The sequence below is a fragment of the Kitasatospora sp. NPDC043949 genome (genome assembly GCF_056435365.1).
Genome location: NZ_JBWKEQ010000039.1, coordinates 16,493 through 66,155 on the forward strand (window position 1 = coordinate 16,493; position 49,663 = coordinate 66,155).

Consider the following 49,663-nt stretch of genomic DNA (forward strand, 5'->3'; position numbering starts at 1 on the left):
TTTTTTGGCTGTCTTGGAAAAGGAAAACCACAACACACCCACCACCACCACACGCCCCCACCCAGAAGAGACCCCCCCCCCCCCCCCCCCCCCCCCCCCCCCCCGGGCAGGTCAGAACGCCGAGTTGGCGTACCAGTGCGCGAGCAGTTCCTCGTCCCCGCGCACGTCGAGGCGGGCGGAGGCCAGGTCGAGGCGGCCGTACAGGAGCAGCAGCAGATCGGCGGCGCTCGCGCGGACGGTCACGTCGGCCTCCGGGCCCGGGCCGTCCGCGTCGAGCCCGAAGCGGTCGAGCCCGAAGCCGTCGGGCCGCAGGCGGATCAGCCAGTCGCCGTCCGCGGAGGTGGCGCTGCCGTCGGTGCGGGTGAAGCGGATGGTGCGGTCCGCGCCGCGCAGCTCGGCGATCCCCGGGGCGAAGAACGCGGCGAAGGGCAGGTTGGTGAGGAATTCGGACACCCCGTCGGCGGCCAGCTCCGGGTCGAGCACCGGGGTGCGCCCGAGGGCGAGTTCCGCGTCGGCGCGGTGCACCAGGGTCTCGAACAGCATCCGCCGTACCCAGAAGCGGGCGTGCTGGTCGGCGCCCCAGGCCCACATCGGGGCGTCGAGGTCGGTTTCCGCGAACGTGGCGCCGGCCTCGGCCGCGGCCTCCGCTAGCCAGGCGGGGTAGCCGTCCGGCCCGGCGGGCAGCCGCAGGTCGACCTCGCGGCTGCGGGGCGGCTGCTGGATCCGCTGCCGGAGCAGGACGGTGAACCAGCGCTGCACGCTGCCGGTGTGGCGGGTGAGGTCGGTCAGTGTCCAGCCGGGGCAGGTGGGCACCGGGGTGGCCGGGTCGGCGTCCTGGAGGGCGGCGACGAGCCGGGCGGTCTCCGCGGCGACGGCGGCGCCGTGGTCGATGGTGGTCATGAGGATGCTCGCTCGGTGTCGGGGTGGCGGGGAGGGGAGAAACGATCGGACGAGGGGGAGCGGTCAGGCGAGGGGCTTGTCGACGACGGCCTTGGCGTGGCTGAAGGTGTCGAGGGAGTACTCGCCGTGGTAGCGGCCCATGCCGCTCTCGCCGACGCCGCCGAACGGCAGCTCGGGCATGGCGAGGTGGGAGACCGGCAGTCCGAAGGAGAGCGCGCCGGAGGAGGTCTCCTCGGTCAGCCGCTGCTTGGTGTGCGCGGACTCGGTGAAGGCGTAGAGGGCGAGCGGCTTGTCGCGCTCGTTGATGAAGGCGATCGCCGCGTCGAGGTCGGGCACGGAGACGACGGGGAGGATCGGGCCGAAGATCTCCGCCCGCATCACGGGGGCCTCGGGGGAGACGTCGGCGAGGACGGTCGGGGCGAGGTAGCGGTCGGCGCGGTCGTGGGTGCCGCCGGTGACGGTCCGACCGTCGCCGAGCAGCGCGGTGAGCCGGTCGAAGTGGCGCTCGTTGACGATCCGGCCGTACTCGCCGCCGGTCGCCGGGTCGTCGCCGTACAGCTCCCGGACGGCGTCGGCGAGGTGTGCCTCCAGCGCGGGCGCGCTCTCGCCGATGGCGAGGACGTAGTCGGGGGCGACGCAGGTCTGGCCGGCGTTGAGGAACTTGCCCCGGGCGATCCGCCGGGCGGTGACCGCGAGGTCGACGCCGGGTTCGACCACCACCGGGCTCTTGCCGCCGAGTTCCAGGGTGACCGGGGTGAGGTGCCGGGCGGCGGCTGCCATGACGATCCGGCCGACGGCGCCGTTGCCGGTGTAGAAGATGTGGTCGAAGCGCTGCTCCAGCAGCGCGGTGGTCTCCGGGACGGCGCCTTCGACGACCGCGACGGCCGCCGGGTCGAGGTAGCGCGGGAGCAGTCGGGCGAGCGCGGCGGAGGTCGCGGGGGCGAGCTCGCTGGGCTTGAGGACGGCCGCGTTCCCGGCGGCCAGTGCACCGACCAGCGGGGACAGGGCGAGCTGGAGCGGGTAGTTCCAGGGCGCGATGATCAGGACCACGCCGAGCGGGTCGCGCACCACGCGGGCCGCGGCGGGCTGGAAGAACTCGGGCACGGCGGCGGGCTTCGGCTGCAGCCACTGCTCCAGGTGGGTGACGGTGTGGTCGAGCTCGTTGAGCGTGAAGCCGATCTCGGTGCGGTAGGCCTCGGCGGTGCTCTTGCCGAGGTCCTCGTGCAGGGCCTGGAGGAACGCCTCGGACTGCTCGGTGAGCAGCGAGCGCAGTGCTGCCAGCTGGGCCTGGCGCCAGGCGAGCGGCTTGGTCCGGCCGGTGTCGAAGGCGGCGCGCAGGCGGGTGACCGTGGCGGCGGCGGTCTCCGGGGTGGCTTCGGAAGCGGCTTCCGGGGTGGCGGCGGGGGTGTGGTTCATGAGGGTCTCGCGGTCCTTCCAGCTGCCTTGAGGTCGTCGATGGTTTATGACCTCAAGCATTCTTGGACGGTAAACCTCAATGGTTGAGGGTGTCAAGCAATGTGCCTATGCTCGAACCGTGCACCAGAACCCCCACCCGGACCCACCGGCCACGCCGGGCGAGCTGATGGATCAGCTCGCCCGGGTGGCCGCGGCCTACTACCGCCACTTCGCCTCCGCCGCGGCCGGGCACGGGCTGACCCTGATGCAGGGCAAGACCCTCAGCCTGCTCACCCGGCCGCGCTCCATGCGCGCCCTCGCCGGTCTGCTGTCCTGTGACGCCTCCAACGTCACCGGCATCGTCGACCGGCTGGAGGGCCGCGACCTGGTCCGCCGCGAGCCCGACCCCGCCGACCGCCGGGTCAAGAGCATCGCCCTGACCGACCGGGGCGAGCAGACCGTCCGGCTGATCCGGGCCGACCTGATGTCCGGCCTGACCGCGCTGGAACAGCTCTCCGGCCAGGACCGGGCCGCCCTGGGCGCGCTGCTGGACCGGGCGTTCCCCGAGACGGCGACCCCGCCGGCCTGAGGCCGGGCCGCCGATCCGAGGCGGGGCCGGAGCCCGGTCAGAGCTTCTCGGCCTCGTGGACCTGGTGGAGGTGGACGAGGACGTCGTGGGCCCGTCCGAGGGCGACGGAGGGCAGCGGGTCCTTCGTGAACGTGGACCCGGCCTCGTAGACGGGGCGGGCGGTGTCCAGCCAGTCGCGGACCACGCGCGGGGCGGTGCGCAGGTCGACGTAGTAGTCCTGGCGGCGGACCTGGTCCAGGGTGTACTCGTTCATGCCGGGCGTGGCCGCGGGCACGGTGTTCTTCTCCCAGTCGGTGCCGAGGGCGGCGCCCATGGTGAGGAAGGAGCCCCGGTCGAAGGTGAACCCGATGTTCAGGTACTCCGGGCCGAAGGTGTCGCGCAGGATCGAGCCCTGCGTCTTGGGGTACATCTCGGGATCGCTGGCCAGGTAGCCGACGTGCCCGTTGTGGGCCGAGAGCAGCATCCGGTCGCCGGTGTGGCGCTGCCACCACGCGGTGTTGTCGGCCATGGCCTGGTCGCGGATGACCTCCGCGGCGTTCACCGAGGCCGGGTCGGTGAGTTCGAAGGTGGCGAAGGCGAAGGTCTGGGCGATGATGCGGGCGTGCTGCACGGCCCAGTCGTACTCCTCGCCGCCGTTGCCCCTGGCGGCGGTGACCAGGTCCAGGGCCTGCTGCGCCTTGGCGGCGTTCTCCTTCCGCTCGGCCACCGGCCGCTTCAGGTAGCCGACGGTGTCGTCGAGCGGGCGCAGGCCCGCGTACAGCCCGTCCACGCGCGCCAGGGCCGCGGGGTCGGCCTTGCGCAGGTAGGCGTCGACCCGGGCGAAGACCTCCTCGCCGAGCTTGGGGGCGCCGACGTCGTCGCCCATGAAGTGGACCGGGTGCTCCGGGTGCTGGCGGTTGTACTCGCGCATCCAGCTGATCAGGTCCACGAACTCCTGGCGCTCCCAAGGTGATTGGCCCAGCTCGTCCTTGACGATCTGCCGGGCGTCGCCCTTGCCGTCCTGGAGGAACTTGTCGATCTTCAGGCCCGCCGACCAGCTCATCTCCAGGGCGAAGGTGGTGAAGCCCTTCTCCTGGACCAGGTAGCGGAAGACCCGCTGCTTCATGGTGAAGAACTCGTGCGAGCCGTGCGTGGCCTCGCCGAGGCCCACCACCTTGGCGTCCCCGACCATCGCGCCGAGCGCCCGCAGGTCGCTGGTGCTGCCGCCGGGCTCGGTCGACCGCAGCGGGTGCGCGGACCGCTCCAACGCGCGGACCACCGTGCTCCGTTGGCCGTCCGCCGCAGGGGCGGCGGAGGCCACCGGGGCCAGCAGGGCGGTGCCGGCGGCTGCCACCGTCACCGCGATCAGTCCGCGTCGGCCGACCGTTCGCTTGTTCGCCGTGGTCACGATCTCTCCTCAGTTTCCTTGTCCCGAAAGCTCGGTGAGAAGATCATCGTTCGCGGCGGGGGTGCGGCGCGCTGGGGCCGACCGCCGGGTTCCTCGGGGGGATAACCCCCGACCTGCGTCGATGCGGGCTCCGCCGGGTGGGGCGGACAGGACACTGAGGGGGCCTCTGGCCAGGCTCCTATAAGGTCATGCTCCGCCCGGCCGGGGCCTTGGGAACGGGCCCCGGCAGCCGGACGGAACAACCGGAGGACAGCCCAGCAGGGCGTCAGTCAGTGGCAGAGCCACGACCACCGGAGACCCGGTTACCACTATCAGTGTCAGTGGCGTCCGTTAGGGTGCGGACCGGCGGCCCGGCCACGCGGGCCGGCGCGAGGTGAGGGGGCGTCATGACGGGCGGTACCGAAGGGGCGGGGGGCGAGGAAGGCATCCGGTGGCTCGCGGACGCCGGGTGCTCCGTCGACGGCGTCCTGTTCGCCCGGGGGATACCGCCGCAGGAGCTCGCCCGCCGGATGGGCGCCGATCCGGCCGCCGCGGCCGGGCCGCTCAGCGGCACCGAGGTGTGGGACCTCGACATCGAGGTGTTCCGCCCGAGCGACGACGGCGACGGCGTGATCCGGGTCGGCGAGTCCGGTGACTGGTCCTTCGCGGTCGAGTACGGCGACTCCACCGGCGGCGAACGGCTCACCGAGATAGCGCGCGACGGGGTCGAGGTGGTCCACTTCCGCCCGATGCCGGACCACCCGCCGGCACTGCTCGACTACGCCCGCGACGGCGCGGTGCTGTGCGGGTTCGGCCTCGCCGAGGAGCGCTGGCGCTGGGGCCGGGAGCCCGACCTGCTGGTCCCCGAGCTGGTCGCCGCGGGCGTCCTGGAGCCCGACGGGATCACCCGCGGCCCCGGGGGCGAGCCGCCCGCGGCCGTCCGCCGCCGCACCCTCGGCGTGGTCGGGCGGCGGTTCGGGCTGAGCCTGCCCCGGGCCGTCCTCGGCGAGCTGCGGCTGCCGGCGTACGCGGTGCGGGGCAGGCCGGGGATGGAGCCGCAGGGTAGTTGAGCCCTGCCGTCCCCGGGCCCGCCCCGGGCTGCGTGCCGGACGTCCCGGACGCGTGATCAGCCGGAGCGTGGCCCGGTCCGGCCGGCCCGGGCCTCCAGGTAGCGCCGCTCGGCGAGGCTGGCGGTGGCCTTCGCGGCGCGCCGGTAGTGCTCGTGGGCGCCGGCCGGGTCGCCGGCCTTCTCCAGCAGGTGCGCCCGGACGGACAGCAGCCGGTGGTGCCCGGCCATCCGCCCGTCACCGTCCAGGTCGGACAGCAGGGCCAGTCCGGCCGCCGGGCCGTCGGTCTCGGCGAGCGCGATCGCCCGGTTGAGGGTGACCATCGGATTGGGCGCGATCCGTTCCAGGATCAGGTAGAGGGCGTGCACCTGGGGCCAGTTGGTCTCCTCGGCGGTGGCCGCGTCGGCGTGCGTGGCCGCGATGGCGGCCTGCAACTGGTAGGGCCCCAGGGTCGGCCCGGCCAGCGCCGCCTCGACCAGTGCGACGCCCTCGTCGATCAGCGCCCGGTCCCAGGCCTTGCGGTCCTGCTCGTCCAGCGGCACCAGGTCGCCGGCCGGGGTGGTCCGCGCCTCCCGGCGCGCGTGGGTCAGCAGCATCAGTGCGAGCAGCCCGGTGACCTCGTCGTCCCCGGGCAGCTGCGCGTGCACCGTCCTGGTCAACCGGATCGCCTCGTGCGCGAGGTCGGGGCGGTGCAACTCCGGTCCGGAGGTGGCGGTGTAGCCCTCGTTGAAGATCAGGTAGAGCACGTGCAGCACGACCCGCAGCCGTTCCTCGCGCTCCGCGCCGTCCGGTAGGGCGAACGAGCTGCCGGCGGCCCTGATGCGCTGCTTGGCCCGGCTGATCCTGGCCGCCATGGTGGCCTCCGGCACCAGGAACGCGCGGGCGATCTCGGCGGTGGTCAGACCGCCGACCGCCCGCAGCGTCAGGGCGGTCCGGGAGGCCGCGGTGAGCGTCGGATGGCAGCACAGGAACAGCAGGACGAGCGTGTCGTCGGTGTCCGGCACCTCCGGCGGCACCACCTCGGTGGCCGTCGCCGACTCCCGTTCGCGGCGCGCGCGGTCGCGGCGCAGCTGGTCGATGAGCCGCCGGGCGGCGACGGTCACCAGCCAGCCGTGCGGATTGTCGGGCATGCCCTCGGACGGCCACTGCACGGTGGCGGCGAGGACGGCCTCCTGGACGGCGTCCTCGCACCCTTCGAACCGGCCGTACCGGCGAACCAAGGTGCCGAGGACCTGTGGCGTGAGCGCACGCAGCAGGTCCTCGAAGTCCGGTGCTGTCATGCCTCCAAGTGTCCGTCGGCGAACATCACCTGCCGCACCTCGACCCCCAGGCCCTCGATCGCGGTGTCCGGGATCAGCGCCGCCAGCGCGATCGCCCGCTCCTTGTCCTCGCAGTCGATCAGGTAGAAGCCGCCCAGGTACTCCTTGGCCTCCAGGAACGGGCCGTCGGTCACCACCGGCTGGCCGTTGCGCACGGTCACCACGGCGGCCTGGGCCGGATCGGCCAGTGCCTGGGTGGTGATCAGCTCTCCGGACGCCTTCAGCGCCTCGATGAACTCGCCGTGGCCGTGGCCGATCGCCGCCTTCTCCTCGTCGGTCAGCGCGTCCATCACGGCCGGGTTGATGTGCAGGCTGATCAGGAACTTCATCTCGTGCTCCTCGTGTTCCTCGTGGTTCGCGGGCCCGGCTGGGCTCCTCGACCGGTGGTCGGAGCCGTCGCCGCGGTCTTGACGTCCTCCGCCGGACGTTCGGAGGAATCTTCGCGGCCGGATCGCCACCTCGCACCTCGCACATCTCCGCATGGCCCGCATCGGGAGGGCCGGGGGCCGGGAATCGTCCCGCCGTCACCCGGGAGTGTGATGGTCACGTCACCTCGGGCGCCGCTACTGTGGCCCGGTGGCGGAGCGTCACATGGAGCGGGTGGGCCGTCCCGGCCGGTCCCGTCGGGAAGGGCAGTCATGAAAAGCACTCGTCGTGTGTTCGGAGCGGTGCTCGCCGCCGCCGCCCTGGCCGCCTGCGCCCCGTCGACGTCGCCCGCTGCGGCCTCGATCGCCGCGCCGGCCGCCTCGGGGTCCGAGGGAGCCAGGGGAGCCGCGCCGGCCGCGGTGGCGAGCGGGAAGGCGGCCTGGACCGGCCAGTTCCGCGGTTACGGGACGGACCAGTGGAAGCACGCCTGGGGCGCGGTCGACCAGGGGACGTGGGGCGGTTCGGACCTGAGCGCGGTCGACGACGCGGCCGCTCCCGGGGGCGGCTCGGCGCTCCAGGTCACCTACGGTGCCGGGTCCTCCTCCAACCAGTGCACCGACTGCCCGAACCCGGGCGGCGGCCAGTTCTACACGGATCTGACCACCCTGGGCCTGTCCGCCCTGGCCCAGGGCGAGACGCTGGACCTGAAGTACTCCCTCAAGTTCCCGGCCGGCCGGGACTGGGGCAAGGCGGGGAAACTGCCCGGGCTGTACGGCGGCAAGATCGGCGAGGAGTCGGGCGGCAACCACGGCGCGGGCTGGTCGACGCGCTACATGTGGCGCGGCGCCAAGGGCGTGCCGGACAACGGCGAGGTCTACCTCTACACCCCGACCAACTCCGGCCCGACCGGCTACGGGGTGGACGAGGGGCTCGGTGACTGGCGGTTCCAGGCCGACGGCGCGTGGCACAGCGTCGAGCAGCTGGTCGACCGCGGCACCGGGGACGTCACCGTCTGGTACGACGGCCGCCAGGTCTACGCGGCGCGCGGGGTGGCCTCGGGCATCGGCAGGATCCCCTTCGGCGGCGTGTTCTTCTCCACCTTCTACGGTGGCCACGACACCAGCTGGGGCCCGGCGAGCACCCAGCGCGCCTACTTCGCGGACTTCTCGCTGTCCTCCGGCGTCCAGCACTGACCGTCAGCCGACGGTCACCGTCACGGTGAAGGCCCGCTGCCCGGGCGGGCAGGCCAGCGCCTCGCCGCAGGTGGTGCGGTGGGCGGAGAGACGGGCGGTGCCGGGGGCGGTGGCGAGGAAACCGGCGGTGACCCGGCCGCAGCCGCCGCCCGGCCGGCAGGAGGGGGCGGGGGTGGTCGCGGTGGCGGTCGGACGCAGCGTCCGCGGGCTGTCGCCGGCGGCCGGGGACCAGTAGGTGCTGTGCAGCTCCACCCGGATGACGGTGCCGGGTGCCACCCGCACGGTCGTGCCGTCGGCGTGCTCGTCGAGCACCAGGGTGGGCGGGCCCGGCGCGACGGGGCCGGTGTTCGACGAGCAGCCGGCCGCCAGGGCGAGCAGGGCGGCCGCCGCGAGCGTTCGCACGGTCACGGCTCTCCTCCTTCGCGGGGTGCGGGGCGCAGCGGCGCCGGGGCGCGGTGCCGCCGGGGCGGGCCGTGGTGGCCCGCCCCGGCGGCGTCAGGGGCGTGGACGGGCGGTGGTCAGGAGACGGTCACGTCGTCGTAGTAGGTGTAGGTCGGGTCGCCCGGGTAGTTGTCGTCCACGTTGGTGAGGGTGAGCGTGTAGCTGTGGCCCGGGGTGACGGTGCCGGAGGCGGACTTCCAGCCGAGGCCGCTGGTGCAGGTCTTGGCGAGCACCGTGGTCGTGGTGTTGGTGGTGTTGTCCTTGAGGGTGGCGGTCGCCCAGTCGTAGGTGACGGTGTCCGGGCAGGTGACGTCGTACCAGAAGGCGACCTTGCTGCTGCCGGCCGGGGCGGTGAAGGTCTGGCCGGCCGTGGACGTGGTGGTGGGGCCGGTGGAGCCGAGCATCGCGCCGTAGCCGCCGGTGTGCTTGGCGGCGCTGGCGGCGGCGGCGCTGCCGGTGGAGGTCCAGCCGCTCAGGGTGCCGGTCTCGAAGCCGCCGTTGGTGAGGCCGCCGCCGCCCGCGGAGGTGACGGTCCAGCCGAAGGCGGCGGAGCCGGAGGCGCCGGTGGCGTCCTTGGCGGTGACCGTGACGCTCGCCGTGCCGGCGGTGGTCGGGGTGCCGCTGATCAGGCCGGAGGCGGAGATGGACAGGCCGGCCGGCAGGCCGCTCGCCGTGTAGGTGAGGGTCTGGCCGGAGGCGCTGTCGGTCGCCGCGATCTGGAGGCTGACGGCCTTGCCGGTGGTGCCGGCCTGGGCGCCAGGGTTGGTGACGGTGACGGTGTTGCCGGTCGTGCCGCCGACGATCGGGTGGGACATCTCGCAGCCGCCCGCACCGCTGTTGAAGTCGTTCGCCCAGGTCGACTGCATGGCGAAGCTGCCGGTGGTGAAACCGACGTTCGCCGACGCGCCCTGGCCGCTGCTGACCCAGGCGCACTTGTCGCCGTTCTCGGCGCCGCTGCTGTCGGTCCAGCCGCCGGCCGGGTTCTGGTCGGTGATGGTCTCGGCGTACTCGTGGCCCTCGACAATGGTGACGCCGTCCAGGGTGCCGGCCGTCCCCGCGTTGACGAAGCCCTGGCCGCAGCCGGAGCCCGCGTCGGTCACGTACGGCAGGTTGGTGAAAGCCAGTTCGCCGTACGGGGAGGAGACGGCGCCGCCGGTGAGCGTGGTGTCGCCGGTGTAGTCGTGCCAGGCGCAGAAGTTGCCGGACGCGGTGTTGAAGCCGTCGGGGGTGGTGCCGGTGGGGGAGACGACGACGTACTGGTCGTTCCGGTTGGCCGCGGCGGTGGTGTTGCCGAAGTGGCCGGACGCCTTGACCGCCTCGGCGCCGATCTGGTTGCCGGTCGCGGCGGCGGGCGCCGCGGCGGAGGTGTCCACCCAGACGCCGGCGAGCGCGCCGCCGGTGGGGTAGGCGACGTGCGCGGAGCTGCCCGGGCAGGTCTGGGAGCCGGTGGTGACGCCCTCGCAGTACTGCGTCATGACGCCGGACCAGAGTTCGCTGCCTGCGCCGATGCCCTTGAACAGCTGCTGGAGGCGCGGGGCCATGCCCTTGGCGTCGCCGCTGAGCGTGGTGTTGCCGTTGGCGTCGGTGCCGGAGCTGCCCCACTGGGAGCCCCAGAACACCAGGTAGACGTGCTCCGGTCCGGTGGTCACGCCGATGCTCGGACTGCCCGCCCCGCCACCGTAGTTGAGGTTGTTGGCGGAGGTGGCGTTCGGTGCGGCCTGCTGGCCGCGGAGCGGGACGGCGCCGTGCCGGTACGGGTGGTTCGCCGACGCCGTGGGGTGCGCGGCGTCGTCGGGCTGCGCCTGGGCGGGTGCCGCGGTGAAGCCGGCCGCCGCGAGGGCGAGCGCGGCGACGCCGGTGAGCGCCGCCCGTCCGGCGTGACGGAACGTGGGGGTTCGGCCCATGTGAGGGTTGCCTCTCTCATGCCGACCGCCCGGGCACCGGTGGGTGACGGGTGGTCGCGAAGGACAGGGAGAGGCCGGAGGCGGTGGAAATGCCTGGATGACCCGCCGCACAACGGATCACCGGGGGGAAACAGGCCCGCCTCGGCCGCCGAGAAGCAAAGCAGCCGCCGGAGAACTGGGTCAACGAGCCTGACGGTAAAGTGAGTTGCCTTGATTCCCGCGTAATGGAAAAGCCCCCAGATGGAGGGGGCGGCGGTTCGGATTCTCCGAGCCCGCACACTGTATGCGGGTTTCCGTTAACCGTATGAACGGCCTTGGCCAAAAACGGATTTGATGGTGAGAAACAGGTAAGACGTTAGTCGCCGGGCAGGCACGCGCGCAAGCGCGAGCCTCCGACGTGTGGAGACCGCCTCCCTTGTATGTGGGGGGCGGTCTCCAACATCACCAGGGGGGGCTGGCGAAACGTCGGTGTTGATTGATGAAGCCGGTTCAGGCCATGAGCGCGGCGTTGCGCAGCCGGGCGGCGGACCGGGCCAGGAAGAACGCCGCGAGCAGGGCGGGGCAGAAGCCCACCGCGCAGGCGGCGAGGACGGCTGCCACGGTCAGGCCGCCCGGGGACACGACGGCGGCGGCGATGCCGGCCAGCGGAGTGACCAGGACGGGGGAGAGCAGCAGCAGGGCCGCCAGCCGCTTCTCCCGGCGGCTCCACTGCGTGGACCGCCAGACCCTGCTCGCGGCGATGACGGCGGCGGCCAGCGCGAGCGGGGGCCCGACGACCGGGACGAACGACAGCGGAACCGGCAGCACCGCGAAGACCAGGGTGCGGACGGTGCGGCCGCGGCTCTCCGGCTCCGGTCGGGCGCCGCCCTCCTCGTCGAGCGCGGCGTCGGCGATCTGCCGGGGGCTGCCCAGCTGCTCCAGGACCCGCCGGACGGCGGCCTCGTCGGCGGGGTCGCACTCGGCGAGCGAGACCTCGACGTGCTCGCGCAGGTCCGCGAGCAGTTCGCGGCGGCGCTCCTCGGGCAGCGGGGCGGTGTACCGGGCGACTGCGTCCAGGTGGGCGCGGACCAGGGGGTGCTCGATGGGGTTGTTCACGGGTTCTCTCCCGGGGCCAGGACGTGGTCGACGGTTTCGCGGAAGGCGGGCCACAGCGTGGTGAACTCCTCCAGTGCGCTGCGGCCGGTGTCGGTGAGGGTGTAGTACCGGCGGGACGGGCCGCTGGCCGAGTCGCGCAGGAAGGTGTCGGCGAGGCCGGCCCGGCGCAGCCGGGACAGCAGGGGGTAGATGGTGCCCTGGCTGGTCGCCAGCATCGGGAACCGGCCGAGCTCCTGCAGCAGCTCCACCCCGTACCGGGGGCCGTCCCGCAGCAGCGCCAGGACGCAGTACTCCAGTACGCCCTTGCGCAGTTGCGTCGCCACCGGTCCGTCGGCCGTACCGGCGTCGCCGTCGTGGTGTGTGATGCCAGGTACCATGCGATGCAAGATAGCATGCGACGCCAGGTAGTGGGCGATCCGGACGCTGCTCGCCGCCGAGGGCCGCGGGAGCGGGGGTCACCTCACCCGGACGGCGGGTGGCAGCCGGACCGGCGCACGCCCCTCCACCGGGCCTTCCGACGGGCGCGACCGCCCCACCGCCCCTAGGGTCTGTGGTGCGTTGACCGTGCCGAGCGCCGGGGCGCACGCCGCCCCGCCGTCCGCCGGGGCGCGCCCGGTAACCCGAGAGGTGGACCGCTCCATGCACACCGTCGTCCGCGGCGCCGGCGCTTTCGGCCTGGCCGCGCTGCTGCTCGCCTCCGCCGCCGGCTGCCAGGGCGACGCCCGCTCCGCCGTCGAGCCCGCGCCGACCTCCCCGGCCTCCCCGGCCGGTTCGCCCGGTTCGCCCGCCGCGTCCGCGACCGGACTCGCGGCCCAGCGGCTCGACTGGCAGGCCTGCCCGGCCCCCAGCCCCGCGCAGGGCAGCGGCACCGCGCCCGCCGGTGACTGGCAGTGCGCCACCCTCAAGGCGCCGCTCGACCACGGCAAGCCGGACGGCCCGACCATCGACCTGGCCATGATCCGGAGCCGGGCGAAGGACGAGAAGCACCGGATCGGCTCGCTGCTGTTCAACTTCGGCGGCCCCGGCGCCTCCGGCGTCGCCACGCTGCCCGCCCTCGCCGCCGACTACGCCTCCCTCAACGCCCGTTACGACCTGGTGAGCTTCGATCCCCGTGGGGTCGGTGCCAGCGCCGGGGTGAGCTGCCTGGACGACAAGGCGATGGACACCACCCTGGAAATCGACAACACCCCCGGGACCCCCGACGCGGTGAAGGCGCTGGACGCCAGCAACGCGCAGTTCACCGCCGCCTGCGAGCACAACTCCGGTCCGGTGCTGCCCTACGTGGACACCGAGAGCGCCGCCCGCGACCTCGACCTGATGCGGCAGGTGCTCGGCGACCAGAAGCTCTTCTACTTCGGCATCAGCTACGGCACCCAGCTCGGCGGCGTCTACGCGCACCTGTTCCCGCAGGAGGTCGGCCGGATCGTCCTGGACTCGGTCGTCGACCCGACGAAGGACCCGCAGCAGGCCGCGCTCGGCCAGGCCCAGGGCTTCCAGCTCGCGTTCGACAACTTCATGAAGGCCTGCGCCGCCGAGGAGGCCGCCGCCTGCCCGACGGGTGCCGGCGGCGTCGAGGGCACGGCGGCGGTCACGGCGCTGCTGCAGAAGCTGGAGCAGTCCCCGCTGCCCACCACCAGCGGGCGGCAGCTCACCGAGACCCTGGCCGTCACCGGGATCGCCGCGGCCCTGTACAGCGAGGAGACCTGGCCCGTCCTGGCCGCCGGGCTCACCGAGGCGATGCAGCAGGGCACCGGCAACACACTGCTCCAGCTCTCCGACGCGATGTTCGGGCGCGACCCGCAGGGGCGCTACACCAACCTGAGCGCCGCCAACCGGGCGATCAACTGCGTGGACGCCCGGCAGCGCTACTCCGACCAGGACGTCGAACAGCAGCTGCCGCAGTTCCGCACCGCCTCCCCGGTGTTCGGTCCCTACTCCGCCTGGGGCCTGACGAGCTGCACCGGCTGGCCGGTGCCGGGCAAGGCCGACCACCCGGACGTCTCCGCCGCCGGCGCGGCCCCGATCCTGGTGGTCGGCACCACCGGCGACCCGGCCACCCCGGTCGAGGGCGCCCACGCGATGGCGCAGCAGCTCGGCCCGGGCGTCGGCGTCAACGTCACCCTCCAGGGCGAGGGCCACGGCGGCTACAACACCGGCGACCCGTGCCTGAAGCAGGCCGTGGACGCCTACCTGCTGGACGGCACCGTGCCGGCCGACGGGAAGACCTGCAGCTGAGAAGTGGCCCACCACGATGGTGATCGATTGGCCCTGGAAAGCGGTCCACTCGGCGCCTAGGCTTTTCACCGTGACCACCAAAGTCGATTTCTACTTCGATCCGATCTGCCCGTTCGCCTGGATCACCTCCCGGTGGATCCTGGAGGTCGAGCGCCACCGCGAGCTCGACCTCACGTTCCGGGTGATGAGCCTGTCCGTCCTCAACGAGGGCCGCACCGACCTGCCCGAGCGCTACCAGCGCCTGATGACCACCGGCTGGGGCCCCGTCCGGGTCTGCATCGCCGCCGCCGAACAGCACGGCGAGCACGTGCTGCGCGACCTGTACACCGAACTCGGCACCCGCCTGCACGACCAGGACCGGCCCGCCGACGACGCCGTCATCCGGGAGGCCCTGGTCGCGGCCGGACTGCCGGAGGAACTCGCCGCCGCGGCCGACAGCACGGCGTACGACCTCGCGCTGCGCAAGAGCCACCACGAGGGCATGGACCCGGTCGGCGAGGAGGTCGGCACGCCGACCATCCACGTCGACGGCGTCGCCTTCTTCGGCCCGGTGCTGAGCGCCATCCCGCGCGGCGAGGACGCCGTCCGGGTCTTCGAAGGGGTGCGGCTGCTGGCCGGCTACCCGAACTTCTTCGAGCTCAAGCGGACCCGGACCGGCTCGCTCGACTTCTCCTGACGGCGCCGCCGGCCCCCGCGCCGGGGCCGACCGGTTCGTCCTGAACCTCCCGTCCGGGCCCTTCTCCCCCCACCATGGAGAGGAGGGCCCGGCGGCGGAGAGGCGGTGAGCGTGGATGATCACCCGAATCCGGCTGCGCGCCGCCCGCCACCCCGCGACCCCGCCGCCCCCGGGCAGGGGCCCCGAGCGGCCCCGCACCCCCGGCGGCCCTCCGCCGCCCAAGCCGCCCGCGCCCGCGATGCGCCGCTGGCTGCTGCCCGTCGCCGTCCTGGTGACCCTGCTGCTGCTCATCCTGTTCTCGCGCTCCGGCTCGACCGGCGCCAGCTACGGCTACACCGACTTCCTCAACCGGGTCGGCGCCGGGCAGGTGAAGACCGTGGACATCACCGACACCGGCGGGGTCACCGGCACCCTCAAGGACGGCACGCACTTCACCAGCCAGATCCCGACCGCCCTGGACACCTCCCAGCTCAGCGGCGAGCTGGCCGGTCAGCACGTCGACGTCACCGCCAGCCGCAGCGGCGGCAGCTCGATCTGGTCCACGCTGCTGCTGTTCCTGCCGCTGCTGCTCTTCGGCGGGCTGTTCCTGTGGTCCGGCCGGATGGCCGCCCGCTCGCTCGGCGGCGGCCTGAGCGCCATCGGGCGCTCCCGCGCCAAGATCATCGAGGCCGAGCGGCCCGCCACCCGCTTCGCCGACGTCGCCGGGTACGAGGGCGTCAAGCAGGAGGTCAGCGAGGTGGTCGACTTCCTGCGCAGCCCCGAACGCTACGCCGCCGCCGGCGCCAAGGGCCCGCGCGGGGTGATCATGGTCGGCCCGCCCGGCACCGGAAAGACCCTGCTCGCCCGGGCCGTCGCCGGAGAGGCCGAGGTGCCCTTCCTCTCCGTGACCGGCTCCGGCTTCGTCGAGATGTTCGTCGGCGTCGGCGCCTCCCGCGTCCGCGACCTCTTCGACGAGGCCCGCAAACGCGCGCCGTCCATCATCTTCATCGACGAGATCGACGCCGTCGGCGGGCGCCGCGCGGGCGGCACCCGGCTCGGCGGCAACGACGAGCGCGAACAGACCCTCAACCAGCTGCTCTCCGAGATGGACGGCTTCGACCCGACCACCGGCATCGTCGTCATCGCCGCCACCAACCGCCCGGACGCCCTCGACCCGGCCCTGCTGCGCCCCGGCCGGTTCGACCGCCAGGTCACCGTCCCGCTGCCCAACCAGGCGGAACGGGCCGCGATCCTCGCCGTCCACGTCCGCGGCAAGACCCTCGCCCCCGATGCCGACCTGAACCGCATCGCCCGCGGCACACCCGGCTTCTCCGGCGCCGACCTCGCCAACCTGGTCAACGAGGCCGCCATCAACGCCGTCCGCGCCGACCGCGCCACCCTCACCGCCGACGACCTCGACACCGCCCGCGACCGCGTCCTGCTCGGCCGCCGGGACTCCTCCAACGCGCTGCTGCCCGAGGAGCGCCACGCCGTCGCCGTCCACGAGTCCGGGCACGCCCTGACCGCCGCGCTGTGCGAACACGCCGACCCCGTCGCCAAGGTGACCATCCTCCCGGCCGGCGTCTCCCTCGGCGCGACCGAACAACTCCCCGAAGCGGAACGCCACCTGTACACCGAGGGCTACCTGATCGACCTGATCACCGTCCAGCTCGGCGGGCGGGCAGCCGAGCTGGTGGTCTTCGGCGAGGGCTCCACCGGCGCCGCCAACGACCTCGCCCACGCCACCGGCGTCGCCACCCGGATGGTCCGCGAATTCGGCCTCTCCCCGGAACTCGGCCCGGTCGGCTACTCCAGCGGCTCCCCGAACTACCTCGGCGACGGCCCCGAGGACCTGTTCCGCCGCCCGTACTCCGAGCAGACCCAGCGCGCCGTCGACGAGGCGGTGGCCCGCCTGCTGCGCCGCGCCGAACGCCGCGCCGTCGACCTGCTCCGCGAACACCGCCACCACCTCGACGAACTGGCCGCCCTGCTGGTCGCCCAGGAGACCGTCGACGGCGCCGTCGTCCTCGACATCCTGCGGCACCCCGCGTAGGCGCTCGCCCCGGCCCGCCGCAGCACCGCCACCACCTCGTCGAATGCGTCGAACCCGCTGGTAGCGTCCAGGGCGGGCACCCACCGTGTCACCTTCACCCGGGAGTCGATATGACCGAAACCCTGTCCGCCGACCTCCAGCGGGAGATCGCCCGCACCCTACGGGTGGCCCCCGTGCCGAGCCCCGAGCAGGAGGCCGAGCGCCGGGCCGACTTCCTCGCCGACCAGCTCCGGGCGGCCGGCGCCCGCACGCTGGTGCTCGGCATCAGCGGCGGCGTCGACTCCACCACCGCCGGGCGGCTCTGCCAGCTCGCCGTCGACCGGCTGCGCGCCGCCGGACACCAGGCCGAGTTCTGCGCCATGCGGCTGCCCTACGGCACCCAGGCGGACGAGGCGGACGCCCGCCGCGCACTCGACTTCATCCAGCCGGACCGGACCCTGACCGTCGACATCAGGCCCGCGACCGACGCCGCCCTCGACGCGCTGGCGTCCGCCGGCCTCACCTTCGCCGACCGCTCCCACGAGGACTTCGTCCGCGGCAACGTCAAGGCCCGCCAGCGGATGGTGGCCCAGTACGCCGTCGCGGGCGCCACCGGCGGCCTGGTCGTCGGCACCGACCACGCCGCCGAGGCGGCCGTCGGCTTCTTCACCAAGTACGGTGACGGCGCCGCCGACGTGATGCCCCTGGATGGACTGACGAAGCGTCAGGTCCGCTCCCTGGCCGAGGCCTTGGGGGCTCCGGCGGACCTCGTCCACAAGACTCCCACCGCCGACCTGGAGACCCTCGCCCCCGGCCGCCCAGACGAGGACGCCCTCGGCGTCCCCTACGAGGCCCTGGACGACTTCCTGGAGGAGCGGCCGGTGAGCGAGGAGGTCTTCCGCACCGTCCTCGGCCACTACCGCCGCACCGAGCACAAGCGCCGCCCGCCCGCCACCCCGGCGTAGGGCGTGTCTTCAGGCCGGGTGGGGACACCACCGTCGGCAGCCCCGGTGACGACCCGGGCGGGGGCGTGGTTACGTACGGGGAACAGGCTTCGACATCGAAGGGGGACGGCGTGGACGAGGTGACATCGCGTCCGGTGGCATGGGTGGTCGGCGGTCGGGAGGAAGTCCGGGACGACGGCTGGGGGAGCGTCGGGGCGGTGATCCGGGTGGACGGCGCGCAGTTCGGTGAGGAGGCGCTGTACGGGCTGGCGGACTTCTCGCACCTGGAGATCGTGTACCACTTCGACCGGGTGCCGGCCGACAGGGTGGAGACCGGTGCCCGGCGCCCGCGCGGCAACCCGGACTGGCCGCTGGTCGGCATCTTCGCCCAGCGCGGCAAGAACCGCCCCAACCGGCTCGGCGTCTCGCGCTGCCGACTGGTCCGGGTGGAGGGCCTGGACCTGCACGTGACCGGGCTGGACGCGGTGGCCGGCACGCCGGTGCTCGACATCAAGCCCTACCTGGCCGAGTTCGGCCCGCGCGGAGAGGTCCGTCAGCCCGCCTGGTCGGCCGAGCTGATGCGCGCCTACTACGTCGCCGAGACGGACTGACGCACGGACGGGTCGGCGCCGGTTGGGGTGAGGAGTTCACGCCGGGGAGGTCGCGGACACCCTGGTGGGCCGTGCCGGCACCCCCGCCGACGTCGCCGAGACGGGCCCCAGGGGCGGGCGGTCAGTCCCCGTCGGTGTCGGCGGCCGCGGTGGGGGAGCCGCCGGACTTGATGCCGAGCTTGGCCTCGGCTGTGGTCCAGTCGGTGGCGATGGCCTGCTGGGCGGCGGCGAGGGTGGCCTGGCCCTTGCAGATCGCGGTGTGCAGGTGCGTCTCCACCGAGTCCTTGGGGTTGTTGGGGCCCTTGCCCGGGACATGGCCGGGGGAGGGCGGCTGCACCCACAGGTTGCGCGGGTCGTTGGGGTCGCCGCCGAGTTGCAGGCTGATCAGGTGGTCGTACTCGGCGTCGCCCATCGGGCCGGTGTAGCCGTAGGACTTGGCGTTCTCGGCCTTCTCCTTGCCGGTGATGTTCGCCGGCGGGCGGATCGTCGAGGTGTAGCCGCCCGGCTTGCAGATGGTGTCGTTGATGTTGCCCTGGTTGACCGCCGGGCTGATCGCGCCCGGGGTGCACTTCGGGTCGGGCAGCGGCTGCTTGTCCGCGGTGTAGCGGTACGTGCAGCTGCCCGGCGCGGGCTGCGGCTGGACGTCGTAGGAGCTCTTCGGGCCGGCGCCGGTGACGATCGCCGCCGGGGCGGGCGGCGCTCCGGCGGCTGCGGCGTCGGCTGCGGGCGGGGCGTCGGTGGCGGAAGAGGCCGGGCCGTGTCCGGCCGGCCGGGCAGTGTGGCCGCCGCCGGACGAGCAGCCTGAGGCTGCGGCGAGCAGGGCGGCCACGGCTATGGCCAGGGCGGCGCGGGCGGGAGCCGGCACGGGTTCCTCCAGATCGGGGCGGTGGGGCGCGGGGCGGGCCGACGGACCTGCCGGTTGCCGCGCCAGCGGACACTACCGCCTGGAGGGGCCGAAGGGGTGACGGCACGTCCGGGCGCGGGAGGACCACTCAGGGCGTGCGGAATCGTTGACCAGTACGGTCCCTGGGCCGTGCGCCTGGGCAGCCGAGACGGCCGGGTTCTCGGCTACGACGCCGTCCAGCGGAAGTTCGCCGGTGCGGTGACCCTGACCGGCTACGAGGTGGCCGAGGTGTACCTGGTCGGGCCCAAGGGCGACGGCTCGTCCCTCCGGGTGGTCGGCTTCTGACCGCGGTGCCGCTGCGGGGCTGAACCCGGCCCCGCAGCGGTGGGCCCCACTGCGTCGACGGGCCCTACTGCGTCGCGATCCAGTCCGTGACCAGCGTGTCCAGCACTCCCAGCGGCAGGCTGCCGTGCCCGATCAGCTGGTGGTGGAACTCCCGGATGTCGAACCGGGCGCCCAGCGACGCCTGCGCGCGCTCGCGGTGCCGGACGATCTCCCGGCGGCCGATCAGGTACGCGGTCGCCTGGCCCGGCCAGGCGAGGTAGCGGTCGATCTCGTTGCGGACGTTGGCCTCGGTGGTGGCCGTGTTGTCCCGCATGAAGGCGATCGCCCGCTCCCGGGACCAGCCGTAGTGGTGCAGTCCGGTGTCCACGACCAGGCGCACGGCCCGCAGCGCGTCGAGCGACAGCATGCCGAAGCGGGAGAGGTCCGAGCTGTACAGCCCCATCTCGTCCGCGAGCCGCTCGGTGTACAGGCCCCAGCCCTCGACGTGGGCGGTCAGCTGGCCGCTCGGCCGGCGCCGGAACTCCGGCAGGTGGTGCAGCGTCTGGGCGACGGCGATCTGCAGGTGGTGCCCGGGCACGCTCTCGTGGAAGGCGATCGCCTCGTACTCGTACCTGAACCTGGTCTGCGGGCGCAGCGTGTTGATCCAGTGGGTGCCGGGCAGGCCGCCCGGGCCCGGCGGCTGGTAGTAGGCCAGTGGCCCGGTCTCCGCCTCGATCGGGTCGATCTCCCGGGTCACGCAGTCGGCGATCGGGTAGGCCCGGAAGTAGTCGGCCGAGGCGCGGCGGGCGCGCTCCAGCGCCTCGTCGACCAGGGTGATGATCTCCTCGGCGCTGTCGAAGCGCAGCGCGCGGTCCTCCCGTAGCGCGGCCAGCACGGCGTCGGGGCCGGTGATGCCGAGCACCTTGCCGCCCAGCTCGGCGAACTCCGCGCGCAGCTGCGCCAGGGTGTCCAGGCCGATCCGGTGGACCTCCTCCGGGGTGAGCCCGGGCCGGGTGTAGCGCGTGACGGCGTCGGCGTAGCCCTCGGTGCCGCCGGGCACGTGACAGACCCCGGCCCGGTCGTCCGGCCGGGCGTCCGCGGCCAGCCGCTGGGCCAGGCCGGCCCGGTAGCGGGCCACGGCCGGGCGCACGCCGTCGCGGACGATCACCTGGCCCCGGTCGAACTCCGGGCGGCCGTGCAGCGCGCGCAGCAGCTGGTCGTCGTCCGGGCCGGTGACCAGGTACGCGTCGAGCTGGTCGAGGGCGGCATCGACGCCGCTGCGCAGTGGCGTGCGGCCCTCGGCCGCGGCGTCCAGGTGGAGCTGCAGGGCGGCGTCGAAGTAGCCCGGCAGGCCGGCCAGCCGCTCCAGGTACGCGTCGGCGCCCTCCTGGTCGACGGAGGTCATGGCGAGCGAGGTGAAGGCCTCGTTCTGCGGCGCGGTGATGGTCGCCGAGATGCTGAAGTCGCCCAGCCCGTGGGTGATCCGGCCGGTGCCGTTGTCGATCAGCCGCCCGAGCACGCGGTGGGTGACCAGGTCCTCGCCGGCCAGCGCGTCCACCGGGATCGCGGCCAGTCGCGTCCCGAAGCCCGCCAGCGCGTCCCGGTGGCGCAGCGCGGCCGCGCGGGACGGGTCGGGCACCTCGTGGGCGTAGCCCTCGACCCCGCTCAGCGTCGCGTCGAACGGGGCGTGGGCGTTCTCGGCGGCGAAGTACTCCTCGGCCAGGGCGGCGAGTGCGGTGGGGGCGGTGAGCGCGGCGGGTCCGTCGTGGTGCGGTTGGTCGGTCATGCGCGCTCCCCGGTCCGGTGTGGTCAGAGTGACGGGGGTTGCCTGGGCGCCCCGGTGGCGCCGATTATTCGGAGTCGGCGGCGGCGCGGTCAATACGCGGCGCGGGGAAAGCGGTTCTCCCCGGCGCCCGGTGCGCCGCCGCCGACGCCCCGTCAGCGGTAGCCCTCCGGCGCGGCCGGCTTGCCCGCGTCCTGCACCTCGACCAGGTAGCGCCAGCAGTCCGGCCGGCTGCCGTCGCGGTCGGTGAAGCCGTACTCCAGGGCCAGCTGCCCGCTGGACACCGACCCGCCGTTCCAGCGGGAGACCTCGGGGTCGGCGGCGAGGGCGGCGACCGCCCGGCCGACGAAGTACGGGCTCTCGGAGATGCCGAAGTGCGGCTCCCGGGCCACGGCGTCGCGCCAGTTCTCCTCGGTGACCCCGAAGTGGCCCAGCATGATCTCCGAGCGCATCCAGCCGGGCGTGAGCGCCAGGGCGGTGGCGCCGCGCGGGCCCAGCTCGTGGCCGAGAGCGAAGGCCATCCGCAGCACGGAGGCCTTGGCGAGGTCGTAGAAGAACGAGTTGCGGTAGGTGTCGCGGTTGTACTCGGCGGTGCCGTCGGTCATCTCGACGACCAGGCCGCCCGGGCGGCGCAGCAGCAGCGGGAGGGCGTGGTGGCTGGTGACGGCGTGCGTCTCCACCGCGAGGCGGAGCAGCCGCAGGCCGTCGTCCAGGTCGTGCTCCCAGACCGGGACGTTCCAGCCGAACAGGTTCTCGCCGCCCCAGATGTCGTTCACCAGGACGTCCAGCCGGCCCTGCTCGGCGTCGATCCGCTGCACCAGGGCGGCCACCTGGGACGGGACCAGGTGGTCGGTCGGCACCGCGATGCCCCGGCCGCCGGCCGCGGTGACCAGGTCCGCGGTGTCCTCGATGGTCTCCGGCCGGTCGTACTCCGAGCGCTTCTCGCGGGTGCTGCGCCCGGTCACGTACACCGTCGCCCCGGCGGCGCCCAGCTCCACCGCGATGCCCCGCCCGGCCCCCCGGGTCGCCCCCGCGACCAGGGCGATCCGACCGTCCAGCACTCCCGCCGCCCCTGTTGCCCCTGCTGTCTGTGCCATCCGCAAGCTCCCTGTCCGCATGTCCGCCGACGACTGTGCCGACGCCCGTGGAACGGACGTCGGCACCAGCCTTGCGCAGGGGTCTGACAATCGGGCCCGGCCGGCGGCCGGAGCGCGCGGGTCAGCCGGCCTTGGCGGCCTTGGCAGCCTTGGCGGCAAGCGCCGCGGCGTCCTTCTCCTGCTTCTCCTTGATCCGGGCGGCCTCCTTGCGGACGTCCACCTGGTTGGCGCGCTCGTGCTGCAGCCAGAGCGGGTTCTCGGCCTTGACGGCCTCGATCTGCTCGGTGGTGAGCGCCTCGGTCACGCCGCCGCGGGCCAGGCCGGCGATGGAGACGCCGAGCTTGGCGGCGACCACCGGGCGAGGGTGCGGGCCGTTCTGGCGCAGCTCCTGGAGCCACTGCGGCGGGTCGGCCTGAAGCGCGTTGAGCTCCTCGCGGGAGACCACACCCTCCTGGAAGCCGGTCGGCGCCGCGTCGAGGTAGATCCCCAGCTTCTTGGCGGCGGTGGCCGGCTTCATGGTCTGGCTGGTCTTCTGCTTGAGCGATGTCATGGTGACAAGGGTAAGGGAGTGCGCGGGCGCTCCCGGTCACGGTCGGTAGCCTTGCCCTGTGACAGACATGCAGGTGAACCCGTCCTTCCGGCTCGCGTACGTCCCGGGCGTGACCCCCGGCAAATGGGTCCGGGTGTGGTCCGAGCGGCTCCCGGACGTGCCGCTCGACCTCCTCGCCGTCCCGGCCGGGGACGGCGAGGCGACCCTGCGCGAGGGCACCGCGGACGCCGGGCTCGTCCGGCTGCCCGTCGACCGGGACGTGCTCAGCGCGATCCCGCTCTACGCCGAGACCACCGTCGTGGTCTTCCCCAAGGACCACTGGCTCGCGGCCGCCGAGGAGGTCGCGCTCGGCGACCTCGCGGAGGAGGTGGTGTTCCACCCGCTCGACGACACCCTCGGCTGGCCGGGCGGGCTGCCCGGCCGCCCGGCGATCGAGCGCCCGGCGAGCACCGCCGACGCCGTCGAGCTGGTCGCGGCCAACGTCGGCGTGCTGCTGGTGCCGCAGTCGCTGGCCCGGCTGCACCACCGCAAGGACCTCACCTTCCGGCCGGTCGCCGAGGCGCCGCAGTCCCAGGTGGCGCTCGCCTGGCTGGAGGAGCGCACGACGGACCTGGTCGAGGAGTTCATCGGCATCGTCCGGGGCCGCACGGTCAACAGCTCGCGCGGGCGCGGCGCCCAGCCGGCGGCCGAGCCCCAGAAGGCCGCGGCGCCGCGCAAGTCCCAGCCGCAGAAGTCCGGCCAGCAGAAGGCGGGTCAGCACAAGGGCGGCCAGCAGAAGGGCCGGCCGAAGCCCGCGGCGGGCGGCCGGGGTGCGGCCGCCGCCAAGCGCGGCAAGCCGAAGCGCCGCTCCTAGTCGGAAGCCCGGGTTCGTCCGGGTGCTGGCCGGGGCCCGGCGGGGCGCGTACCGTCGGGCCCGGGCGCTGCCCGCCCCGTCCGGCCGAGGGGTTGAAGGAGCGGGGCCATGTGGCACGACCTGGTGATCGTCCAGATTCCGATCGTGGAGAAGATCCTCCGCACGATCGCGGTCTACGCCCTGATCCTGATCCTGTTCCGGATCGCGGGAAAGCGCGGGCTGGCGGGCCTGAACACCTTCGACATGGTGGTCATCTTCCTGCTGTCCAACGTGGTGCAGAACGCGATCATCGGCAATGACAACAGCCTGCTCGGCGGCGCCATCGGCGCGGTCACCCTGATCGCGGTGAACGCCGCCGTCACCCGCTGGCTGGCCCACGACCCGCGTGCCGCCCGGCTGTTGGAGGGCACCCCGACCACCGTGGTGCGCGACGGCAAGCTCGTCCCGGGCGCGCTGCGCGGGCTGGCGCTGCGCGCGTCCGAGATCGAGCACGCCGTCCGCGTCCAGAACGGCGACACCATCCGCGACGTCGCGGTCGGGCGGCTGGAGCCCGACGGCCAGCTGGTGATCAGCCTCAAGCCCGCCGAGCAGAGCGCCACCCGCGGCGACGTCGAGGACCTGCACCGACGGTTGGAGGCCATCGAGCGGCTGCTCACCACCCTGGCGGCCGACCGGCGCAGCGAGGACTGACCCGGCGGCCACCCCAGAGGTCTGGGATGGGAACGGCCGCACCCGGCCCGGCAAAATTGGCGTAGACCACTTCCGTCCACGCTCGCCGGACCGCCGTCCGGCCGGAGGAACGCATGCTGCGCAGACTCTCCTGGATCCCGGCCCTGACGGCCGTCCTGCTCGCCCTGGTGGCCGGGCCGACGGCCGGTACGGCATCCGCCGCGACCGAACGTGAATTCCTCCAGGGCTACGGGCAGTTGGTGCCGCTGCCGGCCCCGGTGACGCCGGCGCAGCAATGCGTCGAGCGGCGGCTGTTCCTGGACGCCGGCACGTACGCCTGGAGCTTCGGCACGCCGGGCGGCAACGTGCCGTCCCAGGACGTCCAGCTCTCCTCGGGCTGGTTCCGCTGGACGATCTGCGTGTACCCGCGGGCGTCCGTCTACGGCGCGACCACCTGGCTCGACCCGGAGACCCCCGGGCAGCCGCACCTGGAGCGGACCACCAGCTTCGACGTCACCTTCGCCTACACCTACACGTGGGACTCCATGCTCTACCGCTGGCAGGGCGTCCCCCGCCCGCCGCGCACCATGTGACGCATCGTCAGGAAAGGCTCCCGTCCGCCGCCCGCGCGGGGCGGGAGCCCCGGTCACCACGGCCGGCGGGCGAGGGTGGCCGTGAAGGGGCGGGGGGACAGCGAGGAGCTGCGGGTCGGGCGGACCGGGCGGCCGGGGGTGGGGGTGACGGTCCAGCGGGCCGCGATGGTGGCGATGGCGAGGGCGGCCTCGGTGGTGCCGAACACGTCGCCGATGCAGCGGCGGGGGCCGAGGCCGAAGGGGGCGTAGGTGCCGGGGGAGGGGCGGGTGTTGGTGAGCCAGCGGTCGGGGTCGAAGCGGGCGGGGCAGGCGAAGACGTCGGCGCGGCGGTGCAGCAGGTACGGGCTGAACAGGATGGTCGCGCCGGCCGGGACGCGGTGGCCGCCGAGTTCGGCGTCGGCGGCGACGACGCGGCTGAGGATCCACACCGGCGGGTAGAGCCGCAGCGTCTCGGTGACCACCCGGGCGGTGAGCGGCAGGGCGGGCAGGTCCTCGTGGCGGGCGGGGCGGCCGTCGAGCACGGTGTCCAGCTCGGCGTGCAGGCGGTCGCGGATGGCCGGGTGGGCGGCGAGCAGGGTCCAGGCCCAGGAGAGGGTGGCGGCGGTGGTCTCCATGCCGGCGAGCAGGAAGGTGACCACCTGGTCGTGGATCTCGGCGTCGGTGAGCCCCCGCCCGTCCTCGTCGCGGGCGCTGAGCAGCATGGACAGCAGGTCGTCGTGGTCGGTGCCGGCGGCGCGGTAGTCGGCGATCAGCCGCCGGGTGACCTCCTTCAGGTCCTGCCGGGCGCGGCGGAAGCGGCGGTTGCCCGGGGTGGGGATGCGGTCGGCGCCGGGCAGCGGCATCATGACGCGCCGGCCGACGCCGCGGGTGATGACGTCCATGCTGTCGTGGACGGGCAGCGCGCCGGCCCGCTCGTGGGCGGCGAACAGGCAGCGGGCGGTCACCGCGGTGGTGAGGCGGTACATCGCGGCGGGGACGTCGACCACGTCGCCGTCGCTCCAGGAGGCGGTGGTACCGGCGATCTCCTCGGCCATCATCGCGGCGTAGCCGGGCAGTCGGTCGCGGTGGAACGCGGGTTGCAGCATGCGGCGTTGGCGCCGGTGCGCCGCGGCCGGGCAGGTGGCCAGGCCGTCACCGAAGACCTCGCGGGCCTTGTCGAGAACGAGCCCGCCCTTGTCGTAGGTGCGGTCCTCGGTGAGCAGTTGGCGGACCAGCTCGGGGTGGCAGGCGACGTACGCGTCCAGCGGGCCGAGCCGCAGCCGGACGAGGTCGCCGTGGGCGGGCAGGCCGGCGACGAACTCCAGCGGCCGGCGGACGAAGGCGGGGGCGTGGCCGAGCAGGGGGAGGGCGCCAGGAGCGGTGGCCGAGGTGTACTGGGTGGGCACGGGCGTCACCTTGGGGTGGGGGGTGGACCGGATCGGTTCGTGATCCGGCCTTTCCCCGGGGCCGTCGGCGAAACGATCTCCGACCGGCGGGTGGGGTGAACACGGGGGCGCATGCCGAACGCCCGTGCGCCGTCAGGGTTCGGCGGCGGGAGCCGGGGGTGGGGTATCCCTCGGCGCGGCCCCGCGCCTACACTGCGAACTCTTGCGCGACTACCGGTCAGTAGGGATTGGGGAGTTCGGATGACCGACGAGCGGGCCCACGGGTTCACCGACGACGCCCTCGGCGCGCACGACGCCGTGGCCCTGGCCGCCCTCGTCCGCGCCGGCGAGGTGGCCCCCGCCGAACTGGCCGCGGCCGCCGCCGCCCGCGCCGCCCGGGTCGACCGGACGCTCACCCCCGTCGCCCACCCGTCCTACGACCGGCCCCGGCTCGGCCCGGACGGCACCGACGGCCCGCTGTACGGCGTCCCCACCTTCCTCAAGGACAACGTCGACCTGCGCGGCCTGCCGACCGGTATGGGCAGCGAGGCCTTCCAGGCCCGCCCGGCCCGGCGCAACTCCCGCTTCACCGACCAGTTCCTCGCCACCGGCCTGGCCGTCCTCGGCAAGACCCGGCTGCCCGAGTTCGGCCTCAACGCCTCCACCGAGTTCGCCACCGCCCAGCCGGTGCGCAACCCGTGGAAGCCCTCGCACTCGGCCGGCGCCTCCTCCGGCGGCTCGGCCGCGCTGGTCGCCGCCGGAGTGGTGCCGATCGCGCACGCCAACGACGGCGGCGGATCGATCCGGATCCCGGCCGCCTGCTGCGGACTGGTCGGACTCAAGCCCACCCGGGGCCGCCTGGTCACCAACGCCCAGGGCGGCAAGCTGCCGATCGACCTCGTCACCGACGGCGTGCTCACCCGCTCCGTCCGCGACACCGCCGCCTTCTACGCCGCCGCCGAGCGCCACCACCGCAACCCCGCGCTGCCCCTGCTCGGCCTGGTCGAAGGCCCGGGGCAGCGCCGGCTGCGGATCGGACTGGTCGTGGACTCGCCGCTCGCCACCACCGACGGACCCACCCGCACCGCCGTCGAGCAGACCGCCGCCCGGCTGGAGGCACTGGGCCACCACGTCGAGGAGACCACCCTGCCGTTCGGCGAGGAGTTCTCCCGCGACTTCGTCCTCTACTGGGGCTACATCGCCTTCGCCATCGCGGTCAGCGGCCGGCTGATGCTGGACCGCAGCTTCCGGATCAACCGGCTCGACGGCCTGACCACCGGGCTGCGCAGGCTCTACCAGCGGGAGTTCCTGCACACCCCGGCCGTGCTGCGCCGACTGCGCGGCGCCGAAGCCGCGTACGCGGGCCTCTTCCGCACCCACGACGTGATCCTCTCGCCGGTCCTCGCGCACGCCGCCCCGCCGATCGGCCACCTCAGCCCGAACGTGGCCTTCGACGAGCTGATCGAGCGCCTCCAGCGCTACGTGGCCTTCACCCCGGTCAACAACGTGACCGGCGGCCCCGGCATCGCCCTGCCCACCGGCGCCGCGCCGAGCGGCCTGCCGATCGGTGTGCACATCTCGGCCGCGCACGGGCAGGAGCGGCTGCTGCTGGAGCTGGCCTTCGAACTGGAGGCGGACCGGCCCTGGCGGCGGATCCAGGACTGACCGGGCCTTCGCGGGGCGGACGCCAGGGCGGGCGCTCCAGGACTGACCCGGCCCCCGGCCGGCCCGGCCCTCAGACGGGCACCACCGCCCGCGCCGCCTGCACCTCGCGGTGCAGCCGGCCCAGCGCGCAGTCGGGCGGGAGGGCGTCCGGCCCGGCCTCGGGCAGCGGCCCGCCGCCGCGCAGCGCCCCGGCCAGGTCGCCCAGCTCCCGGACGACGGCGCCGACCTCGGCCGGGGACGGCGCCGGAGCGCCGTGCTCGACCCGGACCCGGGTGGCGGTCGTGGTGTCGACGATCCGCTCGACCGCGATCACCAGCGGCCACCAGGCCTCGGCCCGGGCCCCGACCGGTGGCGGTTCGGTGAGCGCCCGCTGGAACTCGCTGCGCACGGCGGACAGGTCCCGGTAGAGCCGCCGCCGGTACCGGGCGCGGGCCGGCTGGTCGGCCCCGGGCGCGGTGGTGAAGGCCAGCGAGACGTACGCGGCGGTGTCCGCGACGGCGTCGGCCAGCCGCTCCCCGATCCGGGTGTGCCAGGAATCCGGCCACAGCAGGTAGCCGGTCAGCAGCGCGATGCCGCAGCCGATCAGCGAGTCGTACAGCCGGGGCAGCACCAAGTGGAAGCCCCGGTGGTTGAGCAGGTCGGAGAGCAGCAGGATCACCGGGGTGATCGCTGCGGTCTGGAACGCGTACCCCTTCGCCGACAGCACCGGGATCAGGGTTGCCAGCGCCGCCATCACCGGCACGTCCCACCAGCCGTGCGGCACCTCGGCCAGCACCGGAATGGCGATCAGCAGCCCGGCGGCGGTGCCGAGCGCGCGCAGCACCGCCCGGGAGAACACCGAGCCGAAGTCGGGCTTCAGCACGAAGGTGACGGTCAGCGACACCCAGTACGAGCGGGGCACCGCGATCACCGACACCAGGATCTGGGCGAGGCCGATGCACAGCGCCAGCCGCAGCCCGTACCGCCAGGACGCCCGGGACAGCAACAGCGCGTGGGCGGCCCGGCGGGCGCGGACCTGCAGTGCGGCGGGCCGGCCGAGCGGGTCGTCGCCGGCGTACGGGTCGGGTGCGGGCTCGTGCGCGACGGCCCGGGCGTGGCCGATCGCGGCGACCAGGGCGCGGGTGGACGGTCCGGCCGGATCGGGCAGTCCGGGCGGCGGGGTCGACCCGACGCGGCCCCGCTCGACGGCCGCGGCCAGCTCGCGCACCGCCGCCGGGTAGGCGGGCGGCAGCGGACCGTACTCGCGCGGGCGCAGCTGTGCCGCCGAGGCGGCCTCCACCACCGGGATGGCAGCGTTGAGCTGGGCGAGCAGCCGGACCAGGGTGGGGGAGCGGCCGTGCCGGCGGGCCCGCCGGGCGAGCAGCAGATCGTAGGACTGGTTCAGCGACTGGGTGAGCGCCTGCCGCGCGTCGTCGGCTCCGGGGGTGCCGGCGGCCTCCAGGAAGTCGGCGACCGACCGGTAGGTGCCGGCCACGGCGAAGCGCTCCGGCGCGCCGCCGCGCAGCGGCCAGGCGAGCAGGGTGAGGCCGAGCACCAACAGGCCGCCGAGCAGCAGCAGTCCGGGCGGCAGCCACCAGGGGGAGGGCAGCGGCAGTCCGGCGCCGACCACCGCGTTGAGCAGCAGGAGCAGTCCGGACACCGAGGCGACCGCGCCGATCGAGGAGATCATGCCGGAGACCAGGGCGACGGTGGTCAGTACGGCGACGGCCGTCCAGCCCGCACCGTACACCAGGGTGCCGAGCAGGATCCCGAGGGCGCCGAAGAGCTGCGGCACGGCGATGTTGAACACCCGCATCCGGTAGGCGTCCGCGGTGTCCCCGATGACCCCGGACAGCGCACCCATCGACACCAGCGCGCCGTACCCGGGCCGGTCGGTGGCCGTGCCGACCGCGAGCGGCGCGGCCAGCGCCACCGAGGCCCGGGCGGCGGCGGCCCAGGGGACCGGCGCGGCCTTGGGGCGCAGGCTCGCGGTCAGCCAGCCGGGCGGGGTGAGCCGGGTGGCGGCGGGGCGGTGTGCCATAGGCCCAACGTACGGCGCGAAGGACGGGGCGCAACGCTGGGGAACTCGTTTCGGTTCACGTCCGGGTATGTCAATTCCCGAAACATACTCCGGCTTATGTCACTCTCCGAAACATAAAGCGAACCCCGAGGGGTCATCTGAACTGCGCGGATTTCCCTATTGGTAACCAGCCGTCGAGGGTTGACACCATTAGTTGGTCTAGTCCAACGTATGAGGGGCGCGGTTCGGCCGGGGCTGAGGCAGGGTGAGAGGCCGTGCCGGACGGACGAGTTGGCCCCCTGACGTGGCGGAACCTTGCACGGTCGGGGCCCGGGCGAGGCGGAGCGTATGCGGACGGCATGCGGTCCACGGGCTGAATTCCACGCACGGCCGGTGACGGGCCGTCGGCTCGCCGTGCCCGCACTGTGCGTCCAGGAAGCGCTGCGTCGACTACGAACCATGGAGTGACTGCCCATGCCGAGCCCTGACGGATATCTGCACCGAGCCGCCTCGGCGCGCCCCTACTTCAGCGAGGACGGGGAGAGCTACCTCGCGCGCACGGCGCTGCGCGAGGTCCGCAAGGAGCGCCCACTGCGGGTGCTCTCCGAGGAGGACTTCGCGTTCTGGCAGACCTACGGCTACATCGTGGTCAAGGAGGCCATCCCGGCCGAGGCCGCACGGCGCCTGCTCGACTTCGCCTGGGACTTCCAGGGCCTCTCGCCCGACCGCCCCGAGGACTGGTACCGCGAACGCGACTACCGCGACGAACTCGACCGGGAACTGCACATCTACGGCTTCGTCGAGGCCTACCACCACCAGCTGATCTGGGACAGCAGACAGGCCCGGCGGGTCTACGACGCCTTCGTCGACGTCTGGGACTGCGAGGAGCTCTGGGTCACCCTCGACCGGCTCAACCTCAACCCACCGAACATCCGCAGCCGCGACCGCGCGCTGATCGAGCCCACCGACCGGGGCTTCGACATCGAACTGCACTGGGACGTCGACACCACCCAGGGCATGCTGCCCCAGCGCGTCCAGGGCATCATCGCGCTCGACGACACCCGGCCCGACCACGGCGGCTTCCAGTGCGACCCGGAGCTGTTCCGCCGCTTCAACGAGTGGCAGGCCGCCCAGGCCGCCGACCGCGACCCGATCCGCCCGGACGTCGACCGCACCGAGTTCCCGGTGGTGCGGCCCGAGTTGAAGGCCGGTGACCTGCTGATCTGGAACGGCCTGCTCGCCCACGGCGTCGCCCGCAACACCTCCGAGAACGGCGTCCGCGCCGTGCAGTACCTGTCGATGATGCCCGCGCTGGAGGAGGCCGCGCAGATGCGCCGCTCCCGGGTGGAATCCTGGCGCACCCTCGCCACCCCGGACTGGAACCGCACCCTGGTCGGCGACGCAACCCGCCATGAGTCGCTGCGCTACGGGCCCGCCGAACTCACCGAACTCGGTGAGCGGCTGCTCGGACTGCGCTCCTGGCACGACCCGGATTCCACGGGCGACCGGCCCGCCCCGCAGCAGCCCGCCGAGTCCGCGGGGGAGCCGGCATGCGCGCCGTCTGCCTGACCCTGCCCACCAACCGCGAGTGCGCGGCCACCATCGCCGCGATCGGCGCCGAAGCCGCCTACGCCGCACGGCGGTTCGGCGTCCGGGTGCACCTGCTGATCCTGGACTCCGCCGACCCGGCCACCTACCGGCGGCACGCCGAGGCCGTCGCCGCGCTGCCCGCCGTCGGGTCCGGTGCCGCTTCCGGCACCGCGTTCGGGGCCGGGGAGGTGGTCGTCCACCACCTCGACGAGGCCGCCCAACGCGGCTTCCTGCGCGACGTGATCGAGCGCTCCGGCGCCGCCGGCCCGGACGGGCCGCTCGGCGACCAGCTGCTCGACCTGATGATCCCCGACGCCGTCTCCTACGGCGCCTGCACCAACCGGGCGTTCCTGCTCGCCGGCGCGCTCGGCTGCGCCTCCGTGCACCGCCGCGACTCCGACAGCGCGTACCAACTGCTCGACGGCGAACCGGTGTTCCCGATCGAGCACGAGCTCGCCACGCTCGGCCTCAAGGCGGCCGACGCGGCCGCCGCCGTCACCGAGGTCACCCTCGACCCGGTGCACACCGACAAGCCCGTCGCCCTGGTCGGCGGCTCCTTCGTCGGTGAACTCTCCGTCGACATCGGCGAGATCCGCGAACTCGACCCGGACGCCTACCACCAGGTCGTCGCGCTCTGGGCGCCCACCGGCGCGAGCGAGCAGGAACGCCGCGAACTCGTCGCCGACTCCTTCACCGGCGGCGGCACCGACCCGTTCCGCCACGACCGCGCCGTGCTCGACCTGCCCGACATCTGGCGGATCGACATGTGCAACGTCGCCCTCGACCACGAGGTCTACGACCGCGTCCCGTTGCCGCCCGCCACCGCCACCATCGGCAGCGACTACTTCCTGCTGCACCTCGTCCGCGACGCCACCCTGCCCGGCGTCGTCCACAACCGGCACATCGTCAACTACTACACCCCGGAACGGCGTACCGGCGCGGGCTTCACCGCCTACCAGCTGCGCTACGCCAAGTTCCTGCTCTCCATGCTCTACCTGTACCCGGTCTACTCCGAGATGGAGGCGGCCGGCGGGGCCCTCCTCGACGAGGCGAACCACATCCGCGCCGACGTCATCGCCGACTCCGCCCGCCGCAGCGCCGCGACGGACCGCGCGGAGAACCACCGACGGCTCGACGCGCTGGACCACTGCTACCGGCGACTCGGCGGGAAGTACGCCGAGTTCGCCGACCACCTGGCGCCCCAGCGGGCGCGTCTGCTCGACGAAGCGCAGGCGGACATCGAGGACTTCGCGCTGCTGATCGACGCGTGGGGCCCGCTCATGCGGGCGAGCAAGGCCACGCCCGCCGACCGGCTGCCGCGGTAGCCGCACCGGGAGCCATTCGTGATACGTCAGACCATCGCCCACCGCGCCCCGGCGCACCACACCACCGCCCACACCGGCGTCGCGCCCGACCCGGCCGCGCACGACCGGACGGCGATCCGCGCCGCCCTCGCCGCTGCCACCGACGACCGGATCATCTACGACCTCGACGGCATCGAGCGCCAGTACACCGACCTGATCGGCGAACTGCCCGACGTCGCCGTCCGGTTCGCCATGAAGGCCTGCCCGGTGGACGAGGTGCTCGGGCGCCTCGCCGCCCTCGGCTCCGGCTTCGACGCGGCCAGCCCCCAGGAGATCGCCCAGGCCCTGCGCACCGGGGTGAGCCCCGACCGCATCCACTACGGCAACACCATCAAGTCCGACCGCAACATCGCCGAGGCCTACCGACTGGGCGTGCGCGACTTCGCCACCGACAGCCTGGAGGACGTCGCCGCCATCGCCGAACATGCCCCCGGCTCCCGGGTGTTCTGCCGGGTCGCCACCTCGGGCGACGGCGCCCTGTGGGGCCTGAGCCGCAAGTTCGGCTGCTCGCCCGAGGACGCCCTGCGCGTCCTGGACGCCGCCCGCTCGGCCGGCCTCACCCCGTCCGGACTCTCCGTGCACGTCGGCTCCCAGCAGATGACCGCCGAAGCCTGGGGCGCCGCCGTGGACTCGCTCGCCGCCGTCCTGGAGGCGCTCAACTGGCGCGGCATCACCCCGCAGCGGATCAACCTCGGCGGCGGCCTGCCCGCCCTCGGCGTCCTGGACCGGCACGGCCGCCCGCTCGACCCGCCGCTGGACAAGATGTTCGCGGTCATCCGCGAGGGCATGGACCGGCTGCGCACCGTCAACGCCGCGCCGCTGGAGTTCCTGCTGGAGCCCGGCCGGCACCTGGTCGCCGACCACGGCGCCATCCGCGCCCACGTCGCCCGGCTCTCCTCCCGGCACCAGCTCGACGGCACCCGCGAGGACTGGCTCTTCCTGAGCTGCGGCAAGTTCAACGGCCTGTACGAGATGGACGAGCTCCAGTACCGGCTCGAATTCCCCACCCACCCCGGCGGCCAGTTCGTCAACGCCGTCGTCGCCGGCCCGACCTGCGACAGCGACGACGCGTACGCCCAGGAGGACGGCCTGGTCCGCGTCCCGCGCGCGATCGCCTCCGGCGAACCGGTCTGGATCCTTTCCTGCGGCGCCTACGCCACCGCCTACACCACCCAGGGGTTCAACGGCTTCGAGCCGCTGCCCTACACCTGCATCGGCGGGACCGGCGGCCCGGACGGAGACACCGGCAGATGACCGACCTCCGCATCCGGCTGCTCCAGGAGGACGACTGGGACGGCGTCGTCGCGCTGGAGGAGCGCGCCTACGCTGCCAGCGGCCTGTCCGAAGGCCGCGAGGCGCTGCGCTCCCGCCACCGCGCCTCGCCCGACACCTGCTTCGTCCTGGAGCACGCCGACGGCCTCGGCGGCTACCTGCTGGCCCTGCCCTATCCGCTGTTCCGGTGCCCGGACCTCAGCCGGGCCGAGGCCGGCGGGGTCCGCGCGACCAACATGCACCTCCACGACCTGGTCGTCGCCGAGGAGCTGCGCGGCCGCGGCCTGGCCCACCGGATGCTGCGCGGCCTGGAGGAGACCGCCCGGGCCCGCGGCTACCGCACCATGTCCCTGGTCGCCGTCCGCGGCTCGCAGGTGGTGTGGGCCCCACTGGGCTACCGCGCCCGCCCCGAGATCGGACTGCCCGGGAGCTACGGCCCCGAGGCGCTCTACATGGCGATGCCGCTGGGCCCGGCCGCTGCTTCTGTCGCCGTCCAGGCCCCGGCCGCCGTCCCGGCCGCCGTCCAGGCGTTGACCTCCTCCACCGACCCGTCCCCCGGGTTCCCACCCAGAGCCGAAGTGGGCTGATGCACATGTCCCCCGTTCGCGACGACTTCCGCCGGTCCCAACTGGCCATCGCCGCACTGTTCTTCCTGCTCGGATTCCAGTACGCGACCTGGGTCTCCCGGATCCCCGCGCTGAAGACCAGGCTCGACCTCGGCGAGGCCCAGATCGGCCTGCTGCTGATGACCTGCGGGGTCGGCGCCGCGGTGTCCTTCCCGCTGGTCGCGGTGCTGATGCGGCGGTTCGGCTCCCGCCTGCTGTCCGTGCTCTCCGCGCTCGCCCTCGGCGTCGTCCTGGTCGCCCTGTCCGTGGTGCCCGACTACCCGCTCACCCTGCTGGTGCTGTTCTGCGACGGCGTCGCCGTGGGCTGCCTGAACGTCGCGATGAACGCCCAGGGCGCGGCGCTGGAGGCCCGCTACGCGCGGACCACCATGTCCCGCCTGCACGCCACCTTCAGCGCCGGCTCGCTGCTCGCCGCGCTGCTCGCCTCCGGCGTCACCGCCTTCACCGGCACGCTCGCCGTGCACTTCGGGGTCGCCGCCGCGCTGCTCGCGGTGCTGGTCGTGGCCGCCCGGCCCGGACTGCTCACGGACGACGCGCCGGCCGCGGCGCAGGACGGGTCGGACCAGGAGCAGGCACCGGCCGCGAAGAAGGACCGCCGCCGCTTCGTCCTCCCGGCCGCGGCGACCCTCTGGATGGGCCTGGCGATGGTGTTCGGCACCGTCACCGAGGGCGCCATGAACGACTGGTCCGCGCTCTACCTCAAGGACGTCGTGAACGCCGGTGCCGGGCTCGCCCCGCTGGGCATCGCCGTCGTCTCGGTGATGATGGTGCTCGCCCGGATCTTCGCGGACGGCTGGCGCACCCGCTTCGGCGACGGCCGGATCGTGCGGACCGGCAGCCTGCTGGCCGGCGCCGGACTGGCCCTCGCGCTGCTCGTCGGCGGCGTCGTGCCGACCCTGATCGGCTTCGCCTGCGTCGGCCTCGGCGTCGCGGCGGTCACCCCGTGCGTCTACGTCGCCGCGGCCCGCCAGGGCTCGGACGCGCTCTCCCTGGTCGCCGCGATGGGCACCACCGGGCTGCTCGCCGGGCCCGCCGTGATCGGCTTCATCGCCGACGCCACCAGCCTGGTGTGGGGCATGGCCGCCGTCGCCGTCTCCGCCGCGGTCGTCTCGCTCTGCGCCACCCGGATCGGCTGGCCCGCCCCGGAGCCCCGCCCCGAGCCCCACCCCGAGCCCCTCGACGGCCGACTCGCCCCGGACGCCAGCTAGCTCCCCCCGCAGACCTCGCCCGGAACGCCGCGCCTGCCCCGTCGCGGCGTTCCGGGCGAGCCGCGTTCCGGACGGTGGACCGGGTCAGCCCGGCAGGTCCGCGCCCCCGGCGGCGACGTGCCGGGCGAGGCGCTCGCGCAGGGCGGTCAGCCGGGCGATCTCGGCGTCCAGGGCGGCGAGCCGGGCGGTGACCACGGGGGCGAAGGTCTCCAGGCCGGGGGAGTCCGAGCAGCGGCGCGGCGGCTCCTCGGTGAGCAGGTCCAGGCGGTGCGGGCGGCTGGCCAGGTCGTCGACGGTCAGCCCGACGGCCAGCAGCCGGCGGATCGCCCGCACCCGGGCGACCTCGATCGGCCCGTACTCGCGCTGGCCCGAGGCGGACCGGGCCGGCGGCGGCAGCAGCCCCCGCTGCTCGTAGAAGCGCAGTGCCCTGGGCGTGGTGCCCGCCGCTGCCGCCGCGTCCCCGATCCGCATGGCCGTTCCTCCTCGGTGCTATGCGAGGTCGACGATCGTCGCCCCGAAGGTGTCCCCGTCGAACAACCTCCGCAACGCCTGCGGCGCCTGGTCGATGCCCGCCACCCGCGTCGACGGGAAGACGATCTCGCCGGTGCGCAGCCAGCCGCCGAACCGCTGCCGCCACTCGGCCTCCAGGTCCGGTTGGTCCACGCCGGTGAAGCCGCGCAGGGTCAGGCCCAGCATGATCACCCGGAAGCTGTCCACGAGAGCCGGCGAACTGCCGCCCCGCCGCTCCGGCGCCAACTGCCCGGACAGCGCGCCGACCAGGGCGAACCGGGCCCCCGGCCGGGCCGCGTCGACGGCGGCCGTCAGCTGCTCCCCGCCGACCAGGTCCAGCAGCACGTCGACGCCCTCCGGCGCGGCCTCGGCCAGCTGCGCGGCGAACGGCCGCTCGCCGCGCACCAGTACCGCGTCGTAGCCGAGTTCGGCGGTGAGCCGCTTCGCCTTGGCGGGGGAGCCGGTGGTGCCGATCACCCGGGAGGCGCCCAGCAGCCGGGCGACCTGCCCGGCCAGCGTGCCGACCGCGCCCGCCGCGCCGGTCACCAGCACCACGTCCCCCGGGCGCACCCCGGCGCAGCGGGTCAGCCCGCCGTAGCCGGCCGTGCCGGGGGAGAGCAGCGCCACCGGGTCCGGGAACCCCGGGTCGACCGGAGTGAACCCTGCGGCGTCCGCGACCACGAGGTCCCGCCACCCCCGCAGGTGGGTGACCAGGTCGCCCGGCCGAAGGGGCCCGCCCGCCGGAGCGGCCAGCACCTCCCCGAGGGCCGGCCCGTACAGCGCGTCCCCGGGCCCGATCGCCGGCAACGGCGCCCCCGTGAGCTCGCCCCCGATCAGCGTGCGCAGGCCCGGGAAGACCAGGAAGGCCCGATTGCGGACGACCACCTCGCCCGTCCCCGGCGCCGGCAACGGCTCCTCCACCACCGCGAAGTCCCCGGGCCCGGGCAACCCGCCCGGCTCGGTGACCAACCGGACGACCCGGGCCGTCGTGGGCAGCGTCATCGCAGCACTCCTCCAGAACCGACGCGGCGGCCGATCCACCGCGGGTGCCCGGACGCTAACCCCTGACCCGTGCGTCAGGGGCAACCCCGCCGGCCCGGGAGGGTGTCCGACGGGGTGTGGGTGTGGGGGTCTTCTAGAGTCGCCTGCGGAACGACCGTAGGACCAGGCGACTGTGAGCCGAGCCGAGAGGGACGAGCACCATGAGTGAGCAGGCCGTCGAGCCCTACCAGCCCGTCGACGAGGACTGGCGGACCGCGCTGGCCGTCGTCGCGCACCCGGACGACATGGAGTACGGCGCCGCCGCGGCCGTCGCACGGTGGACGTCGCAGGGCAAGAAGGTCGTCTACGTGATGGTCACCAGCGGCGAGGCCGGGATCGACTCGATGGACCCCGAGGAGTGCGGGCCGCTGCGGGAGGCGGAACAGATCGCCTCGGCGCGGGTGGTCGGCGTCGACGTGGTCGAGTTCCTCGGGTACCCGGACGGGATGGTGGAGTACGGGCTGCCGCTGCGCCGCGACATCGCCCGGGCGGTGCGCCGGCACCGGCCGGACATCGTGATCACCAGCAACTTCCGGGAGACGTACGGCGGGACCGCCCCCAACCAGGCCGACCACATCGCGGTCGGGCGGGCCGCCCTGGACGCGGCTCGGGACGCCGGTAACCGGTGGGTGTTCCGGGAGTTGCTGGCCGAGGGCCACGAGCCGTGGAACGGCGTCCGGCAGGTGTGGGCGGCGGCCTCGCCGGAGTCGGGTCACGCGGTGGACACCACCGAGCACTTCGACCTGGGCGTGGCCTCGCTGGAGGAGCACAAGGCGTACCTGGCCGGGCTGGGCGGGCTGGGCGGGGCGATGGCGGACGCGCGCGAGTTCCTGGAGGGTGCCGGGCGGGGAGCGGGCGGCCGGCTCGGGGTGCGGTTCGCGGCGCCGTTCGAGGTGTTCCCGCTGCGCTGAGCCACCTGGCCACCCGGATGGGCCGGCTGCCCCCACGGCCCCGCTGCCCGGAACGCTCGCCGGGCTCGCGCCGCTGCTCACCACCCCGCCCGGGTGGGGTGCGGGGCGGCGGGGGAGTCGGTCAGCGGTCCGCCGGGCGGTGCTCGATGGCGCAGTCGGGGCCGGGGTAGATCAGACCTTCGTGGCCGTCCTCGAAGCGGACCATGTACGGCGGTTCGCCGTCGACGCCGCGCACCTCGACGATCTCTCCCTTCTGGTCCGTCATGCCCACCGACCTGCTGTGGATGTGGAGCTGGTCACCTACCGCTGCGTGCATGGTCTGCTCCTCGGGTCGTGGCGGCCGCCTCCGCGGCCGTTCCGCTTTCCACTGTGCTGCTGCGGCGACGGGCTCGCAACGGCGCGGGCGGGCGGGACACGGGGGCGGGGCGGGACCCGAGGGGCGGGCGGGGACCGGTCTCAGCCAACGGGCGGCTGCTCCGCGAGGTAGGCGCGGACCAGCCGCTTGCACTCCGCGATCAGCGCCGGATCGCCCTGCGGATCGCCGCGGAAGGCCAGCTTGAGCACCGCGTCGGCGGCCTCCAGGGCGACCCGCAGGGCGAGGGTGAGCGCCGCCGGGTCGCCGGTGGCGAACACCTCGCCGCCGAGCGCCTGGAGGCGCAGCGCGACGGCGGTGTTGTTGTCCACGCCCGGGTCGAGCAGGTGCCGGTCGTCCCGCAGCCCGGCGGGGGCGGTCGCGTCGGCGAGGCCGAAGTCGAGCTGGCCGAATCCGGGCACCGCGCGCTTCATCGCGACGAACTCCTCCACCGCGAGGTCGGTGAACCCGGCCGGGCCGAGGGGCGCGGCGGTCGCCAGCCGGTGGTCGAGCCGCTGGAGGTAGCGGTCGAGGTTGCGGCCGGCGAGGGCGGCCAGCAGGTCCTCCTTGCCGGCGAAGAACTGGTACAGGGTGCCGATCGGCACCTGGGCGCGCTGGGCGACCTGCTTCGTGGTGAGCGCGGTGGCGCCGACCTCGTCGAGCAGCCCGGCGCAGGCGTCGAGGATCCGGCCGTACCGCTCCTGGCTGCGCTGCTGGACCGGACGGCGCCTGGTCACGGGGCCCCGCCCGGCGCTCTCGTGACTCCTGGTGTCGCCGCTCATGACGTCACTGTGCCGCATCCGCTGTGCCAGCGGCGAATCACCGGGGCTCAATGGGTCCGGAGTTTCGGGTGGGGAACGAGTAGATCGGTGGCTGGAGCTGAACGTCACGGTGGCGGGAAGATGTCCAGGAGTCGGCGATGGTCTTGTGGTGGACACGAACAACGGTTCATACTCCTCAGCGGACTACCTTGCGTGATCAACTCGTGCCCTTTCGTGGTGAACGTGTGTCAGCTGTGGCGACGACGGACGAACCCGGCGCCACCCGAGGTCTGGATGATCCCGTGCGTTTCATAGAACCCGTTCAGGTCCCATCCGCCGTGCCCGACTGTGCGACCCGTCATCCGGAAGGAGGGGGCCGGTTCGGTGACGCAGACTTCCGGAGGGCGTGAAGCCCTAGACACCGAGCAACACCGCCAGTTCCTGGAATCCGGATACCTGGTCCTGCCCGGCCTGGTGCCGGAGCCGCTCGGGGCCAGGCTGGCCCCCGAGGTCGACCGCTGGGTGGACGAGGGCCTACGGGCCCGCTCGATCGCCGCCTGCACCGACCCCGCCCGGCACGGCCCGCCCCCGGTGCTGGAACTGGAACTGCCGGCCCACGGCGAACTCCTCACCCACCCACCGCTGTTACGGGCGCTGTCCGGTCTGATGGGGCCGTCCTTCGTCTTCCACCACCTGCACAGCGACCGCCAGGCCCCGGGGATCCCCGGCAAGGCCTGGCACCACGACTGCGAGCCCAACGACCGCGCCGACCCGTCGCTGCTGATGGTCCACGCGCTGCACTACCTCGGCGGCCTCGACGAGAAGGTCGGCAGCCTGGCCGTCCTGCCCGGCTCGCACCGGCGTACCGTCGGGAAGACGGCGTACGCCCACCACGGCACCGCCGAACTGCCCGGCGAGGTGGTCATCGACCGGCTGCCGCCCGGCTCCACGGTGCTTCTCAACTCGGCGCTGTTCCACACCCGCAGACCGGCGCCGGACGGCCCGGGCAGGCCCCGGTACTTCATCGACGCGTCCTACTGCCAGGTGGGGGCGCGCTGGCGCCCGGTGAAGCCGCACTGGCGGCTGATGCTCGCCCGGGCCCGTGAACTCGGCCTGGCGGAGGGCCGGTGGCCGGAGCTGTTCGCGGAACGGCACTTCACCGAGTACGTCGGAACCGCCTGACGGAACTGTTCGATCGGAACCGCCTGACCGGAACGCCCTGGCCGGAACAGCATGATCGGAACTGTCTGAGGAGCACCGCGTGGAGATCGTCACCGCCGTCGCCTACGCCGAGGTCCACCACGCCTACCTGCGGGACCACCCGGTGGAGCGCGCCCACGAGGCGAACAGCAACCGGGACGGCGAGGAGAACGTCGAACGCGCCGGCCGGATCCCCGGCGGCTGGTGGCGCGTCCGGCTCTCGCGCTCGGACGTCCTCGGCGTCGTCCTGCCCTGGCACCTGAGCGAGGGCGGCGCGCGCGAACTCGTGCCCCGCTCCGGCCTGACGGTGGCCGAGGCGGCCGAGCGCATCCGCTCCGACGAGGCCGCCTGGTCGGCCGCGAACCCGGTCTGCGCCGCCAAGCTCCGGCTGCTGCGGTGGGCCCCGTTCACCCCGGTCTACCTGAGCACCGGCGCGGTCGACCACCCCGACTACACGGACCTGCTGGTCCGGGAGGGACTGATCCACATCGACGGCCTGCACCGCATGCTGGCCTGGGAGCTGGCCGGACGCCTGCCCGACCGGCCGCGCCTGGACGCGTTCCTCGCGGGCGACCCCCTGGTCGTGGACCCGCACGCGACGGGGCCGGTCCGCGCCGGGCGGGCGGCCCGGACGGGAGGCGAGCCGGAGTGACCTTCGCGACGCAGCACGTCCGGTCCACGCCGTCCGCACCGTCCACGCCGTCCAACCGGGCCGCGTCGTCCGCCCGGTCGCTGTCCGGGTTCCTGTTACGGCTCGCCCGGGAGCACCCGGACCGGACCGCCCTGACCGACGGCGACCGCACCCTCGACTACCGCACCCTCGACGCCGCGGCCGGCCGGATCGCGGCCCGGCTGGCCGCGTCCGGCACCGGCCCGGGCGACCGGGTCGCCCTGCTCGGGCCCCGGGACGCCCGCATGCTGGTGCTGCTGCACGGCGTGCTGCGCTCGGGCGCGGCGGCGGTGATGGCCGACCCGGACTGGTCGGCGGCCGACCTCGCCCGGAGGCTGGCGGCCGTCCGGATCGGCCGGGTGCTCAGCACGGAGGCGGCCTTCCCAGGGCCGGAGGGCCATCCGGCCGAGGTGGTGGACGTCGACCGGCTGGCCGGGCCCGAGGGCCTGCCCGACGCGCCGGGCAGCGTGCCCGGTACGACCGGTGACCTCATGCCCGGCGGGGCCGAGGACCTCATGCTCTGCGGGGCCGAGGAGCTGATGTTCGGTGCGGCCGAGGACCCCGCGTACCTGTCCTTCACCTCGGGGTCGAGCGGCGAGCCCAAGGCGGTGGCCGTCACCCACGCCAACGCGGTGCACTACGCGCGGGCGCTGGCCGACCGGCTGGGCTTCACCGAGGCCGACGCCCCGTGCATCGCGCACGTCACCACGCTGGCCGCCGACCTCGGCCACACCGCCTGGCTGCTGGCCCTCGCGGTCGGCGGTTCGGTGCACGTGGTGCCGGACGGCGAGGTGCGCGACCCGGAGGCGTTCTGGGCGTCGCTGCGGCGCGCCGGGGTGTCCGTGCTGAAGACCACCCCCTCGCACCTGACCGTCCTGCTGGAGGGCCGGCCCGGCGACGCCCCGCCCCTGCACACCGTGCTGCTCGGCGGGGAGGCGCTGCCGCGCCCGTTCGCGGCCGCCCTGCTCGACACCGGCGTCACCGCCCGGCTGGTCAACCACTACGGCCCGACCGAGACGACCGTCGGCGCCACCTGCTTCCTCGCCGCGACCGCCCGCCAGCTGCCGGCCGAGGAGCCGACCGTCCCGATCGGCACCGGGATCGGCGAGGTGCGGCTCGCCCTGCTGGACGGCGACGGGCGGCCGGTGCCCGACGGCGCGGTGGGGGAGCTGCTGATTGGTGGCCGGGGCGTCAGCGCGGGTTATTTCGGCCGGCCCGCCGAGACGGCGCGCGGCTTCGTCCGCCACGACGGTGAACGCATGTACCGCACGGGCGACTTGTGTCGACGCCGGGCGGACGGGAGCCTGGTCTTCCTCGGCCGGGTGGACCGCCAGGTCAAGATCCGGGGCTATCGGGTCGACCTCGCCGAGATCGAGCGGGCGATGGACGACTTCCCGGGCGTCGCCCGGTCCGTGGTGCTGGTCCGGGAGACCGCCGTGGGGAACCAACTCCTGGCCGCCGTACGGTTGTCGGCCGACGGCGCCGGGCTGGCCGGGATCGGCTCCTACCTGCGCGACCGACTGCCCGGCTACTCCGTGCCGCAGCCGATCCTGACCCTGCCGGAGTTCCCGGTCGGGCCGAACGGCAAGCTCGACCGGGATCGGCTGGCCGAGCTGGTCGCCGAACTGGTCGAGGCCCGGGCGGAGTCGGGGCCCTCCTCGGACGGGGACGCGCTGGCCCGGTCGATCGCCGGGTTCTGGGCGGCCGCACTGGGCCTGCCCGGGGTCGGGCCGCACACCGACGTGCTGGACCTCGGCGGGGACTCCATCCTCGCCATGCGCACCGTCGCCTTCCTGCGCCGGTCGGGCCTGCGCGTCCACTACGACGACTTCTACCGGCACCCGACCGCGCACGGCCTGGCCGCAGCCGCCGCAGCCGTACCGGTTCCGGCCTCCGCTCCGGCCGGGCGGACCGGAAGCGGCGACCGGGGGAGTCAACTCGCCCCCGCGCAGCGGTGGCTGTACCTCCAGCGGTCCGTCGACGACCTGCGGCACTGGAACCAGTCCGTCCTGCTGCGCTGCCGGACGGCCGTCGACCCGGCCGCGCTCTCGGCCGCGCTCGCGGCCGTCCTGGAACGCCACCCGGCGCTGCGGCGGCCCGTCTCGCCGGAGGGCTACGACGCACCCCGGCCGGTGGCCGACCTCGACCCGCTGTCCTTCTCCCGGATCCCGCGCGGGACGGCCCCGATCGCCGAGACCGTCGCCGGGGTCTGCACCGAACTCCACCGCAGCCTGGACCCGTTGGCCGGCCGGCTGCTGCGCGCCCACCTGTTCACCGGCCCGCCCGGCACCGACGACCGGCTCGCCCTGATCGCGCACCACCTGGTGGTCGACGGGCTGTCCTGGCGCATCCTGCTGGACGACCTCGCCCACGCCTACCGGGCGGTGCTCGACCAGAAGCCGGCCGACCTGCCGCCGACCCCGGACTTCTACCAGTGGGCCGCTGCCGCGCCGCCGCCCCCGGCACCGGTGTCGCCTTCTCCGGCGTCCGCGCCGGCGTCCGCACCGGAGTCCGCGGTCCGCGCGCAGCCGGCGGCCGTCGGCTGGACGCTCGACGAGGACGGCACCGCTCGGCTGGTCGGCCGCCACGGCGGCGGGACCGGCCTGGAGGCCTTCCTACTGGCCGCCTTCGCCGACGCCGTGACCGGCTGGAGCGGCCACCCGCGGCTGCCCGTCGAGGTGGAGACCCACGGCCGGGACACCGCCGGCGATCCGGGCGAATTCCTGGACACCGTCGGCTGGTTCACCGCCGTCAAGCGGCTGGTGGTCGAGGCGTCGGCCGGCCCCGAGGGGGCCGCTCAGCGCCTGCGCGAGGCCCCCGTCCAGGCGATGGACGCGCCCGGCACCCGCCCCGCCGCCGGGTTCAACTTCCTCGGCACCTTCCGGCTGCCCGACGAGCCCGCACTGGACTGGACCGTCGCGGACGAGCAGGCCGGAGTGGCCCGTTGCACCGGCGGAGACCCGCTGTACGACCTGCGGCTCACCGCCCGCATCGTGGAGAACCGGCTGGTCGCCGACCTGGTGTACGGGTGGCCCGGTCTGCCGCACCCCGCCGCCGAGCGGATCGTCGCCGCGTTCGCCGGGACGGTGGCCGCCGAGGCCGGTGTCGGTGCCGGTACCGCCACCCGTCCCGTCCGGGCGCCGCTGTCGACCTCCGGCCAGCTGCTCCACCCCGGCACCCGGGCACCCGCCGTACCGGCGGCCCGCACCACGGTGCGCGAACCCGCCCGGGTACTGCTCACCGGCGCCACCGGCTACCTGGGGCGGCACCTGCTCGACGCCTTCGTCCAGCGGGGCGCCCACGTCACCTGCTTGGTCCGGGCCGAGCACGACGCCGGCGCCGTCCGGCGGTTGGGCGCGGGCGCCGACGACGGCCGGATCCAGGTCGTCGCCGGGGACATCGACCGGGAGGGGCTGGGCCTGTCCCCGGCCGGACTGGCGTGGGCCCGGGGCGCGCAGCTCGTCGTGCACGCCGCCGCGGACGTCCGGCTGGTGGCCTCGCCCGACGACCTGGAGCGGACCAACCACACCGCGGTGCGGCGGCTGCTCGGCTGGATCGACGAGCACGCCCCGGCGGCCCGCGTCCACCACGTCTCCACGCTCGCCGTCGCGGGCGGCGTGGACGGCCCGCCCCGCCGCTTCAGCGAGGCCGACCTGCGGATCGGCCAGCACTTCCGCACCCCGTACGAGCGGACCAAGTTCGCCGCCGAGCAGACCGTCCGCGCCTGGGCGGCCACCGGGCGGGCCGCCTACCTGTACCGCAGCGGCCACATCGCGGCGCACAGCCGGACCGGCGCCTTCCAGGCCAACATCGGCGACAACCGGATCTACCAGCTGATCCGCGGCTACCTGCTGGCCGGCGCCGCCCCGCGCCGGCCGCGCACCACCTACGCGTTCTCCTACGTCGACACCGTGGCCGCCGGGATCGCCGCGATCGCGCTGGACCCGTACGCCGCGCCCGGCGCCTACCACGTCGAGAGCCCGCACGAGACGCCGCACGACGAGCTCGTCCGCTGGCTCGCCGGCCACGGCCACCCCGTCCGGCTCACCGACGACGAGGCCTTCGCGGCGGCGATCGCCCGGGCCGAACGCGACCACCCGACGGCGGCGGGGCTGGCCGCCGCGTGGTCCCTCCAGGAGGAGCGCAACGTCCTCGTGGACCGCGCGTACACCACCTCCGTGCTGGACCGGCTGGGCGTCCGGTTCGCCGAGCCCACCTCGCAGTGGTGGTCGGCCGCGCTCACCCGGGCCGCCGAGGCCGGCTACCTGCCGCCCGTCGCACCGCCGCACTGACTCCCGTCCGCCGCACTGACTCCCGTGCGTAGGACCGACCCCCGTCCGCCGTACCGACCCGTCCGCCGCGCCGGCGCCCCGTGAGCCGCGCCCCCACCGACCCGTACCCCCAGACCCATGGAAGGCGGACCTCGTGTCCCAGCTCTCCCCGGTGCTCAAGCAGGCCACCCCCGTCGTCGCCACCCGCGGCGAAGGACTCCACCTCTTCGACGCCGACGGCCGCCGCTACCTCGACTTCACCTCCGGCGTGGGGGTGACCAGCACCGGCCACTGCCACCCGCGCGTGGTGGAGGCGGTGCGCGAGCAGGCCGGCCGGCTGATCCACGGCCAGTACACCACCGTGCTGCACGACCCCCTGCTCACCCTCACCGAGCGGCTCGGCGAGGTGCTGCCGCCCGGCCTGGACTCGCTGTTCTACGCCACCGCCGGCACCGAGGCGGTGGAGGCGGCGCTGCGGCTCGCCCGGCACGCCACCGGCCGGCAGAACGTGATCGTCTTCGAGGGCTCCTTCCACGGCCGCACCATGGGCGCGGCCGCGCTCACCACGGCCGGCAGCCGCTTCCGCGCGGGCATCGGCCCGGTGATGCCCGGTGTCGCGGTGGCGCCGTTCCCCGACGCCTTCCGGCTCGGTCTGAGCCTCGGGCTGAGCGAGGCGCAGGCCGTGGAGCACGCCCTGCGCGGACTCGACCAGGTGCTCGCGACCGTCAGCGCCCCCTCCGAGACCGCCGCGATGTTCGTCGAACCGGTGCTCGGCGAGGGAGGCTACGTGCCCGCGCCCGCCGGGTTCCTCGCCGGGCTGCGCGAGCGCGCGGACCGGCACGGCATCCTGCTGGTCGTCGACGAGATCCAGACGGGCTTCGGCCGCACCGGCCGGTTCTGGGCCCACCTGCACCACGAGGGCGTGGTGCCCGACGTCCTGATCACGGCCAAGGGCCTGGCCAGTGGCTTCCCGCTGTCCGCGATCGCCGCGCCGACCGACCTGATGCGGCGGGCCCGGCCCGGCTCGCAGGGCGGCACCTACGGCGGCAACCCGGTGGCCTGCGCCGCCGCGCTGGCCACGCTGGACGTCATCCGGGACGAGCAGCTGGTCGACAACGCCGCCGAACAGGGATCGCGGCTGCTGGACGGCCTGCGGGCGGTCGCCGCCGGAGCGCCGGGCGTCGCCGACGTCCGGGGCCTCGGGCTGATGATCGGCAACGAGTTCTGCCACCCGGACGGCTCTCCGGACCCGGACACCGCCAAGCGCGCCCAGCAGGCGGCGGCCGACCTCGGCCTGCTGCTGCTGATCTGCGGTATCCACCTGAACGTGGTCAGGATGATCCCGGCCCTGACCGTCACGGCCGGGCAGGTCGACGAGGCGCTGGCGCTCTGGTCCAAGGCGGTGGCGGCGGCCGCCGCCCAGCGGTAGAGAGGAGTGGTTCCGCACATGTACGACGACACGGTGTCCGAAATCGGCTGGAGCAGCGAGGAGTTGGAGGCGCGGCGGGAGCAGTGGTCGCTCCCGCTCGACGAGGGCGAGCGACAACTGCTCTGGGCGGACGCGCGGGCCGGGCGGTGGGGCGCGGCCGAGCCGGTCCGGGCGAAGCTGCGCGCGCTCGTCCAGGGCGGTGCCCGTTCCGTCGGCGTCGCCCACGTCACCGGGCTGATGGATCCGACCGCCCCGGAGGAGGAGGTCGCGGCGGCCCTGTCGTTCCTGCTGCGGGACTTCGGCGAGATCGTCCCGCAGAACGGGCGCGGCGACCTCACCCAGGTGCTGCACGACCAGGACGGCGACGGCAACACCGAGCTCGGATTCCACTGCGACACCTGCGACCTGCTCGTCCTGCTCTGCATCCAACCCGCCTACAACGGTGGAGGGTTGACCAAGCTGGCGAGTGCGCGGCACGTCTACGACCTGATCAAGCGGGAGCGGCCGGACGCCCTCGCCACCCTCACCGAGGACTGGACCTTCGACCGGACCGGTCGGGCCGGGCCCCAGGTCGTGGTCTCCCCGATCCTCTACACCCAGAAGGACGGGACCATCGCCTGCTACTACCAGACCCGCACCGTCCGCTCGTCCCCCGACCGCGGCGGCCCGCCGCTGACGGACCGCCAGTGGGACGCGCTCGGTGTGCTCGACGAGGTGCTCTACCGGCCCGAGATCGCCTTCGGCCTCCCGATGGCCGCCGGAGACCTGCTGATCATCCGCAACAGCCGGGTCCTGCACGGGCGTTCGGCCTACGTGGACGAGCCTGCGCCGAACTCCCGGCGGATGCTGCGGATCTGGATGAACACGGAGGACATGTGACCGGGAGCGTACAGGCGCCGCACGGGCGGACGGCCGTCGTCACGGGCGGCGGCAGCGGGCTCGGCCGGGCCGTGTCCCTGGCCCTGCTGGGCGCAGGCTGGTCCGTCGCGCTGGCCGGGCGACGCAAGGACGCCCTCCAGGAGACCATCGCCCTCGCGGAGGTCGACCCCGCCCGGGTGCTGGCCGTCCCGACCGACATCCGCCAACCGGAGGAGGTCGCGGCCCTGTTCGACGCCGTCCGCGACCGCTTCGGCCGGGTCGACCTGCTGTTCAACAACGCCGGCGCCGCCGCCCCGCGCCGACCCATCACCGAGACCCCGTTCGAGGACTGGAACCGCGTCCTGGACACCATCGTCACCGGGGGCTTCCTCTGCGCTCGTGAGGCCTTCCGGGTGATGAGCACCCAGTCCCCGCAGGGCGGGCGCATCATCAACAACGGCGCGCCCTCCGCCCACGTCCCGCGGCCCAACTCCATCGCCTACACGGCCGCCAAGCACGCCGTCCTCGGCCTCACCAAGGTGCTCTCCCTGGACGGCCGCGCGCACGGCATCGCGGTCGGCCAGATCGACGTCGGCAACGTCACCCCGGTCGACGGCGGCCCGCAGCCCGCCGCCATGCAGGCGGACGGCACGATGGCGGTCGAGGCGACCATCCCGGTGGAACGCTTCACCGAGGCCGTCCTGCTGATGGCCTCGATGCCGCCGGACACCAACGTCCAGTCCCTGACCGTCCTGCCCACCACCATGCCGTACATCGGGAGGGGCTGAACCGTGCTGGTCAGCGCACGCTGCTTCGACGAGTACCGCGCGATGTTCGCGCTCACCGACGGCGACCTCGCCCCCGGCCGGCGCATCCTGGACTGCCCGGGCGGCGCGGCCAGCTTCACGGCCGAGGCCGGCCGGCGCGGCATCGACGCGGTGGCCGTCGACCGCGAGTACGCCCGCCACCGGGAGGACCTCGGCGTCCTCGTCGAACGGGAGACCCGGCACAAGCGCGACCAACTGGTCCGAGAGGCATCGGACTTCGTCTGGACGTGGTACGGCGACCCCGACCGCCTCACCCGGCAGTGGATCGCCAACGCCCGCGACTTCCAGGCCGACATCGCCGCCCGCCCGGACCGCTACGTCGCCGGCTCACTGCCCGAACTCCCGTTCGCCGACGACTCCTTCGACCTGGTCCTCAGCTCGCACCTGCTCTTCTCGTACGGCAACCGGCTGGACGGGGACTTCCACCTGGCGGCCCTCCTGGAACTCGCCCGGATCGCCCGCCGCGAAGTCCGGCTCTTCCCCGTCATGGTGTACGACACCGGCGTCCGCTACGGGGAGCTGGACGGGCTGCGCCAACACCTGGACGTCCTCGGGATCACGAGCCGCGTGGAGCGGGTGGACTACGAATTCCAGCCCGGTGACAACGAGTTGCTCGTGCTGTCGTGCGCCGACTACCGGCCGCTGGCGCGGACCGGGGCCGGAGCGCCGGGAGCCGACGCGTCGGTGCCGAGCGCCGCCGACCCGGTGCGGTGGCGGCACCGGGAGAACCCCTGACCTCAGGCCTGAGCCCTGCCCGTGCCCCTGGCCCTGACCGACGCCGACTCCGCGTCGGTCAGGGCCAGGGGCCTGGGGGGGGGGGGGGGGGAGGGACAGGGGAAACAGCCAACGAGGCGGAGCCGGCAGGGGTGAGGCTACAGGTGGGAGCGAAGATCTACCCCAGCTCCCCTCACCCCGCCTGC

45 protein-coding genes are annotated in these 49,663 nt (G+C 74.2%); 26 read left to right on the forward strand and 19 right to left on the reverse strand.

Annotated features, from left to right (window positions below; translation table 11 throughout):
• Nucleotides 1-111: 111 nt before the first annotated feature.
• Together AC07AL_RS27440 and AC07AL_RS27445 are read right to left on the reverse strand one after the other, a co-directional pair.
• Complete coding sequence (locus tag AC07AL_RS27440) at nt 112-900, reverse strand: maleylpyruvate isomerase family mycothiol-dependent enzyme (RefSeq protein ID WP_478318531.1); 789 nt, start codon at nt 898-900, stop codon at nt 112-114.
• Between the two features lie 63 nt (nt 901-963).
• A complete protein-coding gene (locus AC07AL_RS27445; RefSeq protein WP_478318564.1) occupies nt 964-2,316 on the reverse strand; it encodes an aldehyde dehydrogenase family protein in 1,353 nt (450 codons plus the stop codon).
• Between the two features lie 118 nt (nt 2,317-2,434).
• Here AC07AL_RS27445 and AC07AL_RS27450 point away from each other — a divergent pair, with 118 nt between their 5' ends.
• Nucleotides 2,435-2,884 carry a MarR family winged helix-turn-helix transcriptional regulator gene (locus tag AC07AL_RS27450; RefSeq protein ID WP_363585811.1) on the forward strand — a complete coding sequence of 150 codons (450 nt, stop codon included), beginning with the start codon at nt 2,435-2,437 and terminating at the stop codon, nt 2,882-2,884.
• A 37-nt stretch (nt 2,885-2,921) separates the two neighbouring features.
• On the opposite strand, the gene AC07AL_RS27455 is transcribed toward AC07AL_RS27450, so the two are convergent.
• Nucleotides 2,922-4,271, reverse strand: a complete 1,350-nt coding sequence (locus tag AC07AL_RS27455) for an erythromycin esterase family protein (RefSeq protein ID WP_478318533.1) — start codon at nt 4,269-4,271, stop codon at nt 2,922-2,924.
• Nucleotides 4,272-4,657: 386 nt separating this feature from the next.
• Between AC07AL_RS27455 and AC07AL_RS27460 the strand changes: the two genes are divergently transcribed.
• Nucleotides 4,658-5,320 (forward strand): DUF6461 domain-containing protein, encoded by a 663-nt coding sequence (locus AC07AL_RS27460; RefSeq protein WP_363585809.1) that lies wholly within the window; start codon nt 4,658-4,660, stop codon nt 5,318-5,320.
• 56 nt (nt 5,321-5,376) lie between these two features.
• Here the strand turns inward: AC07AL_RS27460 and AC07AL_RS27465 are convergent, their stop codons facing one another.
• Both AC07AL_RS27465 and AC07AL_RS27470 read right to left on the reverse strand, forming a co-directional pair.
• Complete coding sequence (locus tag AC07AL_RS27465) at nt 5,377-6,597, reverse strand: RNA polymerase sigma factor (protein ID WP_478318534.1); 1,221 nt, start codon at nt 6,595-6,597, stop codon at nt 5,377-5,379.
• Entirely contained in the window at nt 6,594-6,965 is a 372-nt protein-coding gene (locus AC07AL_RS27470; RefSeq protein ID WP_350883944.1) for a YciI family protein, read from the reverse strand. The genes AC07AL_RS27465 and AC07AL_RS27470 overlap by 4 nt, the downstream gene beginning before the upstream one ends.
• 309 nt (nt 6,966-7,274) lie before the next feature.
• Between AC07AL_RS27470 and AC07AL_RS27475 the strand changes: the two genes are divergently transcribed.
• Nucleotides 7,275-8,195: a polysaccharide lyase gene (locus AC07AL_RS27475; RefSeq protein WP_363585807.1), complete on the forward strand. Its 921-nt coding sequence runs from the start codon at nt 7,275-7,277 to the stop codon at nt 8,193-8,195.
• A gap of 3 nt (nt 8,196-8,198) precedes the next feature.
• Here the strand turns inward: AC07AL_RS27475 and AC07AL_RS27480 are convergent, their stop codons facing one another.
• From AC07AL_RS27480 to AC07AL_RS27495, 4 genes are all read right to left on the reverse strand, one after another.
• Entirely contained in the window at nt 8,199-8,603 is a 405-nt protein-coding gene (locus tag AC07AL_RS27480; RefSeq protein WP_478318537.1) for a hypothetical protein, read from the reverse strand.
• Nucleotides 8,604-8,713: 110 nt separating this feature from the next.
• A complete protein-coding gene (locus tag AC07AL_RS27485) occupies nt 8,714-10,540 on the reverse strand; it encodes an Ig domain-containing protein (RefSeq protein WP_363585805.1) in 1,827 nt (608 codons plus the stop codon).
• 489 nt (nt 10,541-11,029) lie between these two features.
• Nucleotides 11,030-11,635 (reverse strand): HAAS signaling domain-containing protein, encoded by a 606-nt coding sequence (locus AC07AL_RS27490; RefSeq protein ID WP_478318539.1) that lies wholly within the window; start codon nt 11,633-11,635, stop codon nt 11,030-11,032.
• Complete coding sequence (locus tag AC07AL_RS27495) at nt 11,632-12,012, reverse strand: PadR family transcriptional regulator (protein WP_363585803.1); 381 nt, start codon at nt 12,010-12,012, stop codon at nt 11,632-11,634. The genes AC07AL_RS27490 and AC07AL_RS27495 overlap by 4 nt, the downstream gene beginning before the upstream one ends.
• Nucleotides 12,013-12,274: 262 nt before the next feature.
• Between AC07AL_RS27495 and AC07AL_RS27500 the strand changes: the two genes are divergently transcribed.
• The 5 genes from AC07AL_RS27500 (at nt 12,275) to AC07AL_RS27520 (ending at nt 18,112) form a co-directional block, all read left to right on the forward strand.
• Nucleotides 12,275-13,870 (forward strand): alpha/beta hydrolase, encoded by a 1,596-nt coding sequence (locus tag AC07AL_RS27500; protein WP_400807808.1) that lies wholly within the window; start codon nt 12,275-12,277, stop codon nt 13,868-13,870.
• Nucleotides 13,871-13,886: 16 nt separating this feature from the next.
• Nucleotides 13,887-14,546 (forward strand): mycothiol-dependent nitroreductase Rv2466c family protein, encoded by a 660-nt coding sequence (locus tag AC07AL_RS27505; protein ID WP_400807811.1) that lies wholly within the window; start codon nt 13,887-13,889, stop codon nt 14,544-14,546.
• A 115-nt stretch (nt 14,547-14,661) separates the two neighbouring features.
• Nucleotides 14,662-16,578 carry an ATP-dependent zinc metalloprotease FtsH gene (ftsH, locus tag AC07AL_RS27510; RefSeq protein WP_363585800.1) on the forward strand — a complete coding sequence of 639 codons (1,917 nt, stop codon included), beginning with the start codon at nt 14,662-14,664 and terminating at the stop codon, nt 16,576-16,578.
• Nucleotides 16,579-16,688: 110 nt separating this feature from the next.
• On the forward strand, nt 16,689-17,522 hold the full coding sequence (nadE, locus tag AC07AL_RS27515) for an ammonia-dependent NAD(+) synthetase (protein WP_363585799.1): 834 nt from the start codon (nt 16,689-16,691) through the stop codon (nt 17,520-17,522).
• 119 nt (nt 17,523-17,641) lie between these two features.
• A complete protein-coding gene (locus AC07AL_RS27520) occupies nt 17,642-18,112 on the forward strand; it encodes an SAM-dependent methyltransferase (RefSeq protein ID WP_400807868.1) in 471 nt (156 codons plus the stop codon).
• 121 nt (nt 18,113-18,233) lie between these two features.
• Here the strand turns inward: AC07AL_RS27520 and AC07AL_RS27525 are convergent, their stop codons facing one another.
• Nucleotides 18,234-18,977: a hypothetical protein gene (locus AC07AL_RS27525; protein ID WP_363585798.1), complete on the reverse strand. Its 744-nt coding sequence runs from the start codon at nt 18,975-18,977 to the stop codon at nt 18,234-18,236.
• Nucleotides 18,978-19,145: 168 nt separating this feature from the next.
• On the opposite strand from AC07AL_RS27525, the gene AC07AL_RS27530 reads away from it, so the two are divergent.
• Complete coding sequence (locus AC07AL_RS27530; protein WP_363585797.1) at nt 19,146-19,301, forward strand: hypothetical protein; 156 nt, start codon at nt 19,146-19,148, stop codon at nt 19,299-19,301.
• Between the two features lie 64 nt (nt 19,302-19,365).
• Here the strand turns inward: AC07AL_RS27530 and AC07AL_RS27535 are convergent, their stop codons facing one another.
• From AC07AL_RS27535 to AC07AL_RS27545, 3 genes are all read right to left on the reverse strand, one after another.
• Nucleotides 19,366-21,066, reverse strand: coding sequence for a DUF885 domain-containing protein (locus AC07AL_RS27535; protein ID WP_478318543.1), 1,701 nt, complete (start codon nt 21,064-21,066; stop codon nt 19,366-19,368).
• A 152-nt stretch (nt 21,067-21,218) separates the two neighbouring features.
• On the reverse strand, nt 21,219-22,160 hold the full coding sequence (locus tag AC07AL_RS27540; protein WP_363585795.1) for an SDR family oxidoreductase: 942 nt from the start codon (nt 22,158-22,160) through the stop codon (nt 21,219-21,221).
• A gap of 121 nt (nt 22,161-22,281) precedes the next feature.
• Nucleotides 22,282-22,710, reverse strand: coding sequence for a DUF5997 family protein (locus tag AC07AL_RS27545; RefSeq protein ID WP_363624519.1), 429 nt, complete (start codon nt 22,708-22,710; stop codon nt 22,282-22,284).
• 58 nt (nt 22,711-22,768) lie between these two features.
• On the opposite strand from AC07AL_RS27545, the gene AC07AL_RS27550 reads away from it, so the two are divergent.
• The 3 genes from AC07AL_RS27550 (at nt 22,769) to AC07AL_RS27560 (ending at nt 24,825) form a co-directional block, all read left to right on the forward strand.
• Entirely contained in the window at nt 22,769-23,563 is a 795-nt protein-coding gene (locus AC07AL_RS27550; protein ID WP_363585793.1) for a LysR family substrate-binding domain-containing protein, read from the forward strand.
• Nucleotides 23,564-23,671: 108 nt separating this feature from the next.
• The gene (locus AC07AL_RS27555; RefSeq protein ID WP_363585792.1) at nt 23,672-24,253 is read left to right on the forward strand and encodes a DUF421 domain-containing protein; all 582 of its coding nucleotides are present in this window, start codon (nt 23,672-23,674) and stop codon (nt 24,251-24,253) included.
• A gap of 113 nt (nt 24,254-24,366) precedes the next feature.
• Entirely contained in the window at nt 24,367-24,825 is a 459-nt protein-coding gene (locus tag AC07AL_RS27560; protein WP_363585791.1) for a hypothetical protein, read from the forward strand.
• A 53-nt stretch (nt 24,826-24,878) separates the two neighbouring features.
• Here AC07AL_RS27560 and AC07AL_RS27565 read toward each other — a convergent pair whose 3' ends face one another.
• The gene (locus AC07AL_RS27565) at nt 24,879-26,210 is read right to left on the reverse strand and encodes a cytochrome P450 (protein WP_400807826.1); all 1,332 of its coding nucleotides are present in this window, start codon (nt 26,208-26,210) and stop codon (nt 24,879-24,881) included.
• A 240-nt stretch (nt 26,211-26,450) separates the two neighbouring features.
• On the opposite strand from AC07AL_RS27565, the gene AC07AL_RS27570 reads away from it, so the two are divergent.
• Nucleotides 26,451-27,854 (forward strand): amidase, encoded by a 1,404-nt coding sequence (locus AC07AL_RS27570; RefSeq protein WP_363585789.1) that lies wholly within the window; start codon nt 26,451-26,453, stop codon nt 27,852-27,854.
• A gap of 70 nt (nt 27,855-27,924) precedes the next feature.
• Here AC07AL_RS27570 and AC07AL_RS27575 read toward each other — a convergent pair whose 3' ends face one another.
• Nucleotides 27,925-29,874, reverse strand: a complete 1,950-nt coding sequence (locus AC07AL_RS27575) for an FUSC family protein (protein ID WP_363585788.1) — start codon at nt 29,872-29,874, stop codon at nt 27,925-27,927.
• A 453-nt stretch (nt 29,875-30,327) separates the two neighbouring features.
• Between AC07AL_RS27575 and AC07AL_RS27580 the strand changes: the two genes are divergently transcribed.
• The 5 genes from AC07AL_RS27580 (at nt 30,328) to AC07AL_RS27600 (ending at nt 35,913) form a co-directional block, all read left to right on the forward strand.
• Nucleotides 30,328-31,422, forward strand: coding sequence for a phytanoyl-CoA dioxygenase family protein (locus AC07AL_RS27580; RefSeq protein ID WP_478318547.1), 1,095 nt, complete (start codon nt 30,328-30,330; stop codon nt 31,420-31,422).
• Nucleotides 31,404-32,768 carry a DUF6271 family protein gene (locus AC07AL_RS27585; protein WP_363585786.1) on the forward strand — a complete coding sequence of 455 codons (1,365 nt, stop codon included), beginning with the start codon at nt 31,404-31,406 and terminating at the stop codon, nt 32,766-32,768. The genes AC07AL_RS27580 and AC07AL_RS27585 overlap by 19 nt, the downstream gene beginning before the upstream one ends.
• Before the next feature lie 114 nt (nt 32,769-32,882).
• The gene (locus AC07AL_RS27590) at nt 32,883-34,061 is read left to right on the forward strand and encodes a type III PLP-dependent enzyme (protein ID WP_363585846.1); all 1,179 of its coding nucleotides are present in this window, start codon (nt 32,883-32,885) and stop codon (nt 34,059-34,061) included.
• Nucleotides 34,058-34,666 (forward strand): GNAT family N-acetyltransferase, encoded by a 609-nt coding sequence (locus tag AC07AL_RS27595; protein ID WP_363585785.1) that lies wholly within the window; start codon nt 34,058-34,060, stop codon nt 34,664-34,666. Before AC07AL_RS27590 ends, AC07AL_RS27595 begins: the two co-directional genes overlap by 4 nt.
• 5 nt (nt 34,667-34,671) lie before the next feature.
• Nucleotides 34,672-35,913, forward strand: coding sequence for an MFS transporter (locus tag AC07AL_RS27600; protein ID WP_363585784.1), 1,242 nt, complete (start codon nt 34,672-34,674; stop codon nt 35,911-35,913).
• Between the two features lie 84 nt (nt 35,914-35,997).
• Here AC07AL_RS27600 and AC07AL_RS27605 read toward each other — a convergent pair whose 3' ends face one another.
• The gene (locus AC07AL_RS27605; protein WP_363585783.1) at nt 35,998-36,384 is read right to left on the reverse strand and encodes a MerR family transcriptional regulator; all 387 of its coding nucleotides are present in this window, start codon (nt 36,382-36,384) and stop codon (nt 35,998-36,000) included.
• Between the two features lie 18 nt (nt 36,385-36,402).
• Complete coding sequence (locus AC07AL_RS27610) at nt 36,403-37,425, reverse strand: MDR family NADP-dependent oxidoreductase (protein WP_363585782.1); 1,023 nt, start codon at nt 37,423-37,425, stop codon at nt 36,403-36,405.
• Between the two features lie 200 nt (nt 37,426-37,625).
• Between AC07AL_RS27610 and AC07AL_RS27615 the strand changes: the two genes are divergently transcribed.
• Nucleotides 37,626-38,375 (forward strand): PIG-L deacetylase family protein, encoded by a 750-nt coding sequence (locus AC07AL_RS27615; RefSeq protein WP_363624503.1) that lies wholly within the window; start codon nt 37,626-37,628, stop codon nt 38,373-38,375.
• 121 nt (nt 38,376-38,496) lie between these two features.
• Here AC07AL_RS27615 and AC07AL_RS27620 read toward each other — a convergent pair whose 3' ends face one another.
• Nucleotides 38,497-38,691, reverse strand: coding sequence for a DUF1918 domain-containing protein (locus AC07AL_RS27620; protein WP_363585780.1), 195 nt, complete (start codon nt 38,689-38,691; stop codon nt 38,497-38,499).
• Between the two features lie 140 nt (nt 38,692-38,831).
• Nucleotides 38,832-39,509 (reverse strand): TetR family transcriptional regulator, encoded by a 678-nt coding sequence (locus AC07AL_RS27625; protein ID WP_400807840.1) that lies wholly within the window; start codon nt 39,507-39,509, stop codon nt 38,832-38,834.
• A gap of 363 nt (nt 39,510-39,872) precedes the next feature.
• Between AC07AL_RS27625 and AC07AL_RS27630 the strand changes: the two genes are divergently transcribed.
• The 7 genes from AC07AL_RS27630 (at nt 39,873) to AC07AL_RS27660 (ending at nt 49,478) form a co-directional block, all read left to right on the forward strand.
• Nucleotides 39,873-40,670, forward strand: a complete 798-nt coding sequence (locus tag AC07AL_RS27630; protein ID WP_363631694.1) for a phytanoyl-CoA dioxygenase family protein — start codon at nt 39,873-39,875, stop codon at nt 40,668-40,670.
• 79 nt (nt 40,671-40,749) lie between these two features.
• A complete protein-coding gene (locus AC07AL_RS27635; RefSeq protein WP_363624497.1) occupies nt 40,750-41,340 on the forward strand; it encodes a DUF6309 family protein in 591 nt (196 codons plus the stop codon).
• The gene (locus AC07AL_RS27640; protein ID WP_478318552.1) at nt 41,337-45,650 is read left to right on the forward strand and encodes an amino acid adenylation domain-containing protein; all 4,314 of its coding nucleotides are present in this window, start codon (nt 41,337-41,339) and stop codon (nt 45,648-45,650) included. Before AC07AL_RS27635 ends, AC07AL_RS27640 begins: the two co-directional genes overlap by 4 nt.
• A gap of 133 nt (nt 45,651-45,783) precedes the next feature.
• The gene (locus AC07AL_RS27645) at nt 45,784-47,058 is read left to right on the forward strand and encodes an aspartate aminotransferase family protein (RefSeq protein ID WP_363585775.1); all 1,275 of its coding nucleotides are present in this window, start codon (nt 45,784-45,786) and stop codon (nt 47,056-47,058) included.
• 18 nt (nt 47,059-47,076) lie between these two features.
• Nucleotides 47,077-47,937: a TauD/TfdA family dioxygenase gene (locus AC07AL_RS27650; RefSeq protein WP_363585774.1), complete on the forward strand. Its 861-nt coding sequence runs from the start codon at nt 47,077-47,079 to the stop codon at nt 47,935-47,937.
• A complete protein-coding gene (locus AC07AL_RS27655; protein WP_363585773.1) occupies nt 47,934-48,704 on the forward strand; it encodes an SDR family oxidoreductase in 771 nt (256 codons plus the stop codon). Before AC07AL_RS27650 ends, AC07AL_RS27655 begins: the two co-directional genes overlap by 4 nt.
• A 3-nt stretch (nt 48,705-48,707) precedes the next feature.
• The gene (locus AC07AL_RS27660; protein WP_363585772.1) at nt 48,708-49,478 is read left to right on the forward strand and encodes a class I SAM-dependent methyltransferase; all 771 of its coding nucleotides are present in this window, start codon (nt 48,708-48,710) and stop codon (nt 49,476-49,478) included.
• The last annotated feature ends 185 nt before the right edge of the window (nt 49,479-49,663 follow it).

Coding starts and splice junctions, on each gene's coding strand:
- AC07AL_RS27440 (WP_478318531.1), bottom strand. CDS start 900: ATGACCACCATCGACCACGGCGCCGCCGTCGCCGCGGAGACCGCCCGG.
- AC07AL_RS27445 (WP_478318564.1), bottom strand. CDS start 2,316: ATGAACCACACCCCCGCCGCCACCCCGGAAGCCGCTTCCGAAGCCACC.
- AC07AL_RS27460 (WP_363585809.1), top strand. CDS start 4,658: ATGACGGGCGGTACCGAAGGGGCGGGGGGCGAGGAAGGCATCCGGTGG.
- AC07AL_RS27465 (WP_478318534.1), bottom strand. CDS start 6,597: ATGACAGCACCGGACTTCGAGGACCTGCTGCGTGCGCTCACGCCACAG.
- AC07AL_RS27470 (WP_350883944.1), bottom strand. CDS start 6,965: ATGAAGTTCCTGATCAGCCTGCACATCAACCCGGCCGTGATGGACGCG.
- AC07AL_RS27475 (WP_363585807.1), top strand. CDS start 7,275: ATGAAAAGCACTCGTCGTGTGTTCGGAGCGGTGCTCGCCGCCGCCGCC.
- AC07AL_RS27485 (WP_363585805.1), bottom strand. CDS start 10,540: ATGGGCCGAACCCCCACGTTCCGTCACGCCGGACGGGCGGCGCTCACC.
- AC07AL_RS27495 (WP_363585803.1), bottom strand. CDS start 12,012: ATGGTACCTGGCATCACACACCACGACGGCGACGCCGGTACGGCCGAC.
- AC07AL_RS27500 (WP_400807808.1), top strand. CDS start 12,275: ATGCACACCGTCGTCCGCGGCGCCGGCGCTTTCGGCCTGGCCGCGCTG.
- AC07AL_RS27505 (WP_400807811.1), top strand. CDS start 13,887: ATGGTGATCGATTGGCCCTGGAAAGCGGTCCACTCGGCGCCTAGGCTT.
- ftsH (WP_363585800.1), top strand. CDS start 14,662: ATGATCACCCGAATCCGGCTGCGCGCCGCCCGCCACCCCGCGACCCCG.
- nadE (WP_363585799.1), top strand. CDS start 16,689: ATGACCGAAACCCTGTCCGCCGACCTCCAGCGGGAGATCGCCCGCACC.
- AC07AL_RS27535 (WP_478318543.1), bottom strand. CDS start 21,066: ATGACCGACCAACCGCACCACGACGGACCCGCCGCGCTCACCGCCCCC.
- AC07AL_RS27540 (WP_363585795.1), bottom strand. CDS start 22,160: ATGGCACAGACAGCAGGGGCAACAGGGGCGGCGGGAGTGCTGGACGGT.
- AC07AL_RS27545 (WP_363624519.1), bottom strand. CDS start 22,710: ATGACATCGCTCAAGCAGAAGACCAGCCAGACCATGAAGCCGGCCACC.
- AC07AL_RS27555 (WP_363585792.1), top strand. CDS start 23,672: ATGTGGCACGACCTGGTGATCGTCCAGATTCCGATCGTGGAGAAGATC.
- AC07AL_RS27560 (WP_363585791.1), top strand. CDS start 24,367: ATGCTGCGCAGACTCTCCTGGATCCCGGCCCTGACGGCCGTCCTGCTC.
- AC07AL_RS27570 (WP_363585789.1), top strand. CDS start 26,451: ATGACCGACGAGCGGGCCCACGGGTTCACCGACGACGCCCTCGGCGCG.
- AC07AL_RS27575 (WP_363585788.1), bottom strand. CDS start 29,874: ATGGCACACCGCCCCGCCGCCACCCGGCTCACCCCGCCCGGCTGGCTG.
- AC07AL_RS27580 (WP_478318547.1), top strand. CDS start 30,328: ATGCCGAGCCCTGACGGATATCTGCACCGAGCCGCCTCGGCGCGCCCC.
- AC07AL_RS27585 (WP_363585786.1), top strand. CDS start 31,404: ATGCGCGCCGTCTGCCTGACCCTGCCCACCAACCGCGAGTGCGCGGCC.
- AC07AL_RS27595 (WP_363585785.1), top strand. CDS start 34,058: ATGACCGACCTCCGCATCCGGCTGCTCCAGGAGGACGACTGGGACGGC.
- AC07AL_RS27600 (WP_363585784.1), top strand. CDS start 34,672: ATGTCCCCCGTTCGCGACGACTTCCGCCGGTCCCAACTGGCCATCGCC.
- AC07AL_RS27605 (WP_363585783.1), bottom strand. CDS start 36,384: ATGCGGATCGGGGACGCGGCGGCAGCGGCGGGCACCACGCCCAGGGCA.
- AC07AL_RS27610 (WP_363585782.1), bottom strand. CDS start 37,425: ATGACGCTGCCCACGACGGCCCGGGTCGTCCGGTTGGTCACCGAGCCG.
- AC07AL_RS27615 (WP_363624503.1), top strand. CDS start 37,626: ATGAGTGAGCAGGCCGTCGAGCCCTACCAGCCCGTCGACGAGGACTGG.
- AC07AL_RS27620 (WP_363585780.1), bottom strand. CDS start 38,691: ATGCACGCAGCGGTAGGTGACCAGCTCCACATCCACAGCAGGTCGGTG.
- AC07AL_RS27625 (WP_400807840.1), bottom strand. CDS start 39,509: ATGAGCGGCGACACCAGGAGTCACGAGAGCGCCGGGCGGGGCCCCGTG.
- AC07AL_RS27650 (WP_363585774.1), top strand. CDS start 47,077: ATGTACGACGACACGGTGTCCGAAATCGGCTGGAGCAGCGAGGAGTTG.